The sequence below is a fragment of the Mesorhizobium sp. WSM4829 genome (genome assembly GCF_055811475.1).
In genome coordinates this window covers 1-56,905 of record NZ_JBVVQJ010000023.1, presented here as the reverse complement: position 1 = coordinate 56,905, position 56,905 = coordinate 1, and the positions used below count along the sequence as shown (strand labels likewise).

Genomic DNA, 56,905 nt, shown 5'->3' with positions numbered 1-56,905 from the left:
TGTGCGAGGCAGGAGATTGCCTTTTGCAGATCGCCGAACCGGTGGAAGGCTGACAGGGAAACCAACCGGCGTTTGCTCACGGCGCCATTGCAGAAAACTGAGGATATTTCATGCAGCTTTCGATGTGGACCTACCCCTGGGATGTCCAGGATCTGGGCTTGGAGACAGTCGAACGCGATCTCGTCGAGCGCGCCAGGCTCAACATGATCAGTCTCGCGACCTCCTATCATGCCGGTCGCTTCCTGCAGCCGCGCAGCCCACGCCGCAAAGCCTATTTCCCGGAGGACGGCACGATCTACTTCAAGCCAACCGCCGCCCGATGGGCCGATCTCGTGATCCAGCCGAAGGTGGCCGAAATGATCACGGAAGGTGGCGACGTTCTGGCCGAACTTATCCAACGGCGCGAGGCAGGCGGCCTCCAGGTGTCGTGCTGGACGGTCTGCCTGCACAATACCCGCCTCGGCATGCTTTATCCGCAGGCCGTCACCCGCAACGCCTTTGGCGATCCCAATTATTACAATCTGTGCCCGTCGCATCCGGATGCGCGCGCTTATGTCCGCGCGCTCGTCGCCGACCTTACGCACACTTATAAGCCGGACAGAATCGAACTTGAAAGCCCGTCCTTCATGGGCTTTGCCCATGAATACCATCATGAGAAGGATGGTGTCGGGCTGACGCCGGAAGACGACTTTCTTCTGTCGCTGTGCTTCTGTCCGTCCTGCCTCGCCCGCGCCGCTTGTGCCGGCATCGAAGGCCAGGCGGCGCGTGACCTCGTCAAGCAGTGGATTGCCGAGGCGTGCGAGCGCGCGGTGCCTGAACGGCGCTTTCCAGAATTTCCCGCAAGTGGCCTCGACACCTTTTTGCCCTGGCCGCATCTCCACGCCTATCTGTTGTGGCGGTTCGAGCCGGTGACCAGTCTTGTCGCCGAACTGCGCGAGGTTGCCGATCCGGGGACCCGTGTCCTCGTCATCGACCTGCGAGACGGCTGGCTCGGCGGCTGCGATCTGGCAGCGCTCGGCAAGGTTTGCGACGGGGCGATCCTTTGTGCCTACGACATGCAGGCCGGCGACGTGACGGGCCTTATGGCGGCTGGCCGCACCGCGCTCGGGGCAGAGAAATTCCTCGGCGTCGGCTACCGGCTCTTCTATCCGGAAATGGCGGGCCCTGAAATCCTCGCCGCCAAGGTGAAGCCGGCGCTGGCGCCGGACGTCGACGGTATCAATTTTTACAATTACGGCCTTGTCCCCGCCGCACGACTCGATTGGGTGCGTGCAGCACGACCTGGCTGAACAAAACGATCCGTGTGCCGCGGTCGAAAGCGCGCTGTCCTGCCTCGCGACCTGTCATTTCCCTCGGCTCCATCACCTCGTGCTATCCAGGCCGGGCTGACGCGCAGCGAGAGGATGGACGCGATCGCTGGCCTCGTTCTGAACCTGGCAGCCCTTAGCAAACACCCTGCTCGGAGATTGGGGGGGCTGCCAGACCGACGATAGCCCGGTGTTTCGCCAGGCAGCGCATGACACCGTCTTCAGCGCGTGTGCCGCACAAGATAGGGTTCGACTAAGGCGCGTATTTCCGCAGCGGGTTCCGCTTCGCCGGCGGCGAGCAGCGCCCGTTCGTAGCGTGCATAGTCGTCGACCGCGCCTTCGAAATCACCGCGCGACAGCCGCTCCCTGATCTGCGCCTTGCAGACGGGGCCGGCATCCGGATAGAGGTCCAACGCCCTCAAATAGACCGAGCGCGCTTCCTGGACGTTGCCGGTTGTCTCCAGCCGCTGGCCGATCCGCAATCCAAGATCGATCAGATCGCGACGCACTTTTTCTGCGGCGGCGAGCGACCAGAAGCTGGCTCGCTCGTGCAAAAACAGCGGACCGGGGAATGCGAGGAACAGCGCTTCCGCTTCCGGTCGCAGCCCGGCCGCCTCGCCATTGGCTGTCGTCACGGATTTGAGCCGTGCATCCCAGTCGGCGAGGTCGACCCAGACCTTGTCCGATGCGAGGCGAAGCCTGCCTTCGCGCTGGACGATGAGGTCGATCCGCCCAAGCAGCTTGCGCAGCCGATGCAGCGCCTGCTCGCATGCCGCCCGCGCCTGGTCGCCGTCGAGGTCGGGCCACAGCCAGTCCTGAAGGGTCTCCAGGGAGCAGGTGTTGTCTTTCGAGATCGCCAGTACCCGCAGGATGTCGAGAGCCTTCGTCGGTGACTTGGTGCCAAGATTAAGAGGGTTTCCATCGAGTTCGAGCCGAAAGCCTCCGAGGACGTGGACCTTGAGCGGCCATGGCCAGGCCGCGGGCCGCCGCTGCGGCGCGTCCAATCGGCGTTCCCGGATCAGCGACCGGCAAAGCTTGGGCTCGAAGCCGCGCTCAAGCGCATCGCCAAGCAGGTCGGCGAGCAGGTCCGGAACGCTGAGGAGCACCATTGGCCAGCTGATGTCGCGGAGCGCCTCCATGAAGAGCTTCAGCCGGTCGCCATAGTGCGGATCCTGCTCCCACAGACTCTCCAGCGCGGCCGCTGCAAGAATGCACATTTCGGTTCGCTTGCGGGCGCCGCCATCCAGCCGCGGCAGCAGGTCGCTGAGTAGCGCTGCGGCTTCGCGTGGCTTCCTGTCGGCGAGCAGCACCTGGAACTTCGTGATGCAGTGCGCCCAGCGCTCGACCATCGGCTCGTTGGCGGCCTCGCTCGCCGCCATGAAGCGCTCGCAATCCTCATAGGCAGCTGCGAAATCGCCTTGCCTGGCATGAAGCGCGGCATAGCAATTGGCGACGATGGCGACCTGTGTGCTGAAACGGCTGTCGGCGATCTCGGCCAGGCGCTCAACCACCTGGTCGAGCTCGGCAAAGTCGTTGCGGAACTTCATCTGCATCTGAAGATGATACAGGCCACCGAACTCCACACCCTTGAGCGACTCGCGCTCACCGATGGCGATCGCCTCCCGCAACGCCGCTTCGGCCGACGGGTAGGGAAAACCCCGTCTCTTATACGGGAAGTAACGGCCGCTCTTGGCGCCAAACTCAACCAGCCACATGCCGAGCACCCAAGGCAGCACCTCCTTGTCGGTCAAATCCTCGACAATGCTGTCGACAGCCTTGGTGAACAGATCCGCCCGCATGGTCGATACCGAATGCTCGATCAGCGTTTCGCTGGCGAGCAGACGCAATCCGCTTGGGTCGTGCTCGGGATTCCGGGTCAGCCGCTCCAGCAGTTCCGTTTCCAGCGCTTGTCCGGCCGGGCTGTTGCGGTAGTAGTCGTCGCCGAAGTTCAGCGCCCGCACCATGCCGATGCGCACCAGCATCGCTTCCTCGGAAGGCAGCTCCGGCAGGCCGCGCTCGATGATTTCGAACGCCCGGCGGGTCCAGACCGAAAGACCCTCATAGGTGCGCCAACTGTCCGTCTTGACCAGAACCGCGCGCGACACCGCAAGACAAAGCCCGCGCTGATCGTCGGCCTCGCCAAAGGCATGCCATGCCTTCGACAGCCAGTGCTCTGCCGCGGCGTCGTTCGGCATGTGGGCCACGCCCAGCCAATAGAAATGCCAGCCGTTCATGAATGCTTCCGGCAACCGGCCGGCCCATTCGATGAAGGTCGTTCGATGTCCCTGCGCCAAAACGGTCTCCGCCCGGCTCAGCATGAGTCCGCTCGCCTGGTCCCAGTCCTCTGCCTGCAAGGCGAGGTGTATGGCTTCGTCATGACGACCAGCGTCGGCGAGCACCTTTGCCGCCCTTTGTTTGAGCGACTTCTGCTCTTCTGCCGTCACACGCTGCGCGAAGCGTCGGTCGAGGAAATCCCGCAAGAGGTCGTGCAGGTGGAAAACGTCGCGGCTGTTTTCCGTTCGCGTGACCAGCAATTGCCGCCGGTAGAGCCTGTCGAGCAGCTTGCCCGCTTCGCTCGATCCGATCATCACGTCCGCCAGTTCGGCGCTGATTTCGGGCAGCAGATTGAGTTTCAGCAGCATGTCCTGGTCGGAGGCGGGGAGGGAAAGGAAGAAATGGCGGCCGAGAACGTCCGACAGCGCATTCTGCCCGCCGGGTGCTGTCCCGGTCGTGTCATCAGGGCCGACCACCGAGCCGTGATCGGCGAGGAGAACCAGCCCGATCGCCCAGCCGCGCGCCGCTTCGACATCGACTGGAACGGCGCCGTTCCTCGACCGCAGCTTGACGAAATCGCGCGCTTCCGCTGTCGAGAATTCGAGCGCCAACCTGTCTACGATGGCCATCTGGCCCTTGAGAACGAGGTCGCCCAGTTCCTCCTGAGGCAGCGTGCGCGAGACGCAGATGCAGCGGACCGTGTCAGGAAGTTCACGGAACATCACCGAAAGCACCGCCCGGAATTCGGGCGTGTCGGCGTCCTGCAAATCGTCGAGGACCAGAATGGTGCCGGGCTTCAGCCGCGCGAAATAGGCTCTGAAGAAGCGCCTGGCGAACTCCTTCGGCTGCTCGGCATATTCGACGCCGAACACCGGCAGGTTTCCAACCGCGGGTGAGGCGAGCGACTGCGCCAGATATTGAAAGAAGCGCGCGATATCCTGGTCGCCCTCGTCGATGCGGAACCAAACATGCGGTGCCGCGACGCTTTCGAGGTAGTCGATTACCGCCGTCGTCTTGCCGTAGCCGGCCGGCGCGGCCACCCAGCATACGCTCGAACGCGATTTTTGACCGATCGCTTCGAGAACGCGGTTCCGCCTCAATATCCTGGCGCTGCGCGGCGCCGCCAGCTTGGCGATCCGGCCTGTGCCCGGGAGCGGGCGCCTTGCATCGGCGTCAATGGCGTCTAGGGCGGTCATCGGGGCTCCCGCTCGACCAATATCGAGCGTCGGGTCGTGCCATGATGACCGTCCCGCAGCCCAGATTGACCTTAGGGTAGCGCAATCCTGCGACAATTCGTAGGGGCTTCGCAGATGAAGCGGCAACGGCGGGGGCTGACGCGCAGCCAGCGGATGGACGCGATCGCCGGCCTCGTTCTGATTCTGGCAGCCCTTCTCCTGGCAAACATCCTGCTCGGAGCGTGAGGGGTGGCTGCCAGAGCGACGATAGCCCGGTGTTTCGCCAAGACAGCGCAAGAAACCGTCTTCAGCGCGTGTGCCGCATAAGATAGGGTTCGACCAAGGCGCGTAATTCCGCAGCGGGCGCCGCTTCGCCGGCGGCACGCAGCGCCCGTTCGTAGCGTGCATAGTCGTCGACCGCGCCTTCGAAATCGCGGCGCGACAGCCGCTCCCTGATCAGCGCCTTGCAGGCGGGTCCGGCATCCGGATAGAGGTCCAACGCCCTCAGATAGACCGAGCGCGCTTCCTCGACGTTGCCGGTTGTCTCCAGCCGCTGGCCGATCCGCAATGAGAGATCGATCAGATCGCGACGCACTTTTTCTGCGGCGGCGTGCGACCAGAAGCTGGATCGCTCGTGCAGAAACAGCGGACCGGGGAATGCGAGGAACAGCGCTTCCGCTTCCGGTCGCAGCTCGGCCGCCTCGCCATTGGCTGTCGTCACGGATTTGAGCCGTGCATCCCAGTCGGCGAGGTCGACCCAGACCTTGTCCGATGCGAGGCGAAGCCTGCCTTCGCGCTGGACGATGAGGTCGATCCGCCCAAGCAGCTTGCGCAGCCGATGCAGCGCCTGCTCGCATGCCGCCCGCGCCTGGTCGCCGTCGAGGTCGGGCCACAGCCAGTCCTGAACGGTCTCCAGCGAACAGGTGTTGTCTTTCGAGATCGCCAGCACCCGCAGGATGTCGAGAGCCTTCGTCGGTGGCTTGGCGCCGAGATTAAGAGGGTTTCCATCGAGTTCGACCCAAAAGCCTCCGAGGACGTGGACCTTGAGCGGCCATGGCCAGGCGGTGGGCCGCCGTTGCGGCGCGTCCAATCGGCGTTCCCGGATAAGCGACCGGCAAAGCTGGGGCTCGATGCCGCGCTCAAGCGCATCGCCAAGCAGTTCGGCGAGCAGGTCCGGAACGCTGAGGAGCACCATTGGCCAGCTGATGTCGCGCAGCGCCTCCATGAAGACCTTCAGCCGATCGCCGTAGCGTGGACCCTGGTCCCACAGGCTCTCCAGCGCGGCCGCTGCAAGAATGCATATCTCGGTCCGTTTGCGAGCGCCGCCATCCAGCCGCGGCAGCAGGTCGCTGAGAAGCGCAGCGGCTTCGCGAGGCTTCCTGTCCGCCAACAGCACCTGGAACTTCGTGATATAGTGCGGCCAGCGCTCGATCATCGGCTCATTGGCGGCCTCAATGGCCGCCATGAAGCGCTCGCAATCCTCATAGGCAGCTGCGAAATCGCCTTGCCTGGCATGAAGCGCGGCGTGGCAATCGGCGACGACGGCGACCTGTGTGGTGAAGCGGCTATCGGCGATCTCGGCCAGTCGCCCGACCACTTGGTGGAACTCCGCAAAATCGTTGCGGAACTTCATCTGCATCTGAAGATGATACAGGCCACCGAACTCCACACCCTTGAGCGACTCGCGCTCGCCAATCGCGATCGCCTCCCGCAACGCGGCTTCGGCCGACGGATAGGGAAAATTCCTTCTCTTGTAGGGAAAATAACGACCACTCTCCGCGCCAAAGGCGACCAGCCACATGCCGAGGATCCAAGGCAGCACCTGCTTGTCACTCAAGTCCTCAACAACGCTGTCGACGGCCTTGGTGAACAGATCGGCGCGCATGGTGGATACCGAAAGATCGATCAGCGTTTCGCTCGCAAGCAATCGCAATCCGCTCGGATCGTGCCCGGGGTTCCTGGTCAAGCGCTCAAGGAGTTCAGCTTCCAGTGCTTGTCCGGCTGGGCTGCTGCGGTAGTAGTCGTCGCCGAAGTTCAGCGCCCGCATCATGCCAATGCGCACCAGCATCGCTTCCTCGGGAGGCAGTTCCGGGAGGCCGCGTTCGATCAGCTCGAACGCCCGGCGGGTCCACATGGAAAGGCCTTCGTAGGTGCGCCAACTGGCCGTCTTGACCAAGACGGCGCGCGACACGGTGAGACATAGACCGCGCAGATCGTCGGCCTCACCAAATGCTTGCCATGCTCTCGACAGCCAGCGCTCCGCCGCAGCGTCGTCCGGCATGTGGGCCACGCCCAGCCAATAGAAATGCCAGCCGTTCATGAACGCTTCCGGCAACCGGCCGCACCATTCGATGAAGGTCGCCCGGCCTCCTTGCGCCAGCACGGCCTCCGCGCGGCTCAATATCAGCTCGCTCGCTTGGTCCCAGTCCTCTGCCTGCAACGCGAGGTGTATTGCTTCGTCAGGACGACCGGCCTCCGCAAGGACCTTCGCCGCCTTTCGCCTAAGCGATTGCTGCTCTTCCTTGACCACGTGCTGTGCGAAGCGCCGGTCAAGAAAGTCCCGCAAAAGATCGTGTAGGTAAAAGGTGTCGCGGCTGTTTTCCAAGCGCGTGACCAGCAACTGCCGCCTGTAGAGCCTGTCGAGCAGCTTGCCCGCTTCGTCCGACCCTATCATCACGTCCGCCAGCTCGGAGCTGATCTCGGGCAGCAGGTTCAGCTTCAGCAGCATGTCCTGGTCGGCGGCAGGGAGGGAAAGGAAGAAATGGCGGCCGAGAACATCCGACAGTGCATTCGGTCCGCCGAAAACCGTTTCGTTCGTGTCGTTAGGTTCGACTGCCGAGCTGTGATCGGCGAGGAGAACCAGCCCGATCGCCCAGCCGCGCGCCGCTTCGACGTCAATTGAAATGGCGCCGTTCTTCGAACGCAGCTTGACGAAATCGCGCGCTTCCGCTGTTGAGAATTCGAGCGCCAACCTGTCGACGATGGCCATCTGGCCCTTGAGAACGAGGTCGCCCAGTTCCTGCTGAGGCAGCGTGCGCGAGACGCAGATGCAGCGGACCGTGTCAGGAAGTTCACGGAACATCACCGAAAGCACCGCCCGGAACTCGGGCGTGTCGGCGTCCTGCAAATCGTCGAGGACCAGAATGGTGCCGGGCTTCAACCGCGCGAAGTAGGCTCTGAAGAAGCGCCTGGCGAATTCCTTCGGCTGCTCGGCATACTCGACGCCGAACACCGGCAGGTTTCCAACCGCGGGTGAGGCGAGTGACTGCGCCAGATATTGAAAGAAGCGCGCGATATCCTGGTCGCCCTCGTCGATGCGGAACCACACATGCGGTGCCGCGACGCTTTCGAGGTAGTCGATGACCGCCGTCGTCTTGCCGTAGCCGGCCGGCGCAGCCACCCAGCAGACACTCGAACGCGATTTTTGACCGATCGCTTCGAGAACGCGGTTCCGCCTCAATATCCTGGCGCTGTGCGGCGCCGCCAGCTTGGCGATCCGGCCTGTGCCCGAGGGCGGGCGCCTCGCATCGGCGTCAATGGCGTCTAGGGCGGTCATCGGGGCTCCCGCTCGACCAATCATCGAGCGCCGGGTCGTGCCGTGATGACAGTCCCGCCGCCCAGATTGACCTTAGGGTAGCGCAATCGTGCGACAATTCGTAGGGGCTTCGCAGATGAAGCGGCAACGGCCTGCTGCAAGCGTCGACTGGATGCCTGCGCGACCGCGAAATCAGGCAGCAGATGCGGCCGAATTGCGAGCGGCAATAGGCGACCGGTGAATCCCGCACTCCATCTTCGACAGCCCGCTCCAGCGGCCCGCGCGCGGATTGTCCGCGCTGCCGCACGCGACCGTGCACGGCGCGCAGCCGATCGAGAGGTAGCCTTTTTCGAGGAGCGGATGCCGGGGAAGATTATAGCGATCGAGATAGGCCTCGATCTGTTGGCGGGTGAAGCGGGCAAGCGGATCGACCTTCAGGCGTCCGTCAGTTTCCTCGAGCGTCGGAACATCCGCGCGAAGCCCGCCATGATATCGCTTGCGACCGGAAATCCAGGCCTTGAAGCCAGTCAGCGTATTTTCGAGCGGCAGAACCTTGCGGATCTGGCAGCACCGGTCAGGATCGCGGCGGTGCAGCGATCCAGCGACGTCGAGCGCCCGCAAGATATCCATTTGAGGCGTGACGACGCGCAGATCGGTGAGGCCGAGCAGAGCCGTCAGCTGCGCGCGATAGGCGATCGTTTCCGAAAACAGCTTTCCGGTGTCGAGCGTGATAACGGGGAGCGAACGGTCGATCGAGGCCGCCATGTGCAGCAGCACCGCGGATTCCGCGCCAAACGATGACACAAGCGCTATGTTTCCGCAAAACACCTCGCTGACGAGCGGCGCCAGCAGGTCGGGTCCGTCGAGATGGTTCAGCTCTGCGATGACGGCTTCATACATGGCGGTTCGGCCGATCAAAAATGGTGGTGGCGTGACCAAGCCGCATCATAGCTTCGCCACGAAATCGAGGAGCGCCTGGCGGTCGGTCTCGTCCAGGTCGAAGAAGCGGTCGCGCACGATCTGCGCCGTGCCGCCATGGGCGAAGACGGCATCGCGCAGCGTTGTCGCGCGGCCGTCGTGCAGGTAGCGATGGCGCAGGCGGATGCCGACGAGTGGTGCGGTCCGCCATTCGGCGCCAATGGCGTCGCCCTGGACGATCTTGTCGTCGAGCGCCGGCCCCATGTCGTGCAGCAAAAGGTCGGAGTACAGCTCAACTTCGCCGTTGCTGCCCTCCAGCGCCGGCACGTGGCATTTGGCGCAGCCTATCGAGGCGAAAAGCCGTCCGCCATGGCTGTCAAGCATCGCGCCTTGGCTCGATGAGGGTGATGCCGCCCGGAAGGTCGCCGAGAACGGGATCAGCGCAGCATAGGCCAGGGCCGCCGACAGAGCCACCCCGACGAAACCGACGCCGATCAGGCGCCAGGCGCCGCCGGCCTCTCCGAGCCGTCCGACCCGGGTGGTGATGCCGAGCGCGATCATCACCATCAGGAACAGGAACTGGTCGACATCGAGGATGACGCGGCGCAGTTGCGGATTGAGGGTGATCTCCGAATTGAGCATCACCACGCCGATGAACGCGACGATGAACCACGGGAACGGGATCGGTGCGGCCTCTTGCGCCTTGTTGCGGCTGCGAAACACCAGGCTGGCGGCCAGCAGAAGCGGGACGAGCATCAGCACTTTGCTGAGCTTGACCAGCGTGGCAGTGTTCAGCGCGTCGTCGGAAATGGCGAAGGAGGCGCCGTAGACCTGCGCCAGCTCGAAAATGCTCGCGCCGACGAACACGCCATAGAGGCGGTCGTCGAGATGCTGCAGCCAACCGCCCAGGAACATGACCGGATAGGCGAGCAACGCCACGGTGCCGCTCAGCGTGATCAAGGCGATGGCGATGCCGGCGCTCTGGTCGCGTGCACGCACGAGCGCGGCCATCGAGAGGATCGCCGCGGCGCCGCAGACGGCGCTGCCGACCGCGACCAGCAGCGCGATCTCGGCGTCGAGCCTGAACAGCTTGCGCGCGATGGCGTAGAGCAGCGTCAGCACCAGGATCAGCTCGATGGCCGCCACTGCGAGCGGCATGAACCCCAGATCCAGGAACAGCCGCGTCGTGATACGGAAGCCGACCAGCACCACGGCGAGTCGCAGCAGATAGCGCTTGGTGAAGTCGAGTCCCGGGCGCAAGGCGTCCGGACAGGCGAAGCTGCTGCCGATCAGCAGCCCGAAGAGCATGGCGACCAGGACCGGGTTGCGCGACAGCGGCTCGCCCAGTCCGCCGGCGATCCAGCCGGCTGCAAGGGCGAGTGCCGCGGCAACGATGACGCCAGGCAGGACCGGGCGCATTTTTTCCGGCGCATGGGAGAGCGTCAGGGCGAGGCTCATGGCTTTTCCCCATCGGGCAGGCGCAGCGCTCGCAGATAGGAGGCGACCGCGTCGACCTGTGCGGAACCCTGCTCGATCGGCTGCGCGCCCCTCTCGCGGCTGGCCGTCGCGCTGGTGATACCGAGTTCGTTTGCGAAAGCGTTCGCCACCATATCCTCGAGGGTGGCTATATCAGCCTTCCAGCCGTATCGGCCGACCCGCGATGCGCCTTGGGAGTCGACGACATGATGGGCGCGGCCTTTGATGCCGTCGCCCTTGCTGATCGCCTGCGCTTCGATGACGCTGTCCGGTATCTCGTCGATCCCGGCGATGCCGTAGAGAGCGAGCGGCATGCGCAGCGAAATCACATTGGCCTGGCTTGGCATTGCCGCCGACACGATCGCCACGCCATCACGCAAGGCATGGCGTCTGGCGACCGGACTGTTGGGATGTTCGATCGGCACCGTGCGCCCAGAGCCCGGATCCATGTGGGCTATCCTGCGCGCAAAATGACTTTCATCAATGCTCGCGCCGCCGGGGCCGGGATGGCAGGCCACGCAGGACGTTGCATTGAACAATGGGCCGAGGCCCATCCGCGGCGTGAAATCGGTCTGGAACGACCTTTTTCCGCGCGCCGCAAGATTGGCGTCGGCGGCAGCGCTCCGTGTCTCCTGCGTCGCTGCCGCCGCGCCGTGCTCATCGAAGGTCCCAACCTCGACGAGCGCCCCTTCGTGGCCCGGAAATCCCGGAACCTCGCCGCCAATCGTTATCCAGATATGCTGTGCGTCCGCCGACGTCGCGATCGCGCGAAGGCGATCGGCTCCCAAAGGGCCGAGCCCTGGAACCTCGATCGTCGCGCGTGCGAGAAGCCGGCCGTCCTGGCTCACGCGCAGCAGTGAACCGTCGCCGCGGTTGGCGACAAACAGATCGGACCCGCCGGCGAGTGTCGTATGGCTCGAAAACTGCGGATTGGCGATCTCGGGGATTGCGGCGGCGACATCGACCGGACGGTCGAATTCCGGCAGCAAGATCGTGCGGGTCCTGGCGACGGTGAAATGCCGCCGGTCGTCCTCCAGGTCAAGCAGCACCAGCCGATCACGACCCGGATCGGCGATGAAGAGAGCTCGGTCAGGGTTCCACTTGAAGGCGAGGCCGATGACGCCGGGATCGTCGCTGATGCCCAGGCCGGTGCTGACCGTGCCCTGGCCGGTGCTGACCGTGCCCGGCCCGGCCAAGCCGTCGACACCATCCTGGACGTGGATTTGAACCACGCCGCCATCGGCGGTTACCGCGGCGAACACGGCAAAGCCGCTGCCGTCGGGCGAGGGACCGAGAAACGCCGTTCCGAGCGCGCCCGTCTGCATTCCGCCCGATGTCAGCTGGCCGCTTGCCTGGTAATTCAGCAGCTTGCCAAGCCAGCCGCTGGGCTGTGCTTTCGGCGCCTGCTCGCGATCGGTATGCCGGCCGGCGAACACGCCGCCGGCCTCGCGGCTTGGCGCGTTGGCGAGCGGCGCACCGTCGGGGTCGATGACGCTCACGCTGCCCTCGCCAGCCAATCCGTTCGGCGCGTTGGCGATCCAGGGTCTTCCGAAGGCGTTGTTGATCGAAATGTATCGCGGTCCGGATGCGGCTGCGAGGCGCGCGGTTCGAGCTCCGGCATTGTATCGCCGGTTGAGAAACCGTTCGCTCTGCGCCGTGTAGAGCTGCACCCTCGCATCTCCGCCGTTGCCGGTGAGCTCTTGCGGAACGACAATGGTGCCACGAGAGCGCGGATCGATGGACAGGATCGCCCCGACCTCAAGCGCTGGATCGTCGGCTGGTGCGCCGAAATTGCTGCCCACGGCGACGAGAACCCTGAGCGGATCGAGCATCCGCCCTTCGCGCGTCGCCATAAGAAATTCCGGATTTCCCGGTATCGGCCCGCCGACATGAAAGCGCCCCACCTCGCGCACGCCGGCCACGTCGGGCAGCCCGACGGCAACGATTCGAGCGTTCAGGCGCCAATCGGGAGTCTTATCTCCCGCGAACGCCCAGCTCGGCAACAGGCTGAGAACTATCGCCGCGGCCTTCGACAGCATCCGGCGGGTCTGATGAGTCCCGACGGAATCTGTTGGGGCAACTGCACGGCTTGCTCGCATCGCGAAGTCTCCAGCGGTCGCAAGCGCGTGCTGACGCCTGCCAAACCACAGGGCAACTTTAGAGCACGCGCACCTACGGATCGCTTACGGCATTCGGCGTGCTGGCTCGCCGAGCATGCCGCTATGATTTGAGGTCAGCTGCCGGCGCGAACGGCCGGTCGTTCAATCGGCCGGAACGCTTTCCACTCGCTCCGCCGGCCTAGCAACGAAGCTGCGCCAACCACCATAGGCCGAAATGTCGATCGCTCGTGACAACCCGGCGGTTTCGACCAGGAAGCCCTTGGCCGATGTCCCGTCATCGAGCTCGATCGTGCCGATGCCGAGCGGCGGCGGGATCGCGGCCACGAAGCGTCCGAACGCGTCTGGCGAAAGCCGCCAAACCTCGACATCGATCGACGTCCCGTTGCCATCGGCAACACGCACGAGCCCCGGCTTCGGCACCGACTGGCCGGCGAGCGCATAGAGCTGATAGGAGGCAACCGTCTTGGCGGCCCTGCTCAATCGCGCGCCAAGCGCGCAGAGCTGGCCATTGAGCGGCATCCCCGACAAATGCGCGCCGACGACCACGAGCTCGATCATGCCGTCATCGACGTCAGGGGTCTTGGCGACGCAGGCAGGCATTGCCCAACCAGTCGCGCCAAGGCCGAGACCGCTGGCTCGATGGACATCACGGGCGAGCGCCGCCGTCAGGGCGTCCTTGCCGGCGGCAGCAAGCAAGGTAACGCTCATCGGCAGACCGTCGTCGCGCTTGCCCGTCGGCACGGCGATGCCGCACATATCGAGCAGATTGACGAAGTTGGTGTAGGTGCCGAGCCGGCTGTTGGAGACGATCGGATCGGCCAAAACAGTCTCCAGCGAATAGTGTGTCGGCGCCGTCGGCAAGCAGAAAAGATCGACCGAGGCGATGACAGGCGCGAGCCTGGCCTTGTGGGCCTGCAGTGCATAGAGGCCTTTGAAAGCATCCGCCGCGGAAAGTTTTCGTGCGCCGCCGATGATCGTGCGCGTCACCGGGTGCATGGCTGCCTCGCTCACGTCCATGAAATCCGCGATCGCCGCATAGCGCTCGGCCACCCAGGCGCCTTCGTAGAGCAGGTTGGCGGTAGCGTAGAAATCGCCGAAGGGAATATCGATCAGTCGGCAGCCGAGCTGTTCCAGCGTCCGCAGCGCCGTTTCGAATCCCGCTTGCATGGCCGCGTCGCCAAAAAATTCCCGGTCCGCTGTTGCGGGAACCCCGACGGTCAGCACGGGTGGACACGGACCAAGCGGCGGCGCCGCGATAGCGCGCGAATAAGGATCGACGTCATCTTTGGCCGCCGCGGCCCTGAAGACGCTATGGGCGTCATCGACGGTGAGCGCGAAGACGGAGACGCAGTCGAGCGTGCGGCAGGCCGGCACCACGCCGGTGGCCGACAGCGCGCCGACGGTCGGCTTCAGCCCGACGATGTTGTTGAGGCCGGCGGGAATACGGCCGGATCCTGCGGTATCGGTGCCGAGCGCGAAAGAAACAATGCCGTGCGCCGTCGCCACGGCCGAGCCGCACGAGGAACCGCCCGGCACCAGTTTCGGATCGATCGCGTTTCGGGGGACCGGATAAGGTGTGCGCACGCCGACGAGGCCGGTGGCGAATTGGTCGAGATTGGTTTTTCCGACGACCAGCGCCCCGGCCGCCCTCAGAAGCGCGACGACGGTGGCGTCTTTCGCCGGCAAGTAGGCATATTCGGCGCAGCCGGCCGTGGTCGGCATTCCGGCAACATCGATGTTGTCCTTGACCGCGAACGGTACACCCCACAGCGGCTTTGCCACGGGATCGAACCCGCCGAGTGCGTCGGCTTCGGCGAGCAGGTCCGCCCTGCTCGCCAGATGGATGAAGATGCCTGGATCGTCCGCTTTCGCTATGCGCTGAAACACGATTTCAATAATGGTAGCGGCCGACATGCCGGAGGCATAGGCCGTGTGCAGGCTGCCGATATCGAAGCGGATGTCGCTCATTTGGCCTCGTCCAGAATGATCACCGGCAGATTCCACTGGATCAGCACGACGCAGCCGTCTTTCGTCCACACCGAATGCTCGGTCCCGACCGGGTTCAGGATCACGCTTCCGGGAAGATAGTCGCCAGTCTCGTCGCTCTGGGTGCCTTCCAGCACAACGATGGTTTCCAGTGCGACATGACGATGGCGCGGCACGCCGGCGCCGGGCTGATAGTTCAGGATCGCGACGGAGGGTTCGGCCGGTCCGCCCTTGAGCAGCCAATGCACCGTGATGCCGTCGCGAAAATGCTCGAATGCCAGATCACGCCAGACCCCATGGATGAGAGCCGGGTATGCAATGTTAGGCATCGGCAATTCCCTTGAGCACCTGGTCCGTCATCGCCGTCCAGCCGACGATCGCGCCCTGCGCCCTGATCATGGCCAGTGAGGCCGCCTTGAACTCCGGAAAATAGCTCTCCGTCGCATCCTCCGCCAGCAGGCATTCGTAGCCGCGGTCGTTGGCCTCGCGCATCGTCGTCTGCACGCAGACTTCCGTCGTAACTCCGGCGAAGACGAGCTGCTGCACGCCGAGCCGCTTCAGGTCCTCGCCGAAGCTGGTAGCGTAGAACGCGCCCTTGCCGGGTTTTTCGATGACGATTTCGCCAGGCAGCGGGGCCACCTCGTCGAGGATCGCCGTTCCCGGCTCGCCGACGACCAGCACGCGGCCCATCGGACCGACATCGCCGATTCGGATCGACGGATTGCCGCGATTTCGCTTGGCCGGCGGCAGGTCCGAAAGGTCTGACCTGTGGCACTCCATCGTGTGGATCACCGGCAGGCCGGCGGCGCGAAATCCCTGGATCAGCCTTTTGACCGTCGGCACGATCGCCACCACCCGGCCGACGTCATTGCCGAGGCTGGCGCCGAAGCCGCCCGGCTCGGCGAAATCGCGCTGCATGTCGATGACGACCAGCGCCATCGCCTCAGGCTTGAAGGCAAACGGAAACGGCAGCGCGTCGATCTCCGCCATCAGTGATGTCCCGCCATGTGCTCGCCGATCGTCTGGACGCTCGCCTGTGCGATCGGCGTTTCGTAGACCAGCGCGCCGTCGGACATGACGAAGATGCGGTCCGAGAGCTCCAGCAATTCGTCGAGGTCCTCCGACATCAAGAGCACGGCGGCACCAGCGTTGCGTGCCCGCATGATACGGGCTCGGATTTCGGCGACTGCGGAGAAGTCGAGGCCGAAGCAGGGGTTCGACACGATGAGAAGATCGACCTCGCCGGTCAGTTCGCGGGCGAGCACAGCGCGCTGGACGTTGCCGCCGGAGAGTGACGAAATCGGCGAGGCGAGCGAGGCTGTCTTGACCTTGAACTGCTCGACCAGCCGCGTCGCATAATCCCTGATGGCGCTCATCCGGATCCAGCTTATCGGCTTGCCGGCCTCGTTCAGGTCGAAGGTCCGGAATGCCATGTTTTCGGCAACCGTCATCCGCGGCGCGCAGGCATTGCGCAACGGTTCCTCCGGGATGAACCGCACATTGAGCGTGCGGGCCTCGGCGCGGCTGGCGCCGTAGGGCGATCCCTTCACCAGAACGTCGCCGGCATCACGCGTACGCTGCCCGGCAAGGACTTCTAGAAATTCCTTCTGGCCGTTGCCGGAAATGCCGGCGACACCGACGATCTCGCCGGACTTCACATCAAGCTCGCCGATATTGATGGTTTTCAGGCCGGTGCGGTCGGGCGCCTTCAGCGCCTTCACCGTCAGGATTTGCCTGGCGCCGACCGGCACTGGAGCGCGGCTGTCGAGCGCGGCGATCGGCTGGTCACCGATCATCATTGCCGCCATCTGCTTGTGAGACAAATCCGATACTTTCCCCGTTCCTGTCAGTCTGCCCTTGCGCAGCACAGTGATGTCGTCGGCAAACGCCGTCACCTCGTGGAACTTGTGCGAGATCATCAGCACGGTGAGATCGCCCGCCTTGGTCATGCCGCGCACGAGGCCCAGCACTTCCTGCGCCTCGCCGGGGGTTAGCACCGACGTCGGCTCATCCAGCACCAGAAAACTGCGGCCGAGATAAAGCTGCTTGATGATTTCGAGCTTCTGTTTCTCGCCGGCGGCGAGTTCGGCCACTTTGACGTCGAGCGGCAGCTTGAACGGCATCCGCTCCATGAACTGGGCAAGTGCGGCGCGCTCCTTGCGCCAGTCGATAATCCCCGGCACCTTTTCGCGGGAAATGACCAGGTTCTCCGCACCTGTCAGCGACGGGACCAGGGTAAAATGCTGGTAGACCATGCCGAGGCCGAGCGCAGAGGCGTCCTTCGGACCGGCGATCCCGATCTCGCGGCCGTCGACCAGAATGTCGCCGGCGGTCGGGTGATAAAAGCCCATGATGCATTTGACCAGCGTCGACTTGCCCGCGCCGTTTTCGCCAAGCAGCGCATGAAACGATCCCGCCGGCACCTTGATGGAGACGTCGTCCAGCGCGGTGAAGGCGCCGAAACGCATGCTCATGCCGATCGTCTCGACGCCAACCGCTCTTTTGCCGCGATCACTCATGATCGAACCTCATGGCAACTGGGCGACGAAGGACGCCGAATTGGACACCGCGCCGAACACGCCGCCTTGCATCTTGATCATCTTGATCGCGGCGAGATGGTTGCCGTAGTCGGTCGCCCCGCAGCAATCCTCCAGCATCACGCATTCGAAGCCGCGGTCGTTGGCTTCGCGCATCGTCGTATGCACGCAGACGTCGGTGGTGATGCCGGTCAGCACGATGTTTTCGATGCCGCGCTGGTTGAGGATCAGTTCCAGGTCGGTGGCGCAGAACGAGCCCTTTCCCGGCTTGTCGATGATCGGCTCGCCTTCGGCCGGATAGAGGTCGGGGATGATGTCCCAGCCCGGCTCGCCGCGCACCAGGATGCGCCCGCAGGGTCCGGGGTCGCCGATGCCGGCATTGATGCGGCGCGAGCGCCAGCGCTTGTTGGCCGGCAGGTCGGCGAGATCGGGCCGGTGGCCCTCTCGCGTATGAATGATGGTGTAGCCCTTCGCCCGCATGGCAGACAGCACCGATCTGATCGGTTCGATCGGCGCCCGCACCAGCGAGAGATCGTAGCCCATATGATCGACATAGCCGCCCGGCCCACAGAAATCGGTCTGCATGTCGATGATGATCAGCGCCGTGTTGTCGGGCCGAAGCTCGCCATTGTAGGGCCATGGATAGGGATCGGCATCGATGTAGCGCTGCGTGACCTCGGCTCTGGCGTTCATTGAGAAAAACTCCAGTCTGGAAACGTCATTTGGTGATCGACAGTTCGCCCGGCGCGCCGGCCAGCGAACGGCTCGGCGACGAGGTGGCGATCATGATGACGAGGGTGAGAATGTAGGGTGCGGCGTAGAACAGATAGTAGCCTTGCGTGACGCCGACCGATTGCAGCGCCGGCCCCAGCGCGCCGGCCCCGCCGAACAGCAGCGCGGCGGCAAAGCAGCCGAGCGGGTTCCAGCGCGCGAAGATGACCAGCGCCACCGCCATCAGCCCCTGGCCCGACGAAATGCCTTCGGTCCAGCTGCCGGGATAGTAGAGCGACAGATAAGCGCCGCCGATTCCGGCCAGCGCGCCGCCGATGCCGGTGGCGATGAGGCGCACCGTATTCGGGTTGAGGCCCATGGCGCGCGCGGCATCGGAACTGTCGCCGACCACGCGCAGGATCAGGCCGGCCCGGGTGTTGCGGAAAGCCCACCACAGGAATACGGCAAGTGCTGCGCCGATCAGGAACAGCACATTGATGTTGAGCGCCGCCTGCACTTGCGGAACGTCGGACCAGCCGCCAAACGGGATGGCCGGCAGGTCGGGCGCCGAGGGCTGGATGAACGGTTTGCCGAAGAAGAAGGCGAGACCCGAGCCGAACAGCATCAGCGCAATGCCGATGGCGATGTCGTTAACGCCACGGAATTTGCAGATCCAGCCGTGGAACAGGCCGAAACAAAGACCGGCCACGGCGGCGGCCAGCAGGCCGAGCCATGGTGAGCCGGTCATCACCGCGATGGCATAGGCGGTCATCGCGCCGAACACCAGTGTGCCTTCGAGACCGAGATTGATGCGGCCCGAACGCTCGGTGATGGCTTCGCCCAGCGACACGAAGATGAAGGGCGTCGACACCCGGATGGCGCCGCCGAGCATGGCGAGCGGGACGCCCCAGAGGCCGATCTCGGTTGCGCCCATCAGGCAGTTCCCTTCAGGAGATCGGGCCTCTTCAAGAGATCACCCCTCTGCCAGAGGTCGGGATTGAAGGCCTTGAAGCGGCCGTAGAAGGTTTCGCTGAACAGGATGACGACGAAGAGCATGCCCTGCAGCACCAGCACGGTGGCATCGGGCAGGTCCATGCGGCGCTGGATCAGCCCGCCGGAGGCGTCGATGCCGCCAAGCAGGAAGGCGACCGGGATGATGGCGAGCGGATTGTGGCGGGCGAGGAAGGCGACCAGGATACCGGTATACCCATAGCCGGCGGCGAGCGAGGCGTTGGCGCTGCCTTGCACGGCGGCGACTTCGAGCATGCCGGCAAGGCCGGCACAGCCGCCGGCCAGCGCGGTGAAACCGACAATCAGCGGTCCAACGGCAAGTCCCTGCACCTGGGCTGCCCTGACATTGCCGCCAGCGATGCGGGCGGCGAACCCCCAGCGGGTCTTTTCGATCAGCAGCCAGGACAGAATGCAGGCGATGATGCCGACGACCAGGCCCCAATGCACGTCCATGCCGGGAATGTTGCCGATGCGGTAGGCCTCAGCCAACGGCTCGGTCGACGGTTTGTTGAGCGAGGCGGGATCGCGCAGCGGTCCTTCCACCAGATGGTTCATCAGGGCGATGGCGATATAGGCCATCAAAAGGCTCGATATGGTTTCGTTGACGGCACGGTAGTGGCGTAGCGCGCCGACAGCACCGATCCAGATGCCGCCGGCGGCCAGGCCCGCCACGCCCATGACAAGAATAACAAAAAAGGCGGGGGCGCCGCTGGCGGCCACGCCCATGGCAGCCGCGGCAACGCCGCCCAGCACGATCGCGCCTTCGCCGCCGATGACGACAAGGCCGAGCCGGGCCGGCAGTGCCACGCAGAGCGCCGCAAGCAGCAAGGGTGCGGCCCGCGACAGCGAGTTCTGGACCGAGAACCACGAGCCGAAGCCGCCGCGCCACATCGTTTCATAGAACTGCGCCGGCGATTTGCCGACCAGCGCGATGAACAGGCTGAACAGGGCCATGCCGACAATCAGGGCCGCGAGCGGGATGACGAGGGCTTCCGCCCGCCGGGCGATCCATTCGAGCGCCGTCGGATAGCTCCGGGCGCCGAGCATCACTGGCACGCTCGCGCTGCTCACGGTGTCTGCCATGGCCCCCGTCTCCGATCCATGCTCAAGCGGTCGAGCCGACGACACCCTCGACGAGATAGTCCATGCTTTCCAGTTCGATCGCGGCTTCGACGAAGGTCTGGCCCTCGGTTGCGACGACATCGCCCTTGTTGTTCTTCAACGGCCCCTTGATCACCGAAAAGCCGCCCTTCATCATTTCGGCGAGCGTGCCGTCGAACTGTGCGCGCGCCGCCTCGCTGACGGCGGGGCCGAGCGGGCTCATCTTGACGAAGCCGTCGGCCAGTCCGCCGCGCGTGAAATTGGGCAGCGGCTTGCCGGCCACGAGGTCGTCGACGAACATCTTGTAGACCTTCGCCCAGTTCCATTCCGCGCCGGTCAGGTATTTTTCGGGTGCCAGCGGGCTCTGATTGGCATGGTAGCCGCAGATGAAGGCGCCGCGCCCCGCCGCCGTTTCGACCACCACTTTCGGGCTGTCGACATGGCAGGTGATGACGTCGGCACCCTGATCGACCAGTGCATTGGTGGCCTCCGCCTCCTTGACCGCCAGCGACCATTCGCCGGTGAAGATCACCTGGCAGGTGATTGCCGGGTCGACCGAGCGTGCGCCGAGCAGGAAGGAGTTGATGTTGAGCAGGACCTGCGGAATCGGCTTTGCCGCGACGAAGCCGATCTTCTTGGTCTTGGTGGCGTGGCCGGCGGCGACGCCGTTGAGATACTGGCCCATGCCGATATAGCCGAAATAGGAACCGGCATTCATCGGATGCTTGTCCTTGTTCCACATGCCGCCGCAATGGCGGAACTGCACGTCGGGGAATTTCGCGCACATGGCCAGCATGTGCGGATCGAAATAGCCGAAGGAGGTCGGGAAGATCAGCGAGGCGCCGTCGAGGTTGATCATCGATTCCATCGACTTTTGGACATCGACCGTTTCGGGGACGTTCTCCTCCTCGACCACGGAGATGCCCTCGATGGCCTTCAATGTGGCGGCACCCTCGGCATGCGCCTGGTTGTAGCCGTAGTCGTCCTTCGGTCCGACATAGATGAAGCCGACAGTGACGGCAGCGGCGAATGCCCTGCTGATCGGGAATGACGCCGAGGCCAGGCCGAGCGCCGCTCCGGCGGCGGAGGTCTTGAGCAGCTCGCGGCGGCTAAGCATGAATCTCTCGGTCATGTGAATGCTCCCTGTTGAACCCTTTCCGGGTCGATTTAATTCCCTTCTCGTAAAAGTGCATGCAATCGCTGTGCCAGTTCAAAATCTGGATTTTATCCAATTAAATCAGTTGGCATGCCGATTTGCCGTGCCCAAGCGAAAGGCAATTGCATGCACTTTTTGCCTTTCAATTAGCCAGTTTGACATCTAGATTAAAATAGAGGCATAGAGGGCGCGCCCGAGTCGAAACTTCCGGCGAGCCACTTGCGGCACGCCGCGAAAAAGACTGACGGAGGAGAATTGTCGGGGAAGCGCAGCTTGATCAGGTCGGGCACGACCGTCGATCAGATGGTGAGGGCGATCGGTGACCGGATCGTCACCGGCTTCCTGCGCCCCGGCGAAAAGCTCGACGAGGCCTCGCTGGCTGCCCGTTTCGATGTGTCGCGCACCCCCGTCAGGGAGGCGCTTGGCCGGCTGAGCGCCATGGGGTTGGTCGAAAGGCGGCCCAACCGCGGCGCCACCGTCGCCGTGGTGACGCAGGAGCATCTTGCCTCGATGTTCGAGAGCATGGCCGAGCTTGAAGCGATTTGCGCACGGTTTTCAGCCGAGCGCATGACCACCGCCGAGCGCCGAGCGCTCGAAATCGAGCACCAGGCATCGGCGCGCCTCGTGCAACTGGGTGCGGAGGAGGACTACGAGTATTTCAACACCGAGTTCCACACGCGGCTCTATCGCGGGGCGCACAGCAAGCACATCTATGAACTGACCGTGATGACCCGCAGCCGGCTGGCGCCGTTCCGGCGCGCGCAATTCATGCTGCCGGGGCGCTTGGCCAAATCCTGGCAGGAGCATGACGTCATCGTTACCGCAATCATGCGCGGTGACGGCGCCGCCGCAGGGCAAGCAGCCAAGGATCACGTCTCCATCGTCAGCGAGGCGAGCGCCGTCTTTGCCGCGGTCGACCCGATGAAACCGGCGGATTCGATCGGGATGTCTTCCTAGTGGACAAAACCTGACGCTTGGTAACCGAAACGGAATACCGTTTTGACCCCAACCTCGTCATTCGTTCAGCTCACAGCTAATGGGAAGCCAAGCCGACCATCGCCGACAAGTATTGAGCGCCGGTCGACGCGATCGTCCTACTTTGCGATGCCGCCTCTTTGCCGCCACCGCCGAGCCATTTGCTAGCCGGACCTCCGAGTGGTCCTGCCTCGTTCACTCGGATCTTTCTCCGATGCGGGCACAGACGCCCGGCATTCGATTTCCAGCGACCGCTTCGCGCTCAATTGCTCCAAGCGAGAGAGGTTGTCCGACTACGACTTCATCTCGATTCGGATGCCATGCACGAGCTTGCCGCTCTTGTTGAGCACCCGTCCCGCTGGCTGCGGGGCCATCGGATGGACAACCAGGCACCCTTTGCCATCCCATGCTTCGATCGCCCGGATCACGTCGCGATTGTCCGGCAAGACGGTGCCGTCCGGGGAAATATCATGGATTGGCCCACCAACGGAGTCGAATACGAAGACAGAAGGCCAGCGGTGGTGGTGGATCGGTTCTTCCTCATCAGCCTGCAGCGTAACCTCAAGCACTCGCAAATTATCGTTCTCGAAGAGTACTTTGTGATTGGCCGGCGCGGCCGCAACGGCATCGAATGCCGGATCCCATTGAGCTGGATCGATCTGGTTGATGTTACCGGTCATGGCCATGTTCTCCTCCATCGGTGCCACCCATCTATTGATAGGCGTCTAGGTCGCGTCTTCTCAATTTCGATCTGTATGGCGTGAGATCGGCCGCTACAACAGCGGCCGATCAAACCGCTGGAACTGGTTGAATCGCGCCTTGCGCGCAGAATAGCTGCCCGTCAGCGAGCCGCGCATAATTGTGAACGACTTTGTTCTCGTGATCCTGAACCTGCACCACGAAGTTACCGCTCTGCTCGGTCCAACTCATGATGAAGAGACCCGGACGGACACCAGTCACATCGCTCCTCACCACCTCGTCGATCTCAGTCGCGCCGATAGTTGCCCGCACGCGCAATTCTGTCGGCGACAAGACCGTTAGCCTTGGCACGAACGGGCCGAACGCGCAGTCGAAAGTCTTCCCGACGAGTGAGGTCGGGGCACCATTGGTCGCAGCCATCCTATCCTCCGTGGTGATCTGGCGCTCAAAGGTTCAGAGGGTGGGCACAATAAGCCGTCGTCGGCTTCGAATGCCGATCAACCTACCCATTCCGCTGTATTGGAGCGCTCCAAACGCAAATTCTGCCTCTTCTCGCAGCGAGTCAAGAAAAAACTTGGAGCGCTCCAAGAAATTGGCTTAAGTGCAGGAATGAATGGTCCCAAAATGCCAACCCTCGCCGATGTCGGGCGCGTCGCTGGAGTCTCCCGCGGTACTGTCTCCAATGTCTTCAATCACCCGGACCTCGTGCGGGCCGACGTGCGCGAACGCGTCCAAGCTGCGGCGCACCAGCTTGGTTATGATGGCCCTGACCCCAGAGGACGAGTGCTGCGTGACGGCAAGTTCAACGCTATCGGGTTTATGCCGCCGGGCGCCTATGCCATTGCCGACATGATGAGAAGCCCATACGGGCGAGAGCTGGTGCTTGGCGTTTCGCTTGCATGCGACGAGGCCGGGGCGACGCTGAGTCTGGTCAATGGCACGAACGAAACGCGCACCTCCGCCATCCGGGAGGCGTTGGTCGACGGCTTCATTTTGGGTCACAGCGCAGACATCGACCTGATCACCTCGGCGCAGCGCCGGCGCCTGCCGTTTGTCATCCTCGAAAGCGACGCCGGCCCGGACATCAATTCGATCCGGATCGATGGCAGGAACGGCGCGCTGATGGCCGTCGGGCACTTGGCTGCTCTCGGGCACCGTCATTTTGTGATCCTGTCCGTCCGGCGCACATCCGGGCCGCCGATCGTCCACATGCCCGGCAAACGCAGGCGCACGATCACTGCCGGATTTCAGCTCGACCACGAAAGGCTCAAGGGCTTCGCCAAAGGCTTGGCCACGATCAATCTGTCGATCGATGATGTCCCGATCATCGAGACCACGCCCGGGGAGCCTACTGCCGGAGCTGTCGTTTTCGATCGAGTTCCGGATGCGACCGCAATCCTGACTATGTCGGACTGGCAGGCAATCACAGTGCTGGACGAAGCAGTTCGTCGCGGCATAAGCATACCCGAGCACGTGTCGGTCGTGGGCTTCGATGGCACAGCGGAAGCCGCACGCACCAGGCCCCCTCTAACGACAGTGGCGCAGGACATTGTCGGGAAAGGGCGGCTTGCCGCCGCGATGGTATTAGCGAACGGTCCCCCACAGCAAATCGTCATGCCGATCGAACTGGTGGTCCGCGGCTCGACCGCCCGACCGCGTACCTCTTCGAACTGACAAGCGGACCGTCATATCAATTCCCATGGTCCGCTCTCGCGCAAAGCTGCCGCTCGTTCCCGAATGGTTGAGTGACCGCTCATGGCCCACTGCGCCGTCGGAGAGTTGGTGAGTTAGGTCTCCTTCCCACCCTGAGGGGGCTAACGGCCCCGGAAGCAAGCGTCAGATTTTGACCACTAGCAGCTATCAGGCAAAAACTGCCCAATCCTTCGGCGATGCGATGATTTTTGCGTCACTCGGACAAATCTCGAAGCCGCACAGCTCCACAAATGCCGGCCTTTTGGCACAATTAGGCTTGGCATGCTCCTTGCTTCGTTGGTGATGTGCAGAGCGTCTAGGGTTCCGGCCGCAACACAGCGGTGCTGGTCCAAGAGATGCGACCGCCAGGGATGCACTGAGGCATCCGGCGGAACACGGCGGGCCAAAATCCCGGGAGAACCCTGCACGGGTTTGCTGGCGCGAACCTCTCCCGGATGCGCGCTCGCAAATCCCAACGTTAAGTCCGGTCGCAATCCGGATCGCGAACAGGGGTACGCAATGCTTCGCAAGCTGGCCGCAATCATCCTAGCCGCATCACTCAGCCTTCCCATCGTTTCCGCCGCCGGCGCGGCGCCCAAGAAAGACTTCAAGATATGCTGGTCGATCTATGTCGGCTGGATGCCGTGGGGCTATCTCTCCGATAGCGGCATCATGAAGAAATGGGCCGACAAAAACGGCATCAATGTCGAGATCACCCGCATCAACGACTATGTCGAAAGCATCAACCAGTACACCGCCGGCGGTTTCGACGGCTGTTCGATGACCAACATGGACGCGCTGTCGATCCCCGCAGGCGGCGGCGTCGACACCACCGCTTTGATCATCGGCGACTTCTCCAACGGCAATGATGCGGTGATCCTCAAGGACAAGGCAGCGCTCGCCGATATTGCCGGCCAGAAGGTCAATCTCGTCGAGCTCTCCGTCTCGCATTACCTGCTGGCGCGGGCGCTGGACACGGTCAAGCTCGCCGAGAAGGACATCACCGTCGTCAACACATCCGACGCCGACATGGTCGCCGCCTATGGCACCAGCGACGTCACCTCGGTCGTTACCTGGAACCCGCTGGTTTCCGAGATCGTCGCCATGCCGGGTGCGCACAAGGTGTTCGATTCCGCGCAGATTCCCGGTGAGATCATCGACATGATGGTCGTCAACACCGAGACGCTGAAGGACAATCCGGCATTGGGCAAGGCGCTTGTCGGCGCGTGGTACGAGGTGATGGAGCTGATGACCTCCGACACGCCGGAAGGCAAGGCAGCCAAGGAGGAGATGGCCAAGGCGTCCGGCACCGACCTCGCCGGCTTCGACGCGCAGCTTGCCTCGACGGCAATGTTCTTCGACCCCGCCGAGGCGGTCGAGTTCACCAATGGCAGCGAATTGCCGAAGACAATGGATCTTGTCCGCAACTTCCTGTTCAGCCACGGCATTCTCGGCACCAATGCGGCGAGTGTCGACGTGGTCGGCATGAGCTTTGCCGACGGATCGACGTTGGGCGACGCCAACAACGTCAAGCTGCGTTTCGATCCAGCCTTCATGGCCGAGGCGGCCACCGCGACGCCCTGACCCGACATGCTGGCCAGGGGAATGAGTGCCAGGGTTGAAGTCTCCGCGACGGGCGGGGAGGGCACCACGCGCCCTTCCCGGCCGAGGCCGAGGGTGCGCCTTCGCATGATCAATGCGAAGGTTTCGCGCGGCGGCGCCTTGTTCCTCGGCGGCTTGCCGTTCCTGTTCGTGGCGATCGCCTATCTCTTCGCTTCGGCGCAACGACTGGTGGTCAATCCCAGCGACAAGCTGCTGCCTTCGCCGGTACAGATGTGGTCGGCCTTTCTTGACCTTGCCACGGTGCCGGACAAGCGCTCGGGCGACCTCATCCTGTGGGTCGACACCTATGCCAGTCTCCTCAGGCTGTTCGCGGGCGTGGGCGTTGCGACGGTCGCCGCGCTTTCGCTCGGCATTGCCATCGGCTTCATCCCGCGGGTGCGGGCGTTCCTGCTGCCGTTCGTCACCGTCGTTTGCGTCATCCCTCCGCTGGCGCTGCTGCCGATCCTGTTCATCGCGCTCGGTCTCGGCGAAACGGCCAAGATCACGCTGATCGCCGTCGGCGTCGCGCCGGTGATGGTGCGCGACATCGCCAACCGGGTGATGGAACTGCCACCAGAGTTGGTGGCCAAGGCGCAGACGCTTGGCGGCAACAGCTGGACCATGGTCTTGCGGCTGGTGCTGCCGCAGATCATGCCGCGCCTCATCACATGCGTGCGGCTGGCGCTCGGGCCGGCCTGGCTGTTCCTGATCGCCGCCGAAGCCATCGCCTCGACCGAAGGGCTGGGTTACCGCATCTTCCTCGTCCGCCGCTATCTCTCGATGGACGTCATCCTGCCCTATGTCGCCTGGATCACGCTGCTTGCCGTGATCACCGACTGGCTGCTGGTGCGGCTGTCGCGGGCAATCTCCCCTTGGGCGCATCCGGTGGAGGCCAGATGAGTCGCATCGTCGTTCACGGGCTGGAAAAGAGTTATGGCGATGCCCGCGTGCTCGAGCGGGTCAACGTCACCGCCGAGGCCGGCGAATTCCTGTCGCTGGTCGGCGCCAGCGGCTGCGGAAAATCGACGTTCCTGCGCATTCTGCTCGGCCAGGAGCAGCAGAGCAGCGGCGTCGTCATCGTCGGCGATGGCCCGATCGTGCCCGAGCCGACGCCGCAGCGCGGCATCGTCTTTCAGCGCTATTCGGTGTTTCCGCATCTGACCGCCATGCAGAACCTGCTGCTGGTCGAAGACTTTCGCTCGGGCGGGCCGTTTGGCCGCGTCTTCGGCGCCAGGCGCAGAAACGCCAGGCAACAGGCCGAGGCCATGCTGGCGCGGGTTGGCCTTGCCCATGCGCGCGACCTCTATCCGGCATCGCTCTCCGGCGGCATGCAGCAGCGGCTGGCGATTGCGCAGACCTTGCTTGGCCGTCCGCAGATCCTGCTTCTCGACGAGCCGTTCGGTGCGCTCGATCCCGGCATCCGCGTCGAGATGCACGACCTGCTGACCGAACTGTGGACCGAGCATGGCATGACGGTGGTGATGGTCACCCACGACATCGGCGAGGCCTTCAAGCTCGGCACCCGCGTGCTGGTCTTCGACAAGGTGCGCCACGATCCGCAGTTCCCGTCGGCTTACGGCGCGACGATCACCTACGATCTGAGGCTCGATCGCAAGACCCGGGCTTCCTCTCATCACTTGGCCAAGGTGGCCGCGATGGTCGGGACGACCCGGCCGGATACAGCAATGGCGACGACGGCGTCGTAACGGAGAGTTTGAATGTCCAGAAATATCCCCGAACGCAGCCACCGCCGGGCAGGGCTCGTCGCCCGGGCGGCCAGGGAGCGTTTTCACCACCCCGATTTCGACGCCCGCGGCACGCAGGGCTGGAAGTCGATCGAGGCCGAGGGCAAGCTGCCGGAAAGCGGCTGGCGCAAGGAGCAGCAATGGGCGCTCGACATGGGCCTGCCGGGGTCGGAGTCGATCGTCGACAAGTCGATCCCGACATTCGCACGCGGCGAGCTGCCGCATTTCGCCGGCATCAACACCTTTCTCAAGGCGCCCTATGTCGAGAACGTCCGCGATGTCGGCAAATATGATGCTGCCGTCATTGGCATTCCTTTCGACAGCGGCACCACCTACCGGCCGGGAACCCGCTTCGGGCCGCAAGGCATTCGCCGCATCTCGGCGCTCTACACGCCGTACAATTACGAGCTCGGCGTCGATTTGCGCGAGCAGATGACGCTGTGCGACGCCGGCGACGTCTTCACCATTCCCGCCAACCTCGAAAAGAGCTTCGACCAGATCACCAAGGGCGTCAGCCATGTCGCTTCGTCCGGCGCGCTGCCGATCATGCTGGGCGGCGACCACTCGATCGGTTTCCCTTGCGTGCGCGGCATCGCCGACGTGACCTCGAAGCGCATCGGCATCATCCATTTCGACCGCCATATCGACATCCAGGAAAAGGATCTCGACGAGCGCATGCACACCACGCCTTGGTACTGGGCGACCAACCTGCCGAACGTCTCGGCGACCAATCTCGTGCAGCTCGGCATCGGCGGCTGGCAGGTTCCCCGCTACGGCGTCGCCGAGGCGAGAAAACGCGGCACCAACGTGCTGACCATTGCCGACATTGAGCAGATGGGCCTCGAGAAGGCGGCGGAAATCGCGCTCGAGCTCGCATGGAAGGACACCGACGCCGTCTATATCTCTTTCGACGTCGACAGCCTCGATTGCGGTTTCGTGCCCGGCACGGGCTGGCCTGAGCCGGGCGGCTTCCTGCCGCGCGAGGCGCTCAAGCTGCTTGGGCTGGTGACGGCTCCCGGCATTTGCGGGCTGGAAGTGGTCGAGGTCTCGCCGCCCTACGACACGTCGGACATCACCGCGCTGTTCGGCGTGCGCGTCGTCGTCGAGGCGCTTGGCTCGATGGTCGCCCACGGCAATCTCGGCAAGCACAAATCGATCATCGACAAACCGGTGAGTTTTTGACCATGCACGACGATCATCACCATCACAATCATGGCCATGACGGCGGCCACAATCATCACGGGCCGAACGGTCATCATGACCATCCGCACGCCCCCGGCCACAACGGGCCCGCTGGCAAGCCGCTGCAATGGCAGACGCCGCATCTGCCGGAGCAGGCTCACAAGCTGCCGGTTGATCCCGCATCGGTCGACCTCGATCTTGTCGAAACCGCCTTCCTCGAAGGCTTTGCGCGGGCGCCGGACCCATCCAGCTTTCTGCGCCTGGCCGGCATACCCTTTGTCGGCGAGAGGGCCGACGGCGTGCGGCTTCATCTCTTGCGCGTCGAAACCGAGGATCTGGTCGACGTCGGCGCGGTCATGCCGCTCGTCGGCGGCACCGGCGTCGCCTACCACCCGTTGCCGGCGCGCCTGACATCGCACCGCCGCCGCCTCGCTTTCATCTATCACGATGGCGCTGAGCAAAAGCCGCTCGGCTTCGCCGCCGCGCGCTCCCTAGCAGACCGTTCCGCCGCTTCGCAATTCGCCGTTCCCGGGCACTGAAAACCAAAACCCGTCACTCTCATAGAGCAGGTACAACCATGAAAACTTTCGCAAGCATGAAAACATTGGCAAGACTTGGCATCCTTTCAGCTCTCGCCGCCGTCACACCGTCGCTGGCGTTTGCCCATAGCGGCGGCGCTCACGTCCACGGCTTTTTCGCCGGCCTCGAACATCCGCTGTTCGGCATGGATCATCTGCTCGCAATGGTTGCAGTCGGCATGATCGGCGCCCGTGCCGGCGGGCGCAGCATTGTCCTTGTGCCGCTGTTCTTTGTCTCGGCCATGGTCGCAGGGGCCTTGCTCGGCATGGCCGGCATCGGCCTGCCTTCGCTTGAAACCGGCATCGCGCTGTCGCTTGTGGTCTTCGGCGCGATGGTCGGCCTCGCCAGGCCGCTGCCGCTGGCCGCCGCGGCGGCACTGACGGCCCTGTTCGGCCTCTTCCACGGCAACGCCCACGGCCTTGAGAGTCCCGAGAGCGCCGGCGGCATCGCCTACGCCGCTGGCTTCATGCTCGCCACGTCGATGCTGCATGCAATCGGCATTCTGTCCGCTGTCAAGCTGGCTCGTTGGCCGACGACGGTCCGCACCGCTGGAATCGCCACTTCGCTGGTTGGAATGGCCATGGCGGCCCAGGCTTTTTGAGACGCAGGCAGTCGGCGAACAGAACTGGAAAGCAGATGAGCCAGAAATGGTCGATGAGGCTGCGGCGCGTCCGCGATTTGCTGTACCAGATCCTGAAGGTCCGAGCCCAACGGCTTTGAGGGGCGCGGTATTCGCGTCCCTCCGGTCGAAATGAGCGTCAGAACTCGAGCGCCTGCCTGAGCGCCGGACCGCTCCTGACACGCAGATCGAGGTCGGCCTCGATATGGTCGATGTGGTGCAGCATCAGGGCGCTGGCGCGTTCGGAATTGCCATTTTCCAGCGCCTCCAGGATATTCATGTGTTCGCTATGGCCGCAGCTCGAGACGCCCGAGCGGCCGTAGAGCGCGATCACCAGCGATGACCGCGCCACCAGTTCTTCCATGAAGCGCTGGAGGATGGCGTTTCCGGCAACCGAAGCCAGCAGCAGGTGAAAATCGCCCGAAGCCTTGATTTCCGAGCGTCTTGCATTTGGTCCGCGTTCGGCAATGAAGCGGCCCTCTTCATCGAGCTGCGCCTTGAAGGCAGCGACATGGTCCGGCGTCATCCGCCCGGCTGCGGCAATCGCTATGCCGGGCTCGATCAGCCGGCGCGAAGCGAAGACCTGGCGCGCTTCCTCCGGCGACGGGTTGGCGACGAAGGCGCCGCGATTGCGCTCGGTCCGCACCAGGCCTTCGAAGGAGAGCATCTGCAGCGCCGCGCGCGCCACGGTGCGGCTGACATCGAATAAAGTGCCGACCTCGCCTTCCGACAGTTTGGTTCCGGGCGCCAGCCGGCGGTCGACGATCGCGTCGCGCAACTGGTCGCGGATCGCCTGGGCGCGATCCTCGTTGGCACTGTCGACAGCAGGGAAAGTCTGGTCGGCTATATTCATGATGGTGGTCCCGGCACCCTTCTACCCTGAATCGGGTCGCTTGCACGAGGGGCAAAGTGAATACGATGCCGGAAAAGATTGCATACGATTTTTGCGAGAATCGCTGGCGATCGCCTATAATTTGTGCATTCTCAGGCATGCCGTATCGAGGGGCAGCCGGAGGCAATTCTGATTTTCCCAAGGAATCAATCGTTTGAGGCCGATCTGGGGCAACTGGCATGCATGATGCTTTGCTTAAGTTGATTTAGAGAGGAAGCCGGATGTCCAAAGCCGCCGAAATCGACATCGTGTCCGTTTCGAAGATCTATGGCGCAACGACCGCCGTCGAAGACATCAGCTTGAAAATCCCCGCGGGAACCTATTGCTGCCTGCTCGGGCCGTCCGGCTGCGGCAAGACCTCGACGCTGCGCATGATTGCCGGGCACGAAAGCATATCGAGCGGCGACGTGCGTCTCGGCAACACGGTGGTCACCGACTTGCCGCCGGCCAGGCGCGGCACCGCCATGATGTTCCAGTCCTACGCGCTGTTTCCGCATCTCGACCTGATCGACAATGTTGCGTTCAGCCTCAAGATGAAGGGCGTCGGCAAGGAACAGCGCCGCGCCAGGGCGCTCGATATGCTGAAGCTGATGCAGATGGAGGGCTACGCCGGCCGCCGCCCGGCGCAGCTTTCGGGCGGACAGCAGCAACGCGTCGCTCTGGCCCGCGCGCTGATCACCGACCCCGAAGCGCTGCTGCTCGACGAGCCGCTATCGGCACTCGATCCATTCCTGAAGATCCGCATGCGGGCGGAACTGAAGAAGCTGCAGACCTCGCTCGGCATCACTTTCGTCCACGTCACCCATAGCCAGGAGGAGGCGATGGCGCTCGCCGACCTGATTGTGGTCATGAATGACGGCCGCATCGAGCAGGCGGCGCATCCGCGCATCGTCTTCGAGCGGCCGGCCACCGCGTTCGTCGCCCGCTTCATGGGCGATCACAACGTCGTCTGCGGCCGCGTCAGCGGCAGCCGCGACGGCATGGTCGTCTTCGATGTGCCGGGTGGGGCCTCGCTTGCGGCCAGCGGCCAGGGCAGGGCGATCGGCGAGCCGATCGATATCGCCATTCGCACCGACCATGTGCGGATCGGCGACCCACTGGCCACCGGGCTCGGCTTTACCGGCATCGCTTCCAACGTCGAATACCGCGGCTCGACCGTAAAACTCTCGATCAATGGCGCCGGCATTGAGGATTTTACCGTCATCGTCGACGACACCAGCTTCTTCGCCAAGCCGGTCGCCGTCGGCGACGCGGTGCCGATCGCCTGGGACGCCGAGGACGCGATCGTCCTTGGTCGTCTCGATTCCTGAACCAGAACCATCAATCAAAACAGGGGAACTGACATGACCAACACCACCGACAACAAGACAGGAATTTCCCGCCGCTCGCTGCTCAAGACCGGTGCTGCCGCCGTCGGTCTTGCCGCCGGTTCGGGTGCCATATCAGGGTTTCCGACGATCTGGGCGCAGAACCCGATCACCCTGCGCCAGTTCGGCACCGGCGTGTCGAACCTCAACGCCATTGCCGATAAGTGTAAGGCCGACCTCGGCATCACGCTGGAAATGACTGCGACCGATTCCGACGCCGCCGCCCAGCGCGCGGTGACCCAGCCGGACAGCTACGACATCGCCGACATCGAATACTGGATCGCCAAGAAGGTCTATCCGTCCGGCGTGATGCAGCCGATGGATGTCAAGAAGCTGAAATATTACGACAAGATCGTACCGCTGTTCATCACCGGCAAGCTGACGCCCGACAGCGTCATCGCCCAAGGCACCGCGCCGCATACCGTCGGCTTCGTCGAGGCGCAGGACGCCAAGACCTTCGCCAAGCAGCCGACCCAGTGGATGACGATGGTTCCGACCATCTACAACGCCGATACGCTCGGCATCCGCCCCGACCTTGTCGGCCGCGACATCACCACCTGGGCCGACATCATGGATCCGGCCTTCAAGGGCAAGGCCGCCATTCTCAACATCCCGTCGATCGGCATCATGGATGCGGCGATGATCATGGAAGCCATGGGCAACATCAAATATGCCGACAAGGGCAACATGACCAAGGAGGAGATCGACAAGACGATCGACTTCCTGATCAAGGCCAAGCAGGACGGCCAGTTCCGGGCGTTCTGGAAATCATTCGACGAGAGCGTCAATTTGATGGCTTCGGGCGAAGTGGTCATCCAGTCGATGTGGTCGCCGGCCGTCGCTGCGGTGCGCTCCAAGGGCATCGCCTGCAAGTACCAGCCGCTCAAGGAAGGCTATCGCTCGTGGGGCGGCGGACTTGGCCTGGCGGCGCACCTCAAGGGCGCCGAACTCGACGCCGCCTACGAGTACATTAACTGGTACCTCTCCGGCTGGGTCGGCGCCTACCTCAACCGCCAGGGCTATTACTCGGCCGCCATGGATACGGCCAAGCAGTTCATGTCCGAGGACGAATGGGGCTACTGGGTCGACGGCAAGCCGGCCAAGGGCGACATCATGGCGCCGGACGGCAAGATCATGGAGAAGGCAGGCGCGGTGCGTGACGGCGGCTCCTTCGTCGAGCGCATGGGCAAGGTCGCCTGCTGGAACTCGGTCATGGACGAGGACCGCTACATGGTGAGGCGCTGGAACGAATTCATCGCGGCGTAGTGCCTTCTTGCCTTCTCCTTGCGGGAGAAGGTGGCCGAGCGAAGCTCGGTCGGATGAGGGGTGTTGGACGGATCGCCAACGCTGAGTTTCTTCCAACACCCCTCATCCGTCTTGCCGCTGCGCGCCAATCCACCTTCTCCCACAAGGGGAGAAGGCACGCAGCTCCGGCCGCCTCGCAGCCTACCGAGATGTTGATGACAGCAGTGCTCGAACGTCCTGGAATGATCAAGGCCAAACCGGCCAAACGCCGCCGCGTCTCGGTCGAACGCTTCGTCCCCTACCTCCAGGCGGCGCCGCTGGCGCTGATCCTCGGCGCGTTCCTTTTGCTGCCGATCCTGATGATCGCCGTGGTCTCCTTCTGGGATTACGATTTCGCGGCGATGTATCCGGATTTCCTGACCATCAACTACGCCGACACGCTCGGCTCCTGGGTCACCTGGAAAACCTATCTGAACACGCTGAAATACGCTGGTATCGTCTGGGCACTGACGCTGTTCGTCGGCTTCTGGGTCGCCTATTTCCTCGCCTTCCATATCAGGACCACCGCCATGCAGATGGTGCTGTTCCTGGTCTGCACGGTGCCGTTCCTGACCTCCAACATCATCCGCATGATTTCGTGGATTCCGGTGCTTGGCCGCAACGGCTTGGTCAACTCGACGCTGGTTGAGATCGGGCTGATCCCGAAGCCGATCGAATGGCTGCTCTATTCCGAATTCGCCGTGGTGCTGGCCATGGTGCATCTCTACACGCTGTTCATGGTGACACCGATCTTCAACACGCTGATGCGCATCGACAAGTCGCTGATCGAGGCTGCGCGCGATGCCGGCGCGTCCGGCTGGCAGGTGTTGTGGAACGTCGTCATCCCTCTTGCCAAGCCCGGCATGGCGATCGGCACCATCTTCGTCGTCACGCTGGTGATGGCCGACTTTTCGACGGTGCAGGTGATGTCCGGCGGACAGAGCGCATCCGTCGCGCTGATGATGAAGAACCAGATGTCGCTGCTGCAATATCCGGCAGCGGCCGCCAACGCGGTCGTGCTGCTGGTGCTGGTGCTGCTGATGGTCGCCGGCATCCTGCGCATCGTCGACATCCGCAAGGAGCTGTGAGGCGATGAGCCGGGACAAGCGCACCCTTGAATTCTACGTGCTGGCGGCATTCTTCGCCCTTTTCGTGCTGTTTCTCTACGGCCCGCTCTCGGCGATCCTGATCCTGTCCTTCCAGGGCGAGAATGGCGGGCTGACCTTTCCGCTGAACGGCGTTTCGCTGCACTGGTTCGCCAATCTGTTCGAACGCCAGGCGGTCGGTGATTTCGGCGGCAGCTTCAAACGCTCCTTCATCCTCGGCCTGATGGTGATGATCGTCACCGTTGTCGTGTCGCTTCTTGCCGGTCTGGCCTTCCGGCAAAAATTTCGCGGCGCCACCGCATTGTTCTATCTGGCAGTCGCCAGCCTGGTCGTGCCGTCGATCATCATCTCGCTCGGCATCGGCGTCGTCTTCCAGCAGATCGGCTTTCGTCCCGCCTGGTACACCTCTGCTTTTGGTGCCCATCTGACCTGGACCTTGCCTTTCGGCGTGCTGATCATGTTCGCGGTCTTCAACCGGTTTTCGCCGGCCTATGAGGAAGCTGCGCGGGACTTGGGCGCGACCTCCTGGCAGACCTTCGCGCATGTCGTGCTGCCGATGATCGCGCCCAGCCTGATCGGTGTCGGTCTGTTCGGTTTCACCCTGTCCTATGACGAGTTCGCCCGCACCCTGATGACCTCGGGCACGTTCAACACGCTGCCGCTCGAAATCTACGGCATGACGACGAATGTGACGACGCCAGTGCTCTATGCGCTGGGCACCGTGACCACGGTATTTTCCTTCCTGGTGATTTTGGCGACGCTCGGCGCAATCGCCTATGTCGGCGGCCGTCGGCCGCGAGCTTGAGAGAACCGCAGTGCAGATCCTCGTCGTCAATCCGAACACCACCGCCAGCATGACCGAAACCATTGCAGCGGCGGCGCGGCTCGTCGCCGCCGCCGGAACGGAGATCGTCGCCGTCACCTCGTCGATGGGACCTGTGTCGATCGAAGGCTACTACGACGAGGCGCTTGCCGTGCCGGGCTTGCTGGTTGAGATCGCCGCCGGCGAACGCTCGGGCGCGCAGGCCGCGATCGTCGCCTGTTTCGACGACACCGGCCTCGATGCGGCGCGCGCCATGGCCAACATTCCGGTCATCGGCATCTGCGAGGCAGCGCTCAGCACGACCTCTTTCATCGCCCAGCGCTTCACCATCGTCACCACGACCGAGCGCTCGCGCGTGCCGGTCGAAGCGCTGGTGCAGCGCTATGGCATGGCAGGACGGGCACGCGTGCGCGCTGCCGACATTCCGGTTCTTGCGCTCGAAGACCCAACCTCTGATGCGATCCTGAAGCTGCGCGGCGAGATCGCGCGCGCGCTCGACGAGGATCGCGCCGAGGCCATCGTGCTCGGCTGCGCCGGCATGGCCGATCTCGCCGCCGCGCTGCGGCGGGAGTTCGGCGTTCCGGTCATCGACGGCGTCGGCGCCGCGGTCAAGCAGGCCGAGGCCCTGATCGCGCTTGGCCTGTCGACGTCCAAGCGTGGCGCCTATGCAAACCCGCTGGCAAAGCCCTATCTTGGCGCATTGAAGTCCTTCGCCCCCGGTACCGTAACCGCCGAGTGAGGCAATGCGCCGAACGATCAGAACGCTCGCACTTGAAGACGTAAAAATCCTTGTCGACTGGGCGGCAGCGGAGGGCTGGAATCCCGGTGTTGGCGATGCCGTGGCGTTCCATGCGGCGGATCCAGAGGGCTTCATCGGCGCCTTTGTCGATGGCGAGATGGTGGCCGGTATTTCAGCCGTCGCCTATGGCGACGATTTCGGCTTCATCGGCCTCTACATCTGTCGGCCGGACAGGCGTGGAGAAGGTCATGGCAAGGCGGTCTGGGATGCCGGCATGGCGCGGCTCGGCGACCGCACGATCGGCCTCGATGGTGTCGTCGAACAGCAGGCCAACTACCGCAGCATGGGTTTTGCGCCGGTCTACCGGACGATCCGGTTCGTCGGCACGCCGAACGCTCCGGCAGAAGCCGACAGCGATATTTGCGTCATAGGCCCGGAAGCCGATGTCCTGGACTACGACAGCCGGTTCTTTCCCGCTCCGCGGCAATCCTTCCTGGAACACTGGCTGCGCCCGCCGCACGTCGCGCTTGCGATCGTCAGGGATGGCGCCATCGAGGGATATGGCGTCGCGCGCCGATGCCGGGACGGCTGCAAGATCGGTCCGCTCTTTGCCAACAGCCTGGACGCGGCAAGCCGCCTTTTCGCGGCACTCGCCAACGCGTCCGGACCCGGAAATGTCCATCTCGACGTTCCCGAGACCAGCGGGCAATTTGCAGCCAGGCTGACGTCCGCTGGCCTTCAACCGGGCTTCGAGACGGCTCGAATGTACAGGGGAAAAGCGCCGCAGCTCACGCAGTCAGGTGTCTTTGCGATAACCACCCTGGAGCTTGGTTGACTGGACGACGCTAATACAGCGGCTTGGCCATGTGCCGGGGCGCCGGCCATTCGGTCGTGATCCCAGGCTGCACCGGCCGCTCGAGATAGGTCGACAGAACCACATAGCTTCGCGTCGAGGTCACGCCAGGCGTTTCATAAAGCCGCGACAGCAGGCCTTCGAGCGCCCGTGTGTCCTCGGTGCGGACCTTGATCAGCATGCATGTGTCGCCGGCCACCGAATGGATCTCCTCGACTTCGGGGTGCTCGGAGATCGCCATCAGTTCGGGGGTCTTTCCCCAGCCCTTGGTGTGATGTGCACGAAGGCAAGCAGCGGCTTGCGCACCGCCTTGGGATCGATGATCGCCGCGGTGTTGCGAATGGCGCCGCTGCGCCGAAGCCGCTTCACCCGTTCATGCGCGGCCGGCGGCGACAGGCCGACACGATCACCGAGTTCGGCATAGCTGACCGTGGCGTCGTCGACCAGAACGCCTAATATCTTTCGGTCGGTCGCGTCGACATCGCGGCCAGCAGGCCTGTTCTGCGGAATGCCATCTGTTTCTTCATCCATGGTGAAATTCCTTATTGATACAGAATTTAATACGGTGATTATCGGCATATGTCGAACAGTGATCAAGTCGCACCATTGACGGCAAGGCCGCCTATCCCGGCGCTCGCCTATCTCTTGACCGGATGCATTGCGGTGATCGGCTCGAACTCACTGGTTCTCGGTCCGATAGCGCCGGCGGTGGCCGCATCGTTTGCGACGAGCGTGCCGGCCGTCATGATCGCGTCCGCTGCGTTCGGGCTTGGAACGTCGGCAAGCGCCCTGTTCCTGGCCCGCCATATCGATCGGCTCGGCGCCCGCCGCATGCTGCAAGGGGCGTTGCTGCTGCTGGCGGTCGCGCTTCTCGCCAGCGCCGCCGCGCCGACGGTAACGACGCTGGTTGCGGCCCAGCTTCTCGCCGGCATCGCCGCCGGCGTTGCCATGCCGGCAATCTACGCCAGCGCCGCTGCGATCGCGCCGCCTGGCCGCGAAAGTGGAACCATCGGTGTCGTGCTGACCGGATGGACCCTGAGCATGGTCGCCGGCGTCTCATTGTCGGCGGTGCTTGCCGACCTCGTCCATTGGCGCGCCGTTTTCGCAGCGGTTGCGGTGCTTGCGGCGCTCGCGTTGATCGGCCTTACGCTGACGTCGTTGAGCGACGTCAGGAAAAGCGGCCCGGCGCCGACGCCGCTCGGCGCCTTGGCCGTTCCCGGCATAGTGCCGCTCCTGGTCGCCTGCGGCGCCTTCATGACCGCCTTCTACGGCGTCTATGGCTATCTTGGCGATCACCTTCACAATGGCTTGGGACGGCCGGTCAGCGCCAACGGCTTGGCGGCGCTCGCCTATGGCGCCGGCTTCGGCATGGCGGCGCTGCTTGACGGCGTGATCGATCGGCTTGGCGCGCGACGTGTCATGCCGTTCGCCTATCTCCTCGTCGCGGCCGTTTATGTCGCGCTCGCCGCGGCAGGCAGTAGTTTCCATCTGACCATCGCGATGGTCGCGCTCTGGGGCCTTGCCAATCATTTCGGGCTGAACGTCCTGGTGATGCGCCTCTCGGCGCTCGATCCGGCGCGGCGCGGCACGATCATGGGCCTGAACAGCGCAGTGACCTATCTCGCGGTGTTTGTCGGCACCACGGCCTTCGGACCGCTTTATTCCAGCTTCGGCTTTGCGGCATCGGCAATGGTCGCCGCGCTGCTCATGCTGGTTGCCGCTGCGGCGGCGGCGTGGCATTCGCCGCGGCCCGTGTAGTCGCGGAGCCACGCGGCGGCAGAGCTTGCGCTCCCGTCCTTTCCTTCGATAAATGCAAATGAAAGTGCCACGGGTCCGGAAGCGCTGTATACCGGTATCCGGCTGTGCCTGTCTGGACAAGCGATGAACATGACGCTTGAAACCACCGCCGACCCTTCGCCGAAAGAACTCGCTTTTCTCGGGGAGCGGCTCAGCGCGTTCAACGACAGCGAAATCGGTCCGGCCAACAGGAAGGTGCTCGCGGTGTTCGTGCGCGACGAGCACCGTGCGGTTGTCGGCGGTATCTCGGGATACACCGCCTGGGGCTGGCTCTATGTGCAGTGGCTGTGGGTTGATGAGCGGCTGCGCGGCCAGCGCATGGCCGGCAGGATGCTGGACGCAGCCGAACAGGAGGCCGTCGCACGCGGCTGTCATGGCGCCTTGATCGACACCTTCAATCCCCGGGCGGCCAAGGCCTATGAGCGTCAGGGGTATCGGCTGTTCGGCGTGCTTCCCGATTTTCCCGCCGGTCGCAGCCGCGTCTTCCTGCAGAAGAAACTGCTGGCTTGATCAGCCGGCAAGGCGTCCGCCGCGCATCGGCTGTGGCACACCGGTGGTGGTCGGAAAACTGATCGGCAGGCCCCTGAGCACGCGAACCGCCAGGAAGGCAAAGCACTCCGCCTCGACCGCGTCACCCTTCCAGCCGAGCGCCTCCGCCGGCACCGCTTCGACACCAGCGCGGCTGGCGAGCATGGCCATGATCGTCGGGTTGTGGCGGCCGCCGCCGCTGACCACCAGCCGCTTCGGCCGGTGCGGCAGGAGGTCGAGCGCCTTGCCGACGGCCGCAGCGGTGAAGGCCGTCAGCAGTGCGGCGCCATCCTCAGCGTTCATCCCGTCCGCCATGGCTGCGCCGAAATCGAACCGGTCAAGCGACTTTGGATAGGGCTTGGCCAGGTAGGGATGCTGCAGGAGCTTGGCCAGCCGGTCTTCGTCGACGGTGCCAGTCCGCGCCAGCGCGCCGTCGCGATCCATTTCGCCCAGCCCTTTCGCCTTGATGAAATCGTTCAGCGGCGCATTGGCCGGTCCGGTGTCGAAAGCGATGACATTGTCCTTGCCGTCCCACCAGGTGATGTTGGCGACGCCGCCGAGATTGAGAACCGCGGTGTCGCCGCTGATATCGGCGTCGCGCAGCAGCGCGGCGTGATAGGCGGCCGACAGCGGCGCCCCTTGCCCGCCGGCGCGCATGTCGGCCGAACGGAAATCGTAGGCGACCTTGGTCCCCAGGATTGCATGCATCAACGCCCCATCGCCGAGCTGGCGGGTCTGGCCGAGCCGGCCGGATTGCGGGGCGCGATGCAGCACGGTCTGGCCATGGAAGCCGACGACGCCGATATCGGCCATCGTCAGCCCGTAGCTTTCGACCAGGTCCTTGACGGCCGCTGATTGGGCGCGCGTCAGCGCTTGTTCAGCTTCGCGAAAGATCGCCGGCTCCGGTCCGGCAAAATTCCACGCCCTGGCCTGATCCAGCGTCTCCTCCAGCAGCGTCCGGATCGAGCCGGGGTAAGGCGCCAGCGTATAGGTGCCGAAATCCGCGATCCGCTCGCCATCGGTCTTGATCAGCGCAACATCGATATTGCCGTCCAGCACGGTGCCGGTCATCAGGCCGACGGCCCAGATTGGTTCGCCACTTTTCGCAATCATCATTTGTTAGGCTCCGTTGACGCGATCGCCGACCGATGGGCGAATCTCGATAATCCCGCGCTGTCGAAACGGATGTGTCGGATGGATCCGTTTGGTGAGCAAGGTCCCATGCCCTGCCTTTGTCGAAGTCGGTCCATCCTGGATACTGGTATACCGGTATCCAGACAGCTTCACAGCGTCTTTTCGCCGATCGCCTTTCGCAAAAACCCGCCCGCATTGTCGAGCGCCTTGCGTGCCTCTTCGATGCCCATCCCGGTGATTGTCACCAGTATCGCCAGCTTGACGTCTTTGCCGGTCTGGTCGAGCGCCCGTCGTGCCTGCTGCGCTGTGCAGCCCGTGGTCTGCATGACGATCCCGACCGCCCTGGCGACGAGCTTCTTGTTGCTGGGATTGAGGTCGACCATCAGGTTCTGATAGCTCTTGCCGATCCGGATCATGCTGGCTGTCGTCAGCATGTTGAGAACCAGCTTTTGCGCGGTTCCCGACTTCAACCGGGTCGAGCCGGCGAGAACCTCGGGGCCGACAAGCGGAGAGATGGCAATGTCGGCGATGCCGGCAATGACTGACCTGGGATTGCAGGAAAGCGCCACCGTCGTTGCTCCGACCTGCCTTGCATAGGTCAAGCCGCTGATGACGTAGGGTGTGCGGCCGCTGACCGCGATGCCCACCACCACGTCGTCGGCGGTCAACTTGATGCCCTGCAGTGCCTTGATGCCTTGTTTCGGATCGTCCTCGGCGCCTTCCACAGCCCGCACCAGCGCATTCGGGCCGCCGGCGATCAGGCCGAGCACCATGCCCTCGGGCACGCCAAATGTTGGCGGACACTCCGAGGCGTCGAGAACCCCCAGCCGGCCGCTCGTGCCGGCGCCCATATAGACAAGCCGCGCGCCTTTTTGAAACGCACCAACGATCCGGTCTACCGCGGCAGCAATTTCCGGAATGACCTTCTCGACGGCGGCCGGAACGCCGCTGTCCTCGTCATTGATCAGGCGCAGGATCTCGATGGTCGGCAGCAGGTCGATATCCATCGTCCTCGGGTTCCGATCCTCGGAAACCAACCGCTCCAGCTCCGACATCAACTCCTGTTCGTTCATCCGCCTGCTTTCAAACGTCTTGCCATCGGCAACAAGTAATGTGATGCGGCGCCGGGCGTTGACCAGTACCAGCGACTGGCATCGACAGGCTCGCCAGACAAACAAATGTTGACAACACCATCTGTTGTTGTTCAAAGTTCAGCATGAATTGCGCGGACCGGGGTGAGGCGATGGACGACCTTGGAGCACAGGAACAGGCAGTGCTGGATCTCATTGCGGCGAACCCGTTCGCCGGCCAGCAGGATATAGCGACCGCGCTCGGCATTGCCCGCTCGACCGTCGCGGCGCACATCGTGCAGCTCGTCAACAAGGGCTACATTCTTGGCCGCGGCTATGTCTTGCCGGCGTCCAAGCGCATGATCTGCATCGGCGGCGCCGTCCTCGACCGCAAGTACCACGCCAGGAAGGATCTGATCTTGGGGACGTCGAACCCGGTCGCCGGCTACCGCAGCTTCGGCGGCGTCGCCCGCAACGTCGCCGAGAACCTTGTCCGCCTCGGCGTCGACATAAGCTTCGTTTCGATTGTCGGCGACGACGAGACCGGCCGCTCGCTGGTGCGGCATCTGCGCGACCTCGGCGCCGACGTCAGCCAGGTGATCACCACCACGGAGCGGCCGACGGCGGAATATGCAGCGATCCTCGACCTCAATAACGATCTCGTGCTCGGCATCGCCGACATGGAGATCTTCGATCTGTTTTCGCCATCCTGTCTCGACCGTTTCTGGCCGCATCTGGCTTCGGCGAATTGGGTGTTCATCGACTGCAACCTGCCGGCCGCGACGATCGCGGCGCTGATGTCACGCAAGCAGGGCGCGCGCTTCAAGCTCGCCGTCGACACGGTGTCGTCGCCGAAATCGGCACGCCTGCCCAAGGACCTGTCCGGCATCGACCTTTTATTCACCAACCATGACGAGGCCAATACGATGCTTGGCATCACCGATGCCGACAAGCGGCTGAAGCCGAAAGAGGCCGCGGCGGCGCTGCGCGCGGCCGGCGCCAGCGAGGTGATCGTGACCATGGGCGCGCACGGATTTGCGGTCGCGACCGAAGGCGGCGTGGCAACGATGCGTTCCGTCCCGGCCCGCGCCGTCGACATCACCGGAGCCGGCGACGCAATGATTGCCGGCACCCTGTACAAGGTGCTTTCGGGCGATCCCGTGCTCGACGCGGCGCGCACCGGGGCGCTGCTCGCCACGCTGACCACCGAGAGCGAATCCAGCGTCCATCCCGATCTGTCGCCGCGCTTCCTCACCGCCGGCATGTACCGCATTCCCGCCTGACCACGAGTCGAACCCTGAAAGCGAAACGACGATGAAACCTTCCCTTCTCCATCTGAACGACGAAGTCGCTGCAGCACTTCGTGAAGGCCGCGCGCTGGTGGCGCTGGAATCGACGATCATCACCCACGGCATGCCCTATCCGGCCAATCTGGAGACTGCCCGCAGCGTCGAGACCGTGGTCCGCGAGAATGGCGCCGTGCCCGCCACGATCGCGGTGGTTGCCGGCAAGATCAAGGTCGGGCTCGATGACCGCGAGCTGGAGCAGCTGGCAGCGGCAAAGGACGTGGTCAAGGCGTCCGGGCGCGACCTCGCCGCCATCATGGTGAGCGGCGGCTCGGCCGGGACCACGGTTTCGGCGACGATGCGGATCGCTGCATTGGCTGGCATCGGTATTTTCGCGACCGGCGGCGTCGGCGGCGTGCATCGTGGCGCCGAGGCCACTTTCGATATTTCGGCCGACCTGACCGAACTCGGCCAGACCGGCACCACCGTCGTCTGCGCCGGCGTGAAATCGATCCTCGATATTGCAAAAACGCTGGAATATCTGGAGACCCAGCGCGTGCCGGTGATTGCCTACCAGAGCGACGACTTTCCGGCTTTTTATACGCGCTCCAGCGGACTTAAAGCCGATCACCGCCTCGATACGCCGCAGGACATTGCGCAGGCCATGCTGCTGCACGAGCAGATCGGCTCGGGCACAGGCATCCTCGTCGCCAACCCAATTCCGCAAGTGGATGCGCTCGATCCGGCCTTCATCGACGGCACGATCACGGCAGCGGTGGCGGAAGCCGAAGAACGCGGCATCGGACGCAAGGAGCTGACGCCGTTCCTGCTCGCCCGCATCAACGAGCTTTCGCAAGGCCGCAGCCTGAAGGCCAACATCGCGCTGGTCCGCAACAACGCCGCGCTTGCCGCTCGCATCGCCGTGGCGCATGCGGGATTGAAGGACATGAAATAGCGGAACTGCCGGCCACAATCGCTGACCTGTCCAGCCGCCTTCCAGCCGCGACAGGAGTTCGGCAACCCTCTGGAACATGGGGCTCAGTCGTCCGCCCTGGGAGCCTCGGTCTCGGCGCGAACCAGCTTGATGTCGGCGCCCGCGGCCCAAGCGCCGATATCTTCCCGGCGCAATGCCGCCGCCATCATGTCCGGAAACAAATCCGGCGTGCAGGCGAAGACCGGAATGCCGAGTGCGGCAACCGAACCTGCCATTGCCGGATCGTAGCGGCCTTGGTCGGTCAGTGCCAGAAGCACGACGACATTGACGCCGGATCGAACCAGCGCCGCCAGCCGCCGCAGCAACTCCTGGCCATTGCCGCCCTCGTAGAGGTCGGTGACCAGCACCAGATGCGACTTGGTTGGCCGCTCGATACGGTCGGCGCATTTCAGACTGGCACCGCCCTGCACGATGGCTGCTTCAGCAGGCCTTTTTTGCCCTCTCAAGGTGATTTGAACGCTGCGGCGCTTGACTCCTGCGACACCTTGTGAAAAATTTTGCATCACCTGATAAAAATATCTTAGGGCGGAAATGGTTGGTTTTGGAAACGGCCTCCTGCGCGACGATGAAACCAGTATGGCGACGCGCGCCGCCTGGCTCCATTATGCTGGCGGGCTGACCCAGTCAGAGGTTGCCAAGCGGCTTGGTCTGACCAGCCTCAAGGCGCATCGCCTTATCACCAAGGCCAATCAGGAAGGGCTGGTCAAAGTCTATATCGACGGCGAAGTGTCGGAATGCGTCGCGCTTGAAGACGATTTGTCCAGCCGCTACGGCCTCGATTATTGCGAGGTCGTACCCGACTTCGATGGCGAAGACTTGCCGCTCAAGGCGCTCGGCATCGCCGGCGCGCAGTTCCTCAAACGTGAGATCGAACGCGGCGAGGATACGCTGATCGGCGTCGGCCATGGCCGCACGCTCGCCGCCTGCGTCGAATATCTGCCGCGCATATCGGCCGAAAAGACCCGCTTCGTCTCATTGCTCGGCGGCCTGACGCGCAAGTTCTCGGCCAATCCGCACGACGTCATTCACCGCCTGGCCGAACGGACTGGCGCCGAAGCCTATGTGATGCCGGTGCCGATGTTCGCCAACACGGTCGAGGATCGAACCGTGCTGCTCGGGCAGAAGGGCATCAGCGAGGTTTTCGATCTCGGCAAGGCCGCCGACCTGCTCATCGCCGGCATCGGCACCGCCGAGCGCGAGGCGTCGCTGGTCGCCACCGGCATGATCGAGAAGGGCGAAATGGAGGAGATCCGCCGCAACGGCGGTGTCGGCGAGCTGCTCGGCCATTTCTTCGATGACGCTGGAAAGGCGGTCGAGACGACGCTTTCCAACCGCGCGCTGGCACTGGCGCGCGAAGACATCAGCAATCGCAGGATTGTCGCCGTTGCCGGCGGCAAGGTGAAGGTTCGTGCCATCAAATCGGTGTTGGAGGGTCGCTATCTCAAGGGCCTGGTCACCGATGAGCGGACGGCGCGAAAACTCGTGGAGCAGACGCCGGTCGGGTAGCCGGCAGCCATTCGATTGAAACTACCCTGTGGAGGAGAAGACAAATGCATGAGAAAGAAAAAGACCTGATCGACGCGTTCCTGCGCGGACAAGTCGATCGTCGTGGGCTGATCAAGGGCCTTGGCGCGATGGGGCTTGCCGCCGGCACGGCCGGAACGCTGCTCAATCTGGGGCAGACCCGTGCGCTGGCGGCGGACTTCGACTGGCAGGCGCACAAGGGCAAGACCATCAAGCTCTTGCTCAACAAGCATCCTTACGCGGATGCGATGATCGCCAACCTCGAAAACTTCAAGAAGTTGACCGGCATGGAAGTCGTCTACGACGTGTTTCCGGAAGACGTCTATTTCGACAAGGTCACCGCTGCGCTGTCGGCCAGTTCGCCTGAATACGATGCCTTCATGACCGGCGCCTACATGACCTGGACCTACGGCCCGGCCGGCTGGATCACCGACCTCAACGAATGGATCAAGGATCCGACCAAGACCAATGTGAACTATGCGTGGGACGACTTCCTGCCCGGTGTCAGGAAGTCCTGCGCCTGGAACGGCCAGCCCGGCGGCGTGCTCGGTTCCGACGATGCCAAGCAGTGGTGCATTCCGTGGGGTTTCGAACAGAACAACATCACCTACAACAAGGGCATGTTCGACAAGGTCGGGGTCAGCGTTCCCGGCAATATGGACGAGATGGTCGCTACGGCGGCCAAGCTCACCAAGGATGTCGGCGGCGGCGTCTACGGAATCGGCGTGCGCGGCTCGCGCTCCTGGGCGACGATCCATCCCGGCTTCCTGTCGGCTTATGCCAACTTTGACCAGAAGGACCTGAACGTCTCGGCTGATGGCAAATTGTCGGCCGCGATGAACACCGCCGAATCCAAGGCCTTCCACAAGCAATGGGTCCAGATGATCCAGGAGAGCGGCCCCAAGGACTGGTCGACCTACACCTGGTATCAGGTCGGCACCGACCTTGGCGCCGGCGCCTCGGCGATGATCTTCGACGCCGACATCCTCGGCTATTTCATGAATGGCGGCGACAACAAGATGGCAGGCAAGCTCGCCTTCTCCGCTTTCAAGGCCAATCCCGCCGCCAAGGCTCCGACGCCCAACATCTGGATCTGGTCGCTGTCGATGTCCAATTTCTCGAAGGACAAGGACGCCACCTGGTACTTCATGCAATGGGCATCAGGGCCAGAGCATGCACTGTTCGGTGCGACCGAGATGGACTTCGTCAATCCGGTGCGTCAGTCGGTCTGGAACGACCAGATGTTCCGCGAGAAGCTGAACAAGAGCTATCCGGGCTATGTCGAGATGTTCGACGTCTCGGCGCCGGGCGCCAGCATCAAGTTCACCCCGCAGCCGCTGTTCTTCGATCTGACCACCGAATGGGCGGCGACGCTGCAGAAGATGGTGGCCAAGGAAGTGCCGATCGACGAAGGCCTCGACATGCTGGCCAGCAGCGTCGACGGCCAGCTCAAGGAAGCCGGGCTCGGCTGAGTCCTGGCGGCCGGCCGGCCCGCTGCTGCGGGCCAGCCGGCCATTCCACTGCGAAGCGGCGCCTGGAGCATCGGACCCAAATCGGTTTTGGGAATTCCGATGTTCAAACAATGGCGGTGCCGCCACTCGCCCAACCGGCCGCCTAGCTCCCTAGGCGGCCGGCAGGGCGAAGCAACAGAGATGACGGGTGAGCCACGATGACTACGGCGACAATGCAAAGAAACAGGCCTTCCGGCTTCAGGATCAGCAAGAAAGTGCTGCCCTATGTGCTCAGCCTGCCGGCCTTGCTCGTCTGCATCGGCATCCTGATCCCGTTCTTCACATCGGTCGTCTACTCGTTCCAGCGCTACCGGCTGAGCCAGCCCTGGGCGCGGCAGTTCAACTGGGGCGACAATTACATCTCGTTTTTCACCGACCCGAGGTTCTGGAACACGCTGGAGATATCGCTGCTCTATGCCGGTATCACCGTGCTGCTTGAACTGCTTCTCGGTCTCGGCATCGCCATGCTGCTGCAGAAGCGCTCGACGCTGAACAACTTCATCTCGATCATGCTGTTGATGCCGCTGATGACGGCGCCGGCGCTTGCCGCGCTGATGTGGAAGCTGATGACCAATCCCGGCTTTGGCGTGCTGAGCTACCTCGCCAGCCTGATCGGATTGCAGGATTTCCGCTGGGCTTCGTCGCCGTCGACCGCGCTTTTCACGGTGGTGCTTGTCGATATCTGGGTCTACACGCCCTTCATCATGATCCTGCTGCTTGCCGGCCTGCGCAGCCTGCCGACGCAGCCCTTCGAGGCGGCGGCACTTGACGGCGTGCCGCGGAGTTTTGTGTTCTTCCGCATCACCTTGCCGATGCTGACGCCCTACATCCTGACGGCGACGCTGTTTCGCCTGCTGGATTCCATCCAGCAGTTCGACATCATCTATGCCATGACCCAGGGCGGTCCGGGCGACACGCTGACCGTCTTCCAGGTCGAGGCCTATCTCAATTTCTTCCAGTCGACCAATGTCGGCCGCTCGGCGGCGCTGATGATCATCCTGTGGGCGATCACCTATTTCCTCTCCAACATCTTCATCAAGAACTGGCTGCGGCTGCGCGAACGCGCCCGCGGCCTGGCATAGGAGGCCGGGATGGAACACACCTCGCTTCTCGAACGCATCCTGCGTGGCATAGCGCTGACGCTGGTCGTGATCTTCTTCATGTTCCCGATCGTCTGGATCCTCATGATGTCCTTCCAGACCAACGAGACCATCCTGCGGATTCCGCCGCAGCTTGTCTTCAAGCCGACGCTGGCCAACTACACCGCGCTGATCACCGGCAAGCTGACCACGGCAGCCGGCACGCTCGACATCGCCTTCATGCGCAACCTGTGGAATTCGGTGTTCCTGTCGGTCACCTCGGTCGCCGTCGCGCTGCTGCTCGGCGTCCCCGCCGCTTACGCCTTTGCCCGGCACAAATTCCGCGGCTCGGAGGACATCGCCTTCACGCTGCTGTCGTTCCGGTTCGCGCCGGCGCTGCTGGTGCTGCTGCCGCTCACCCTCTATTTCCAGAAGCTTGGACTGGCCAACACCTATATCGGGCTGATCTGGGTCTATCAGCTGATCTGCCTGCCGCTGATCCTGTGGATCGTGCGCGGCTATTTCGAGGACATCCCGGCGGATATCGAATACGCCTATCGCATTGCCGGCCATTCCTGGTTCGCCACCTTCCGCAAGATCGCGCTGCCGCTCGCCGGCCCCGGCATCGCGGCTGCCGGCCTGCTCGCCTTCATCTTCGCCTGGAACAATTTCATCTTCGCGCTCGTGCTCGCTTCGGCCGACAAGCAGCCGGTGACGGTCGGCGCGCTCGCCTTCATCACCTCCTCCGGCATCCAGTACGGCCAGATCTCGGCAGCGATCGTGCTGTCGATCACCCCGACGCTGGCGCTCGCCCTTTACGCGCAGCGCTATCTCGTCGAAGGCCTGTCGCTCGGTGCGGTGAAAGGATAGCTCCCGATGGCCAGCCTCGAATTGCGAAATGTCGTCAAGCGCTACAAGAGCCAGACTGTGCTCGACAATCTGTCGTTGAGCGTCGCCGACGGCGAAACCCTGGTCCTGTTCGGACCGTCCGGCGCCGGCAAGACGGTGCTGCTGCGGCTCGTCGCCGGCGTCATCGACCCTGATGAGGGAAAAATCTTCATCGGCGGCGAGGACATGACCGATCTTGACGCCGAGTTCCGCGGCGTCGGCATGGCATTCCAGAATTTCGCGCTGTTTCCGCACATGACCGCCTTCGACAACATCGCCACGCCGCTTCAGGCCAAGCGATCGTCGCAAAGCGCGATGAAGGCGGGTGTCGAGAGCGTCGCCAAGCTGCTGAAGATCGGCCACGTGCTCAGCCACAAGCCACGGGCGCTGTCCAACGGCCAGAAGCAGCGCACCGCGCTCGCCCGCGCTCTGGTCGGCTCGCCGCCGGTGCTGCTGCTCGACGATCCGCTGCGCAACGTCGATGCCAAACTGCGCTTCGAGATGCGGCTCGAACTGCCGAGGCTGCTGGCAGATCGCGGTGCGACCGTCGTCTACGTCACCCAGGACTACAAGGAGGCCATGGCGCTCGGCGATCGCATCGCGGTGATGTCGCAAGGCGTCATCAAGCAGCTCGGCACGCCCGAACAGATCTATCGCGAGCCGGCCAACATCGAGATCGCGCGGCTGTTCGGCGATCCGACAATCAACCTGCTCGACGTCAAGCCGTCGCGCGATGCCAAGGGCATCTATGTCGGCCTGTCGAATGTCCAGGTCCATCTGACCGGCGCCTATGACGCCACGGTCGGCCGCGATTGCGTGATCGGCTTGCGGCCCGAAGCGCTGCGCTTCGTCGACGAAGGAACATCTGCTGCCATTCCGGTGACCGTCGAGGCGGAGACGCCGCTCAACGAAAAGATCGTCACGCTGGTGCGCACCGTGCGCGGCCGCGAAATCCTGGTCTCCCGGCCGGCCGGAACAGCGGGTCAAACCGAGGGCAGGGCCTATATCGCCGTCGACGGCAAAAGCGCCCTGCTGTTCGATCGTGCCAGCGGCGACCGTATCGGCTCGAAAAACGTCGTCAATTTGCGCAGCGGAGAAGCGGCATGAGCCAGAGCGCACTCACCATTTCCGGGGTCGACAAATTCTACGGCCCGATCGACCGAGGTGTGCACGCCGTCCAGAATCTGACGATGGAAATCGACAAGGGCGAGATCGTCGCACTGCTCGGCTCGTCCGGCTGCGGCAAGACTTCGACATTGCGCATGATCGCCGGCTTCGAAGAGGTCTCGCGCGGCAGCATTTCGGTTGCCGGCCGCAAGGTGCACACGCTGCCGCCGGTCAAGCGCAATGTGGCGATGGCGTTCGAGGGCTATTCGCTGTATCCGCCGCTGACTGTGCGCGAGAACATGGCGTTTGCGCTGAAGGCGGCCAGGCTGCCGAAAAGTCAGGTCGACGCGAAAGTTGCCAGCATCGCCAAGCTGCTCGAGATCGAGGACATTCTTGAGCGCTATCCGAGTTCCATCTCCGGCGGCCAGCAGCAGCGCGCCAGCCTCGGCCGGGCACTGATCCGCGAGGCCGACCTGCATCTGCTGGACGAACCGATGGGCCAGCTCGAGCCGCAGCTTCGCGCGGTCCTGCGCGGTCGCATCAAGCACTTCATCAAGGAGCGCGGCTTGACCGCGATCCTGGTCACCCACGACCAGACCGAGGCCAACGCGTTGGCCGACCGGATCGCGGTAATGGAAGGCGGCGTGCTGCAGCAGTTCGATACGCCCGATATGCTCAAGCAGCGGCCGGCCAACCTGTTCACCGGCACGTTCGTCGGCGAGCCGCCGATGAATGTCTTCGAGGCCTATGTCGGCACGGCCGCCGACAAGATCAATCTGCGGCTGCCCGACGGGCTTTCACTCGACTATGACAAGGACGCGTTCAGCGGCTCGGTTCGCGACGAATTGCTCAAACGGCAGCGGGTCGTCATCGGTGTCAGGCCCTATGCGGTTCGCCGCTCGAAGGACGGCGTGCCGGCGACGGTTTCGGCCAACCAATGGCTCGGCGACCAGACCCATATCGCGGCGGATTTCGCCGGCGGCTCGCTGGTCCTGGTCGAACATGACCGGACCCGGCTGGAGCTTGGCGCGCCGATCAACATCAGCATCGATCCGAAAAATCTGCACGTCTTCGATCAGTCCAGCGGCATGGCCATTTCGCACGGCATGGAGCTTGCCTGATGCGGGATGTGCTGATCGGCATCGACGCCGGCACGTCTGTCATCAAATCCGTCGCCTTCGACACGGCGGGCCGGCAGCTCGCGGCCGCGGCGGTGCCGAACCGGTACGAGACCTTGCCGGGCGGCGGCGCCGAGCAGGATCTGGCACGCACCTGGACCGATACCGCGACCACATTGCGCCAGCTTGCCGACAAGGTGCCGGACCTCGCCAGCCGCATCATTGCGATCGCCGTGACCGGGCAGGGCGACGGCACCTGGCTGATCGACAAGGACGGTGACCCGGTCGCCAAGGGCTGGCTGTGGCTCGACGCGCGCGCTGCCGCCATCGTCGAGGAGATCCGCGCGCGCCCCGATGACCGGCTTCGTTTCGAAAAGACCGGCAGCGGGCTCGCCGCCTGCCAGCAGGGGCCGCAGCTTGCCTTCATGAAGCGCAACGCGCCTGACAGGCTTGCCGGCGCCGCGACAGCGTTCCATTGCAAGGACTGGCTCTATTTCAACCTGACCGGCGAACGCGCCACCGATCCTTCCGAGGGCACCTTCACCTTTGGCGACTTCCGCACCCGCGGCTATTGCGATGAGGTGCTTGAGGTGCTCGGCGTCGCCGACCTTAGGCATTTGCTGCCGCCGATCGTCGACGGCACCAGGCATAGCGCCGGCCTGTCGGCGGCGGCTGCCGAAGCGACCGGGCTGCTTTCCGGTACGCCGGTGGTGCTGGCCTATGTCGACGTGGCCTGCACCGCGCTCGGCGCCGGCCTGCTCGACCGCGAGCGCAAGCCTGGCTGCTCGATCATCGGCTCCACCGGCATGCATATGCGGCTTGCTCAGACGCCGGACGAGGTGCTGCTCAACGAGGCCAGGACCGGCTACACGATGACGATGCCGGCGCCCGGCGTCTTTGCGCAGATGCAGTCGAACATGGCAGCGACGCTCAACATCGATTGGATCCTTAGCCTCGCCTCCGGCATACTCGCCTCGCAAGGCATCACCCGCAGCAATGGCGAGATGATCGCGCTGGTCGACGAATGGATATCGTCATCGGAGCCGGCCTCGCTGCTCTATCAGCCCTATGTGTCGGAGGCCGGCGAGCGCGGGCCGTTCGTCGATGCCAATGCCAGGGCCGGTTTCGTCGGCATTTCGTCGCGGCACGGTTATGCCGATATGGTTCGTGCTGTTTTTGAGGGGCTGGCATTCGCGTCGCGCGATTGCTACGCCGCCATGGGGCCGCTGCCGAGCGAAATCCGGCTGACCGGCGGCGCCGCCAGAAGCCCGGCTCTGCGCAAGATCCTCGGCGCTGTCGTCGGCGCCGACATTCGCACCAGCCAACGCGAGGAAGCCGGTGCCGCGGGCGCCGCGATGATCGCTGCGGTCTGCGTCGGCCAATACAGTTCGATGGACGAATGCGTCGGCGAATGGGTCACGCCGCTGCTGGGCGCGGCGGAACCGAGCGACCGAAAACTTGCCGCGATCTATGAGCGGGCGGTTCCGTCCTACACATTGGCGCATGAGGCGCTGCGGCCGGTCTGGCGGTCGATGGCCGCGTCCAGGGCAAACTGAGAAGTCGAGCATGCGTAAGAAGATTGCAATCATTGGCGACCGCTTCATGCTTCCCGAGGTCTTTCGCGAGAAAATCGAGAAGGCCTGCGGCGCCAATCTCGACATCCGCACCCTTGAGGCGGCCTGGCCCGACGAGCCGATGGAATTCGGCAATGCAGCGCTCGGCCTCGACAAGGTGAAGGAGTATTTTGGCGATCCGGACGAGGTGGTCGATTTCATTGGCGACGCCGAGATCTTCGTCACCCAGCTTGCGCCGCTGTCCGAGACCATGATGCAGCGCCTGCCTGCGCTGAAGCTGGTTGCGGTCTCGCGCGGCGGCCCGATCAACATCGACATGGTTGCCGCCAGGGCCCACGGCATCACCGTCGTCAATGTGCCCGGCCGCAATGCAAGTGCTGTGGCCGAATTCACCATCGGTGCGATCCTTGCCGAGACGCGGCTGATCCGGGTCGGGCACGAAGCATTGCGCAAAGGGGAATGGCGCGGCGATCTCTACCGGGCCGACCGTACCGGCCGCGAGCTCAACGAAATGACCGTCGGCGTCATCGGCTACGGTAATATCGGCACCAAGGTTGTCCGCCTGCTGCGCGCCTTCGGCTGCCGCATCCTGGTCACCGATCCCTATGTGCAACTGAGCGCCGAAGACCGCAATGACGGCGTCGAACTGGTCGCGCTCGACGATCTCCTGTCCCGCTCCGATGTGGTGACGCTTCATCCCCGGGTGACCGAAGAGACCCGCGGCCTGATCAACATGGACACCATCGCCCGGATGAAGCCGGGGGTGATTTTCGTCAACACCGCGCGCGGGCCGCTGGTCGACTACGACGCGCTCTACGATGCGCTGGTCTCTGGCCATATCGGCAGCGCCATGCTGGAGACGTTTGCGGTCGAGCCGGTGCCTGCCGACTGGCCGCTGCTGCAGCTTCCAAATGTCACGCTGACGCCGCATATCGCCGGCGCTTCGGTGCGCACGGTGACCTATGCGGCCGAGCAAGCGGCCGAAGAGGTGCGCCGCTTCATCGTCGGGCTCCCACCGGTCAACCCGTGCTGAAGGTCGCGGCAGCCATGAAACGCAATCCAGGCATAGAGGATCCGGCGAGATGAGCGGCGCCACTGAAATCGTCGATCTGTTCGTCATCGGCGGTGGCGTCAATGGCGCCGGCATCGCGCGCGACGCAGTCGGCCGCGGGCTTTCCGTCATCCTGTGCGAAAAAGACGATCTCGCCGAAGGCACCAGTTCGCGATCGGGAAAGCTCGTCCATGGCGGCCTGCGCTATCTCGAATACTACGAATTCCGGCTGGTGCGCGAGGCGCTGATCGAACGCGAAGTGCTGCTTGAATCGGCGCCGCATATCATCTGGCCGATGCGCTTCGTGCTGCCGCACAGCCCGGACGACCGGCCGGCCTGGCTGGTCCGGCTCGGCCTGTTCCTCTACGATCATCTTGGCGGCCGCAAGCGGCTGCCGGGCACCCGCACGCTCAACCTGCGCACCGCGCCCGAAGGCGCGCCGATCAAGGATGCGTTCAAGCGCGGTTTCGAATATTCCGATTGCTGGGTCGACGACGCCCGTCTCGTCGTCATCAATGCGCTCGACGCTGCGGAACGGGGAGCCAGGATCTTCACCCGGACCGCCTGCACCGCCGCCCGCCGTGAAAACGGCCTGTGGTCGGTCGAGATGCGCGACAGCCGAACCGGCGTCAGGGCCACGGTTCGGGCGCGTGCGCTGATCAACGCCGCCGGTCCCTGGGTCAACGACATCATCAACCGCGTGGCTGGTCAGAACTCCAAGCGGAATGTCCGGCTGGTCAAGGGCAGCCACATCGTCGTGCCGAAATTCTGGGAAGGGCGGCAGGCCTATCTGGTCCAGAACAGCGACAAGCGCGTGATCTTCATCAATCCCTACCAGAACGATCTGGCCCTGATCGGCACCACCGATATTCCCTATGAGGGGCGGCCGGAAGACGTGGCGGCGGATGCCAGCGAGGTCGACTACCTGATCAAGGTGGTCAACCGCTACTTCAAGCGCGAACTTGCCCGAGACGATGTCATCTACTCGTTCTCGGGTGTCAGGCCGCTCTATGACGACAACGCCGACAATCCGAGCGCGGTGACGCGCGACTATATTTTCGAACTCGACGCATCATCCGGGCAGGCGCCGCTGCTCTCCGTCTTCGGCGGCAAGATCACCACCTTCCGCAAGCTGGCCGAGCATGCGCTGGACCGGATCGCGCCTTTCTTTCCGAAAATGGGCAAGCCGTGGACGTCGAAAGGCTACCTGCCGGGTGGTGATATCGCCAACGCCGATTTCGAGCAGTTTCTCGGCGACCTCGGCCGCGAATATCCCTGGATGCCGGCATCGCTGGTCAAGCAGTATGGCCGGCTCTACGGCACCAGGACGCGCGTTCTGGTCGGTGCGTCCAGGTCGCTCACCGAACTGGGCCGGTGCTTCGGCAAGGATTTTTTCGAACGCGAAGCCAGTTATTTGTTCGAGCATGAATGGGCGCTGACCGCTGCCGATATTCTCGAACGGCGCACCAAGCACGGCCTGCATCTGTCCGCCGCGGAAAGAGCCGCCTTCGAGGACTGGTGCGTTGGCCGACTGGTGAGGGCAGGCTGATGACTTTTACGCTTTCCCTCAACACCAATCCGCTGGTCAACCGTTTTGCCGAACCGGACGATCTGATCGACGCGATCGCCTACGACATCGGCATCCGGGACGTGCAGCTCACGCATGAATTCGTCAATCCCGGCTGGCCGGCGGCGACGATCTCGAAATTCGTCCGCCTGTTCCGCACGGCGCTGGACCGCACCGGCGTGCGCGTGACGTCCGGGATGACCGGCCCTTACGGGCGGCTCAACCATTTCGGCCATCCCGACGCCGACGTGCGCCGCTACTACGTCGATTGGTTCAAGACCTTTGCCGACATTTCGGCCGAGCTCGGCGCCAGCGGCATGGGCACGCAGTTCGCGATCTTCACGCACCGGGATTTTGACGATCCCGAGCGTCGCGCGCGGCTTTTCGACATCGCGCTGGAATGCTGGCGCGACGTCGCCGAGCACGCCAGGGCGGCCGGTTTGACCTATCTGTTCTGGGAACCGATGTCGGTCGGCCGCGAATTCGGCCATACGATCGAGTGCTGCCGGTCCCTGCACAACGAGATCGAAGAGGCCGGCATGGCCATCCCGTTGAAGATGATGGTCGATATCGACCATGGCGACGTCACCTCGAGCAACCCGGCCGACATAGATCCCTATGCCTGGGCCGAAGCCTTTCCCACGGTATCGCCGATCATCCACATCAAACAGTCGTCGATGAACAAGGGCGGCCATTGGCCGTTCATCGCCGCCTACAACAAGGACGGCCGCATCACGCCGGAAAAACTTCTGGAGACGGTTCGGCGCGGCGGCGGCGTCGACAACGAGATCTGCCTCGAACTGTCGTTCCGCGAACGCGAGCCGGTCGACCACCAGGTCGTCGCCATGATCCGCGAGTCGGTCGATTATTGGGCGCCGTTTATCGAGACCGGCAGGGCGGCGATTTTGCCGCGAACAGGATAGGCTGGTGCGGCTCCTGCCGGGCCAATCGCTTCAGGTTTGAAGCCGTCTTCGACCTGAATTATCCAACGTTCGCGCTGCCCCTCACCTGCCTGCCGGCATCCTCTCCCCGTATAGGGACGGGGAGAGGGGCGCTGTCGTCGCGGGTTTCGCCAATCGCCGGCGCAGCAAGCACAGCGCCGACGTTGCGGCCAGCCCCTTCTCCCCGTCACTATGCCTATCGGATTCACACATCGAGCGTGGCTCCGTACTTGATGGCTTGGAACTCTGCGAGGCCGATGCGCATCACCTTG

General features: G+C 63.7%; 48 protein-coding genes, 2 pseudogenes and 1 riboswitch (1 of these 51 cut by a window edge). Of the genes and pseudogenes, 30 read left to right on the top strand and 20 right to left on the bottom strand.

Annotation, left to right across the window (positions count from 1 at the left end; translation table 11 throughout):
* Together AC0L17_RS21495 and AC0L17_RS21490 are read left to right on the top strand one after the other, a co-directional pair.
* Positions 1 to 53, top strand: partial view of a succinylglutamate desuccinylase/aspartoacylase family protein gene (locus AC0L17_RS21495; RefSeq protein WP_473517303.1) — the final stretch only. Its footprint begins 958 nt before the window's first position; the window shows 53 of its 1,011 coding nt (coding positions 959-1,011); its start codon lies beyond the left edge, outside the window; the stop codon is at positions 51 to 53.
* Between the two features lie 57 nt (positions 54 to 110).
* Positions 111 to 1,289: a hypothetical protein gene (locus AC0L17_RS21490; RefSeq protein WP_473517302.1), complete on the top strand. Its 1,179-nt coding sequence runs from the start codon at positions 111 to 113 to the stop codon at positions 1,287 to 1,289.
* A gap of 239 nt (positions 1,290 to 1,528) precedes the next feature.
* Here AC0L17_RS21490 and AC0L17_RS21485 read toward each other — a convergent pair whose 3' ends face one another.
* The 13 genes from AC0L17_RS21485 to AC0L17_RS21425 form a co-directional block, all read right to left on the bottom strand.
* Complete coding sequence (locus tag AC0L17_RS21485) at positions 1,529 to 4,777, bottom strand: winged helix-turn-helix domain-containing protein (RefSeq protein ID WP_473517301.1); 3,249 nt, start codon at positions 4,775 to 4,777, stop codon at positions 1,529 to 1,531.
* A 286-nt stretch (positions 4,778 to 5,063) separates the two neighbouring features.
* A complete protein-coding gene (locus AC0L17_RS21480; RefSeq protein WP_473517299.1) occupies positions 5,064 to 8,312 on the bottom strand; it encodes a winged helix-turn-helix domain-containing protein in 3,249 nt (1,082 codons plus the stop codon).
* Between the two features lie 171 nt (positions 8,313 to 8,483).
* On the bottom strand, positions 8,484 to 9,191 hold the full coding sequence (locus AC0L17_RS21475; RefSeq protein ID WP_473517298.1) for a phosphoadenylyl-sulfate reductase: 708 nt from the start codon (positions 9,189 to 9,191) through the stop codon (positions 8,484 to 8,486).
* Positions 9,192 to 9,236: 45 nt separating this feature from the next.
* On the bottom strand, positions 9,237 to 10,667 hold the full coding sequence (locus AC0L17_RS21470; protein ID WP_473517297.1) for a YeiH family protein: 1,431 nt from the start codon (positions 10,665 to 10,667) through the stop codon (positions 9,237 to 9,239).
* Positions 10,664 to 12,724: a hypothetical protein gene (locus tag AC0L17_RS21465; RefSeq protein WP_473517296.1), complete on the bottom strand. Its 2,061-nt coding sequence runs from the start codon at positions 12,722 to 12,724 to the stop codon at positions 10,664 to 10,666. Before AC0L17_RS21465 ends, AC0L17_RS21470 begins: the two co-directional genes overlap by 4 nt.
* A 222-nt stretch (positions 12,725 to 12,946) precedes the next feature.
* Positions 12,947 to 14,773: an allophanate hydrolase gene (gene atzF, locus AC0L17_RS21460; protein ID WP_473517294.1), complete on the bottom strand. Its 1,827-nt coding sequence runs from the start codon at positions 14,771 to 14,773 to the stop codon at positions 12,947 to 12,949.
* Entirely contained in the window at positions 14,770 to 15,120 is a 351-nt protein-coding gene (locus AC0L17_RS21455; protein ID WP_473517293.1) for a cupin domain-containing protein, read from the bottom strand. Before AC0L17_RS21455 ends, atzF begins: the two co-directional genes overlap by 4 nt.
* A complete protein-coding gene (locus AC0L17_RS21450; protein WP_287171717.1) occupies positions 15,113 to 15,781 on the bottom strand; it encodes a cysteine hydrolase family protein in 669 nt (222 codons plus the stop codon). Before AC0L17_RS21450 ends, AC0L17_RS21455 begins: the two co-directional genes overlap by 8 nt.
* On the bottom strand, positions 15,781 to 17,310 hold the full coding sequence (locus tag AC0L17_RS21445) for an ABC transporter ATP-binding protein (RefSeq protein ID WP_473517292.1): 1,530 nt from the start codon (positions 17,308 to 17,310) through the stop codon (positions 15,781 to 15,783). The genes AC0L17_RS21450 and AC0L17_RS21445 overlap by 1 nt, the downstream gene beginning before the upstream one ends.
* Positions 17,311 to 17,319: 9 nt before the next feature.
* Positions 17,320 to 18,021 carry a biuret amidohydrolase gene (gene biuH / locus AC0L17_RS21440; protein ID WP_123146849.1) on the bottom strand — a complete coding sequence of 234 codons (702 nt, stop codon included), beginning with the start codon at positions 18,019 to 18,021 and terminating at the stop codon, positions 17,320 to 17,322.
* Positions 18,022 to 18,046: 25 nt separating this feature from the next.
* Positions 18,047 to 18,973, bottom strand: coding sequence for an ABC transporter permease (locus tag AC0L17_RS21435; protein WP_473517291.1), 927 nt, complete (start codon positions 18,971 to 18,973; stop codon positions 18,047 to 18,049).
* The gene (locus AC0L17_RS21430; protein WP_473517290.1) at positions 18,973 to 20,133 is read right to left on the bottom strand and encodes an ABC transporter permease; all 1,161 of its coding nucleotides are present in this window, start codon (positions 20,131 to 20,133) and stop codon (positions 18,973 to 18,975) included. The genes AC0L17_RS21435 and AC0L17_RS21430 overlap by 1 nt, the downstream gene beginning before the upstream one ends.
* Positions 20,134 to 20,155: 22 nt before the next feature.
* Positions 20,156 to 21,283, bottom strand: a complete 1,128-nt coding sequence (locus AC0L17_RS21425; protein WP_287245423.1) for a BMP family ABC transporter substrate-binding protein — start codon at positions 21,281 to 21,283, stop codon at positions 20,156 to 20,158.
* A 297-nt stretch (positions 21,284 to 21,580) separates the two neighbouring features.
* Here AC0L17_RS21425 and AC0L17_RS21420 point away from each other — a divergent pair, with 297 nt between their 5' ends.
* Positions 21,581 to 22,264, top strand: a complete 684-nt coding sequence (locus AC0L17_RS21420) for a GntR family transcriptional regulator (protein WP_473517289.1) — start codon at positions 21,581 to 21,583, stop codon at positions 22,262 to 22,264.
* Positions 22,265 to 22,575: 311 nt separating this feature from the next.
* Here the strand turns inward: AC0L17_RS21420 and AC0L17_RS21415 are convergent, their stop codons facing one another.
* Both AC0L17_RS21415 and AC0L17_RS21410 read right to left on the bottom strand, forming a co-directional pair.
* A complete protein-coding gene (locus AC0L17_RS21415) occupies positions 22,576 to 22,962 on the bottom strand; it encodes a hypothetical protein (protein WP_473517288.1) in 387 nt (128 codons plus the stop codon).
* Positions 22,963 to 23,071: 109 nt separating this feature from the next.
* On the bottom strand, positions 23,072 to 23,401 hold the full coding sequence (locus tag AC0L17_RS21410; RefSeq protein ID WP_473517287.1) for a MoaF-related domain-containing protein: 330 nt from the start codon (positions 23,399 to 23,401) through the stop codon (positions 23,072 to 23,074).
* Positions 23,402 to 23,605: 204 nt separating this feature from the next.
* On the opposite strand from AC0L17_RS21410, the gene AC0L17_RS21405 reads away from it, so the two are divergent.
* The 7 genes from AC0L17_RS21405 (at position 23,606) to AC0L17_RS21375 (ending at position 30,382) form a co-directional block, all read left to right on the top strand.
* The gene (locus AC0L17_RS21405) at positions 23,606 to 24,655 is read left to right on the top strand and encodes a LacI family DNA-binding transcriptional regulator (RefSeq protein ID WP_473517286.1); all 1,050 of its coding nucleotides are present in this window, start codon (positions 23,606 to 23,608) and stop codon (positions 24,653 to 24,655) included.
* Positions 24,656 to 24,978: 323 nt separating this feature from the next.
* A riboswitch (guanidine-I (ykkC/yxkD leader) is annotated at positions 24,979 to 25,093 on the top strand.
* Between the two features lie 99 nt (positions 25,094 to 25,192).
* Entirely contained in the window at positions 25,193 to 26,257 is a 1,065-nt protein-coding gene (locus AC0L17_RS21400) for a putative urea ABC transporter substrate-binding protein (protein ID WP_473517285.1), read from the top strand.
* 105 nt (positions 26,258 to 26,362) lie between these two features.
* Positions 26,363 to 27,175 carry an ABC transporter permease gene (locus AC0L17_RS21395; protein ID WP_473517284.1) on the top strand — a complete coding sequence of 271 codons (813 nt, stop codon included), beginning with the start codon at positions 26,363 to 26,365 and terminating at the stop codon, positions 27,173 to 27,175.
* Positions 27,172 to 27,981 (top strand): ATP-binding cassette domain-containing protein, encoded by an 810-nt coding sequence (locus AC0L17_RS21390; protein WP_287049423.1) that lies wholly within the window; start codon positions 27,172 to 27,174, stop codon positions 27,979 to 27,981. The genes AC0L17_RS21395 and AC0L17_RS21390 overlap by 4 nt, the downstream gene beginning before the upstream one ends.
* Positions 27,982 to 27,993: 12 nt before the next feature.
* Complete coding sequence (locus AC0L17_RS21385; RefSeq protein ID WP_077381532.1) at positions 27,994 to 29,202, top strand: agmatinase family protein; 1,209 nt, start codon at positions 27,994 to 27,996, stop codon at positions 29,200 to 29,202.
* Positions 29,203 to 29,204: 2 nt separating this feature from the next.
* The gene (locus tag AC0L17_RS21380) at positions 29,205 to 29,741 is read left to right on the top strand and encodes a hypothetical protein (protein ID WP_473517283.1); all 537 of its coding nucleotides are present in this window, start codon (positions 29,205 to 29,207) and stop codon (positions 29,739 to 29,741) included.
* A gap of 38 nt (positions 29,742 to 29,779) precedes the next feature.
* Positions 29,780 to 30,382 (top strand): HupE/UreJ family protein, encoded by a 603-nt coding sequence (locus AC0L17_RS21375; protein WP_473517282.1) that lies wholly within the window; start codon positions 29,780 to 29,782, stop codon positions 30,380 to 30,382.
* Positions 30,383 to 30,539: 157 nt separating this feature from the next.
* Here the strand turns inward: AC0L17_RS21375 and AC0L17_RS21370 are convergent, their stop codons facing one another.
* Positions 30,540 to 31,253 carry a GntR family transcriptional regulator gene (locus tag AC0L17_RS21370; protein WP_023800160.1) on the bottom strand — a complete coding sequence of 238 codons (714 nt, stop codon included), beginning with the start codon at positions 31,251 to 31,253 and terminating at the stop codon, positions 30,540 to 30,542.
* 260 nt (positions 31,254 to 31,513) lie between these two features.
* On the opposite strand from AC0L17_RS21370, the gene AC0L17_RS21365 reads away from it, so the two are divergent.
* The 6 genes from AC0L17_RS21365 (at position 31,514) to AC0L17_RS21340 (ending at position 37,446) form a co-directional block, all read left to right on the top strand.
* Positions 31,514 to 32,602, top strand: a complete 1,089-nt coding sequence (locus AC0L17_RS21365; protein ID WP_473517281.1) for an ABC transporter ATP-binding protein — start codon at positions 31,514 to 31,516, stop codon at positions 32,600 to 32,602.
* A gap of 33 nt (positions 32,603 to 32,635) precedes the next feature.
* A complete protein-coding gene (locus AC0L17_RS21360; protein ID WP_287304847.1) occupies positions 32,636 to 33,925 on the top strand; it encodes an ABC transporter substrate-binding protein in 1,290 nt (429 codons plus the stop codon).
* Between the two features lie 221 nt (positions 33,926 to 34,146).
* Positions 34,147 to 35,031, top strand: coding sequence for an ABC transporter permease (locus AC0L17_RS21355; RefSeq protein ID WP_473517345.1), 885 nt, complete (start codon positions 34,147 to 34,149; stop codon positions 35,029 to 35,031).
* Between the two features lie 4 nt (positions 35,032 to 35,035).
* Positions 35,036 to 35,854 carry an ABC transporter permease gene (locus AC0L17_RS21350; protein WP_128171910.1) on the top strand — a complete coding sequence of 273 codons (819 nt, stop codon included), beginning with the start codon at positions 35,036 to 35,038 and terminating at the stop codon, positions 35,852 to 35,854.
* On the top strand, positions 35,826 to 36,611 hold the full coding sequence (locus tag AC0L17_RS21345; RefSeq protein ID WP_473517280.1) for an aspartate/glutamate racemase family protein: 786 nt from the start codon (positions 35,826 to 35,828) through the stop codon (positions 36,609 to 36,611). Before AC0L17_RS21350 ends, AC0L17_RS21345 begins: the two co-directional genes overlap by 29 nt.
* A gap of 4 nt (positions 36,612 to 36,615) precedes the next feature.
* Positions 36,616 to 37,446 carry a GNAT family N-acetyltransferase gene (locus tag AC0L17_RS21340; RefSeq protein ID WP_473517279.1) on the top strand — a complete coding sequence of 277 codons (831 nt, stop codon included), beginning with the start codon at positions 36,616 to 36,618 and terminating at the stop codon, positions 37,444 to 37,446.
* 10 nt (positions 37,447 to 37,456) lie between these two features.
* Here AC0L17_RS21340 and AC0L17_RS21335 read toward each other — a convergent pair.
* Positions 37,457 to 37,995: pseudogene (locus tag AC0L17_RS21335) on the bottom strand (Lrp/AsnC family transcriptional regulator).
* Positions 37,996 to 38,043: 48 nt separating this feature from the next.
* Between AC0L17_RS21335 and AC0L17_RS21330 the strand changes: the two are divergent.
* Positions 38,044 to 39,222 (top strand): MFS transporter, encoded by a 1,179-nt coding sequence (locus AC0L17_RS21330; RefSeq protein WP_473517278.1) that lies wholly within the window; start codon positions 38,044 to 38,046, stop codon positions 39,220 to 39,222.
* A gap of 123 nt (positions 39,223 to 39,345) precedes the next feature.
* A complete protein-coding gene (locus AC0L17_RS21325; RefSeq protein ID WP_473517277.1) occupies positions 39,346 to 39,771 on the top strand; it encodes a GNAT family N-acetyltransferase in 426 nt (141 codons plus the stop codon).
* Here AC0L17_RS21325 and AC0L17_RS21320 read toward each other — a convergent pair whose 3' ends face one another.
* Complete coding sequence (locus AC0L17_RS21320; RefSeq protein WP_473517344.1) at positions 39,772 to 40,902, bottom strand: anhydro-N-acetylmuramic acid kinase; 1,131 nt, start codon at positions 40,900 to 40,902, stop codon at positions 39,772 to 39,774.
* 170 nt (positions 40,903 to 41,072) lie between these two features.
* Positions 41,073 to 41,996: an N-acetylmuramic acid 6-phosphate etherase gene (murQ, locus tag AC0L17_RS21315; protein WP_473517276.1), complete on the bottom strand. Its 924-nt coding sequence runs from the start codon at positions 41,994 to 41,996 to the stop codon at positions 41,073 to 41,075.
* Between the two features lie 170 nt (positions 41,997 to 42,166).
* Here murQ and AC0L17_RS21310 point away from each other — a divergent pair, with 170 nt between their 5' ends.
* On the top strand, positions 42,167 to 43,276 hold the full coding sequence (locus tag AC0L17_RS21310) for a carbohydrate kinase (protein ID WP_473517274.1): 1,110 nt from the start codon (positions 42,167 to 42,169) through the stop codon (positions 43,274 to 43,276).
* A gap of 31 nt (positions 43,277 to 43,307) precedes the next feature.
* Positions 43,308 to 44,234 carry a pseudouridine-5'-phosphate glycosidase gene (locus tag AC0L17_RS21305; RefSeq protein WP_473517273.1) on the top strand — a complete coding sequence of 309 codons (927 nt, stop codon included), beginning with the start codon at positions 43,308 to 43,310 and terminating at the stop codon, positions 44,232 to 44,234.
* 83 nt (positions 44,235 to 44,317) lie between these two features.
* Here AC0L17_RS21305 and AC0L17_RS21300 read toward each other — a convergent pair.
* Positions 44,318 to 44,659, bottom strand: a pseudogene (locus AC0L17_RS21300) (VWA domain-containing protein); the annotation flags it as partial.
* A gap of 145 nt (positions 44,660 to 44,804) precedes the next feature.
* Between AC0L17_RS21300 and AC0L17_RS21295 the strand changes: the two are divergent.
* The 10 genes from AC0L17_RS21295 to AC0L17_RS21250 all read left to right on the top strand — a co-directional run bounded on the left by AC0L17_RS21295 (position 44,805) and on the right by AC0L17_RS21250 (position 56,615).
* Complete coding sequence (locus AC0L17_RS21295; protein ID WP_027152561.1) at positions 44,805 to 45,779, top strand: sugar-binding transcriptional regulator; 975 nt, start codon at positions 44,805 to 44,807, stop codon at positions 45,777 to 45,779.
* Positions 45,780 to 45,823: 44 nt separating this feature from the next.
* Entirely contained in the window at positions 45,824 to 47,269 is a 1,446-nt protein-coding gene (locus AC0L17_RS21290; RefSeq protein ID WP_473517272.1) for an ABC transporter substrate-binding protein, read from the top strand.
* A gap of 197 nt (positions 47,270 to 47,466) precedes the next feature.
* On the top strand, positions 47,467 to 48,390 hold the full coding sequence (locus AC0L17_RS21285) for a carbohydrate ABC transporter permease (RefSeq protein ID WP_091599904.1): 924 nt from the start codon (positions 47,467 to 47,469) through the stop codon (positions 48,388 to 48,390).
* A 9-nt stretch (positions 48,391 to 48,399) separates the two neighbouring features.
* Positions 48,400 to 49,257 (top strand): carbohydrate ABC transporter permease, encoded by an 858-nt coding sequence (locus AC0L17_RS21280; RefSeq protein ID WP_023800184.1) that lies wholly within the window; start codon positions 48,400 to 48,402, stop codon positions 49,255 to 49,257.
* A gap of 6 nt (positions 49,258 to 49,263) precedes the next feature.
* Complete coding sequence (locus tag AC0L17_RS21275; RefSeq protein WP_473517271.1) at positions 49,264 to 50,382, top strand: ABC transporter ATP-binding protein; 1,119 nt, start codon at positions 49,264 to 49,266, stop codon at positions 50,380 to 50,382.
* Complete coding sequence (locus AC0L17_RS21270; protein WP_287172282.1) at positions 50,379 to 51,503, top strand: ABC transporter ATP-binding protein; 1,125 nt, start codon at positions 50,379 to 50,381, stop codon at positions 51,501 to 51,503. The genes AC0L17_RS21275 and AC0L17_RS21270 overlap by 4 nt, the downstream gene beginning before the upstream one ends.
* Complete coding sequence (locus AC0L17_RS21265) at positions 51,503 to 53,056, top strand: FGGY family carbohydrate kinase (protein WP_473517270.1); 1,554 nt, start codon at positions 51,503 to 51,505, stop codon at positions 53,054 to 53,056. Before AC0L17_RS21270 ends, AC0L17_RS21265 begins: the two co-directional genes overlap by 1 nt.
* A 10-nt stretch (positions 53,057 to 53,066) precedes the next feature.
* Entirely contained in the window at positions 53,067 to 54,107 is a 1,041-nt protein-coding gene (locus tag AC0L17_RS21260) for a 2-hydroxyacid dehydrogenase (RefSeq protein WP_473517269.1), read from the top strand.
* A 49-nt stretch (positions 54,108 to 54,156) separates the two neighbouring features.
* Positions 54,157 to 55,674 (top strand): glycerol-3-phosphate dehydrogenase, encoded by a 1,518-nt coding sequence (locus tag AC0L17_RS21255; protein ID WP_473517268.1) that lies wholly within the window; start codon positions 54,157 to 54,159, stop codon positions 55,672 to 55,674.
* Entirely contained in the window at positions 55,674 to 56,615 is a 942-nt protein-coding gene (locus tag AC0L17_RS21250; RefSeq protein ID WP_473517267.1) for a sugar phosphate isomerase/epimerase family protein, read from the top strand. The genes AC0L17_RS21255 and AC0L17_RS21250 overlap by 1 nt, the downstream gene beginning before the upstream one ends.
* Positions 56,616 to 56,905: the final 290 nt, after the last annotated feature.

What these genes read in the sequence shown, in the direction of transcription:
- AC0L17_RS21490 (WP_473517302.1), top strand. Translation starts at nt 111, where the DNA reads ATGCAGCTTTCGATGTGGACCTACCCCTGGGATGTCCAGGATCTGGGC.
- AC0L17_RS21485 (WP_473517301.1), bottom strand. Translation starts at nt 4,777, where the DNA reads ATGACCGCCCTAGACGCCATTGACGCCGATGCAAGGCGCCCGCTCCCG.
- AC0L17_RS21480 (WP_473517299.1), bottom strand. Translation starts at nt 8,312, where the DNA reads ATGACCGCCCTAGACGCCATTGACGCCGATGCGAGGCGCCCGCCCTCG.
- AC0L17_RS21475 (WP_473517298.1), bottom strand. Translation starts at nt 9,191, where the DNA reads ATGTATGAAGCCGTCATCGCAGAGCTGAACCATCTCGACGGACCCGAC.
- AC0L17_RS21470 (WP_473517297.1), bottom strand. Translation starts at nt 10,667, where the DNA reads ATGAGCCTCGCCCTGACGCTCTCCCATGCGCCGGAAAAAATGCGCCCG.
- AC0L17_RS21465 (WP_473517296.1), bottom strand. Translation starts at nt 12,724, where the DNA reads ATGCTGTCGAAGGCCGCGGCGATAGTTCTCAGCCTGTTGCCGAGCTGG.
- atzF (WP_473517294.1), bottom strand. Translation starts at nt 14,773, where the DNA reads ATGAGCGACATCCGCTTCGATATCGGCAGCCTGCACACGGCCTATGCC.
- AC0L17_RS21455 (WP_473517293.1), bottom strand. Translation starts at nt 15,120, where the DNA reads ATGCCTAACATTGCATACCCGGCTCTCATCCATGGGGTCTGGCGTGAT.
- AC0L17_RS21450 (WP_287171717.1), bottom strand. Translation starts at nt 15,781, where the DNA reads ATGGCGGAGATCGACGCGCTGCCGTTTCCGTTTGCCTTCAAGCCTGAG.
- AC0L17_RS21445 (WP_473517292.1), bottom strand. Translation starts at nt 17,310, where the DNA reads ATGAGTGATCGCGGCAAAAGAGCGGTTGGCGTCGAGACGATCGGCATG.
- biuH (WP_123146849.1), bottom strand. Translation starts at nt 18,021, where the DNA reads ATGAACGCCAGAGCCGAGGTCACGCAGCGCTACATCGATGCCGATCCC.
- AC0L17_RS21435 (WP_473517291.1), bottom strand. Translation starts at nt 18,973, where the DNA reads ATGGGCGCAACCGAGATCGGCCTCTGGGGCGTCCCGCTCGCCATGCTC.
- AC0L17_RS21430 (WP_473517290.1), bottom strand. Translation starts at nt 20,133, where the DNA reads ATGGCAGACACCGTGAGCAGCGCGAGCGTGCCAGTGATGCTCGGCGCC.
- AC0L17_RS21425 (WP_287245423.1), bottom strand. Translation starts at nt 21,283, where the DNA reads ATGACCGAGAGATTCATGCTTAGCCGCCGCGAGCTGCTCAAGACCTCC.
- AC0L17_RS21415 (WP_473517288.1), bottom strand. Translation starts at nt 22,962, where the DNA reads ATGACCGGTAACATCAACCAGATCGATCCAGCTCAATGGGATCCGGCA.
- AC0L17_RS21410 (WP_473517287.1), bottom strand. Translation starts at nt 23,401, where the DNA reads ATGGCTGCGACCAATGGTGCCCCGACCTCACTCGTCGGGAAGACTTTC.
- AC0L17_RS21405 (WP_473517286.1), top strand. Translation starts at nt 23,606, where the DNA reads ATGCCAACCCTCGCCGATGTCGGGCGCGTCGCTGGAGTCTCCCGCGGT.
- AC0L17_RS21400 (WP_473517285.1), top strand. Translation starts at nt 25,193, where the DNA reads ATGCTTCGCAAGCTGGCCGCAATCATCCTAGCCGCATCACTCAGCCTT.
- AC0L17_RS21395 (WP_473517284.1), top strand. Translation starts at nt 26,363, where the DNA reads ATGATCAATGCGAAGGTTTCGCGCGGCGGCGCCTTGTTCCTCGGCGGC.
- AC0L17_RS21390 (WP_287049423.1), top strand. Translation starts at nt 27,172, where the DNA reads ATGAGTCGCATCGTCGTTCACGGGCTGGAAAAGAGTTATGGCGATGCC.
- AC0L17_RS21385 (WP_077381532.1), top strand. Translation starts at nt 27,994, where the DNA reads ATGTCCAGAAATATCCCCGAACGCAGCCACCGCCGGGCAGGGCTCGTC.
- AC0L17_RS21380 (WP_473517283.1), top strand. Translation starts at nt 29,205, where the DNA reads ATGCACGACGATCATCACCATCACAATCATGGCCATGACGGCGGCCAC.
- AC0L17_RS21375 (WP_473517282.1), top strand. Translation starts at nt 29,780, where the DNA reads ATGAAAACTTTCGCAAGCATGAAAACATTGGCAAGACTTGGCATCCTT.
- AC0L17_RS21370 (WP_023800160.1), bottom strand. Translation starts at nt 31,253, where the DNA reads ATGAATATAGCCGACCAGACTTTCCCTGCTGTCGACAGTGCCAACGAG.
- AC0L17_RS21365 (WP_473517281.1), top strand. Translation starts at nt 31,514, where the DNA reads ATGTCCAAAGCCGCCGAAATCGACATCGTGTCCGTTTCGAAGATCTAT.
- AC0L17_RS21360 (WP_287304847.1), top strand. Translation starts at nt 32,636, where the DNA reads ATGACCAACACCACCGACAACAAGACAGGAATTTCCCGCCGCTCGCTG.
- AC0L17_RS21355 (WP_473517345.1), top strand. Translation starts at nt 34,147, where the DNA reads ATGATCAAGGCCAAACCGGCCAAACGCCGCCGCGTCTCGGTCGAACGC.
- AC0L17_RS21350 (WP_128171910.1), top strand. Translation starts at nt 35,036, where the DNA reads ATGAGCCGGGACAAGCGCACCCTTGAATTCTACGTGCTGGCGGCATTC.
- AC0L17_RS21345 (WP_473517280.1), top strand. Translation starts at nt 35,826, where the DNA reads ATGTCGGCGGCCGTCGGCCGCGAGCTTGAGAGAACCGCAGTGCAGATC.
- AC0L17_RS21340 (WP_473517279.1), top strand. Translation starts at nt 36,616, where the DNA reads ATGCGCCGAACGATCAGAACGCTCGCACTTGAAGACGTAAAAATCCTT.
- AC0L17_RS21330 (WP_473517278.1), top strand. Translation starts at nt 38,044, where the DNA reads ATGTCGAACAGTGATCAAGTCGCACCATTGACGGCAAGGCCGCCTATC.
- AC0L17_RS21325 (WP_473517277.1), top strand. Translation starts at nt 39,346, where the DNA reads ATGAACATGACGCTTGAAACCACCGCCGACCCTTCGCCGAAAGAACTC.
- AC0L17_RS21320 (WP_473517344.1), bottom strand. Translation starts at nt 40,902, where the DNA reads ATGATTGCGAAAAGTGGCGAACCAATCTGGGCCGTCGGCCTGATGACC.
- murQ (WP_473517276.1), bottom strand. Translation starts at nt 41,996, where the DNA reads ATGAACGAACAGGAGTTGATGTCGGAGCTGGAGCGGTTGGTTTCCGAG.
- AC0L17_RS21310 (WP_473517274.1), top strand. Translation starts at nt 42,167, where the DNA reads ATGGACGACCTTGGAGCACAGGAACAGGCAGTGCTGGATCTCATTGCG.
- AC0L17_RS21305 (WP_473517273.1), top strand. Translation starts at nt 43,308, where the DNA reads ATGAAACCTTCCCTTCTCCATCTGAACGACGAAGTCGCTGCAGCACTT.
- AC0L17_RS21295 (WP_027152561.1), top strand. Translation starts at nt 44,805, where the DNA reads ATGGTTGGTTTTGGAAACGGCCTCCTGCGCGACGATGAAACCAGTATG.
- AC0L17_RS21290 (WP_473517272.1), top strand. Translation starts at nt 45,824, where the DNA reads ATGCATGAGAAAGAAAAAGACCTGATCGACGCGTTCCTGCGCGGACAA.
- AC0L17_RS21285 (WP_091599904.1), top strand. Translation starts at nt 47,467, where the DNA reads ATGACTACGGCGACAATGCAAAGAAACAGGCCTTCCGGCTTCAGGATC.
- AC0L17_RS21280 (WP_023800184.1), top strand. Translation starts at nt 48,400, where the DNA reads ATGGAACACACCTCGCTTCTCGAACGCATCCTGCGTGGCATAGCGCTG.
- AC0L17_RS21275 (WP_473517271.1), top strand. Translation starts at nt 49,264, where the DNA reads ATGGCCAGCCTCGAATTGCGAAATGTCGTCAAGCGCTACAAGAGCCAG.
- AC0L17_RS21270 (WP_287172282.1), top strand. Translation starts at nt 50,379, where the DNA reads ATGAGCCAGAGCGCACTCACCATTTCCGGGGTCGACAAATTCTACGGC.
- AC0L17_RS21265 (WP_473517270.1), top strand. Translation starts at nt 51,503, where the DNA reads ATGCGGGATGTGCTGATCGGCATCGACGCCGGCACGTCTGTCATCAAA.
- AC0L17_RS21260 (WP_473517269.1), top strand. Translation starts at nt 53,067, where the DNA reads ATGCGTAAGAAGATTGCAATCATTGGCGACCGCTTCATGCTTCCCGAG.
- AC0L17_RS21255 (WP_473517268.1), top strand. Translation starts at nt 54,157, where the DNA reads ATGAGCGGCGCCACTGAAATCGTCGATCTGTTCGTCATCGGCGGTGGC.
- AC0L17_RS21250 (WP_473517267.1), top strand. Translation starts at nt 55,674, where the DNA reads ATGACTTTTACGCTTTCCCTCAACACCAATCCGCTGGTCAACCGTTTT.